The following is a 55,252-nucleotide window of genomic DNA, read 5'->3' on the forward strand; positions in this document are numbered from 1 at the left end:
GGCGCTCGCGGCCTTCCTGCGCGACCACGGGGATCCCGCCCAGCGCGTCACGCTCCTGTCGCTCGCGCCGCCGTCGCGGGACGAGGTCGCCGTCGCGCTGGAGGTCGCCGGGATCCGCGCGCCGGTCGAGCTGGCCGGCGGCTTCGGGGCCGGGACGTGGCGGACGCTCGAGACCGTCGCGCGCGAGCGCCGGCTGGACCTGGTGGTCCTCTCGCGCTTCCCCGGCGCGCTGCTCCGCGGCGCGCCCTGGCCGGCGCCCGTGCTGGTGCTGCCGCCGGCCGCGCCGGTCCGCTCGGTGCTCCGGCGGCCGCTGGACGTGCCGGACCTGCTGGACGGCGGCGGCCCCGTCCGGCTGCGCGTCGGCTACGCCTACGGCCTCGGGCGCAACCCGCCGGTCGAGGACCAGGAGCTGGCGCTCGTGTCGGACGGCCGCGTGGTCGCGCGCGTGCGCACGTGCGGCGGCGAGGCGGAGCTGCCCGCGGGCCTGGCCGCCGGCTCGATCGGCGTGTTCCGCGCGCGCGACGCCGAGGGCCTCGACCCGGTCGCCGCGGTGGAGCGGCAGGTCGCGGTGCTCCGCCCGGGCGCGCTGCCGCTCGTGCCGTTCGACGCCGAGCTGGGCCCGGAGGACCTCGCGCTCCTCGCCGGCCTGCAGGGCGCCGAGCCGCTCGCGGTGCGCCTGCGCCCGACCCGGAGCTGCCACCTCGTGCGCGAGCGGCTGTGCGCCGCCGGGCTCGCGCCGCGCGTGGTGGACGCGAGCGCGGTCCTGGACGAGGGCGAGGCGGCGGACGTGGGCGAGGCGCACGACGCCGTGCGCCTGGCGCGGGTGGGCGGCCGCCTGCGCGCGGCCGGGTTCCCGGTCGCCGCGATCGTGCACCGTGGACCCCATCCGCCCGCCGCGATCGGGTTCGAGGCGCTGGAGGCGCACCAGCTCGCCGGGCGCGCGTGGCGCGCGCCGCCGCCCGCGCCGCGCCCCGGCTCGCTCGACGCGCGGCTCGACGCGGCGACGGCCGCGCCCGCGATCGAGGGGAACCGCGTCGAGCTCGAGCTCGAGAACGCCACCGCCCGCCGCTGGCTGCTCGAGGCGATCCGCGGCGCGCGCCGGACGCTCCACCTCCAGGTCTACCTGGCCACCGACGACGACGCCGGCCGGCGGGTCGAGGCGGCGCTCGCCGGCGCCGGGCGCCGCGGCGTGGCGGTGCGCGTGCTGGTGGATTCGCTGCACGGCCTCCACGGCTCCTTCGGCCTCGAGAACCCGCTGCTCGCTCGGCTCGCCGCCCGCCCCGGCGTCGAGGTGCGGGTCTCGCGCCCGGTGGCGGCGGTCCCGAGCGTCGAGGACCTGAAGCGGCGCGACCACCGCAAGCTGGTGGTGGCCGACGGGGCCGTGGCGCTGGTGGGCGGCCGGAACCTCGCGCACGAGTACTACACCGGCTTCGACGAGGTCCGGGTCGGGCCGCGGACGCCGTGGCGCGAGGTGCCCTGGCTGGACGGCGGGGCGCGGGTGCGCGGGCCCGCCGTCGCCGCGGTGGAGCGCGCCTTCCTGGAGGCGTGGACCGGGGCGGGCGGCGCGCCGTTCGAGGTGGCGGAGCCCGGCATGGCCGGCGCGGAGCGGGTGCGGGTGGTGGTGCACCGGGGGCTGCGGGACGCGAGCACGCTCGAGGCCTACCTGGCGCTCGTCGAGAGCGCGCGCTCCCGGCTGCTGGCGGTGAACGGGTTCCCGCTGCTCCTCGAGCTGGAGCACGCGCTCGCGCGCGCGCTGCGCCGCGGCGTCCGGGTGCAGGTGCTGTTCGGCGAGGTCACGCCCACGCACGGCGGCGAGCCGTTCGAGGGCCCCTGGGCCACCGCGCGCACCGCGGCCACCTGGCTGGTCCACTCGCGCATCGACACGCTCGTGGCGGCGGGGGCCGAGGCGTGGCTGCTCGCCGTCCGCGACGTGCCGGGCTGGTCGCCGGAGCTCGGGCTGGTGCGCCCCCACGTGCACGCGAAGGCGATGATCGCCGACGGCCGCGCCTGCGCGGTGGGGAGCGCGAACCTGGACGTCACCGCGAGCTACTGGGAGGACGAGCTGCTGCTCGTGGTCGAGGACGAGGCCGTCGCCGGCGCGTTCGAGGCGCGGGTCCAGGCGCTCCTCGCCGGCTCGACGCGCGTGGACCGCGGCGACCCGGCCTGGCAGCGGCGCGTGCGCGCGCGGGACTGGGCGCGGCACTGGCCGGGGATCCTGTCGATCTGAGGCAGGGGCTGCGGGCCCGAGCGCCGCCGTGGCTACCGGAGCACCGGTTTGAGGTCCACCACCGGCGTCCCGTCGATGGCCTCGATGGGGCCGATGCGCAGGCGGTGTGGCTCCACCGCGCGGACCGTCACCGGGTGCAGGCCGAGCGGATTGGGCCGATCCGGCGAGCGCGTGGCGAACACGCCGGTGAGCGGGTTGCGCGGATCGCCGCGCGGGTGGACCCGGAGCACCGAGCGATCGCCGCGGTGCAGCCAGGTGACGACCACGAGCGCGTCGCCGGCGGCGATGCCGTCGAGGCCGTCCGCGGCCCACGGGTGCACCTCCAGCCAGGCGTCCGGCGCGCCCTCGGAGCCCTGCCTGGGCGCGTCGCCGCGGGCGGTGATCGCCGAGCGGATGACGCCGATGGGCCGCAGCAGCGGCGCGTCGGCACCGGTGTCCGGCGTGGTGACCGTCATGCGCAACCTCCGGGGGCGCGGCCCGTCGCGGGTCGCGTGCGCTCCATGGATAGCCGCCGGGCTCGCCACGGGCAGCGGTGCGTGCCCGGCGGCGCCATGACGCCGGGCGCGCCCCCCGCAGAGGGCAACGAGGTGGGGCACTCCACCGCCTGCCTCCGCGGAGGCGCGCCACCTCGACGCCGGGTCTGGTATGGGCGTGGGGCCTGGCGCCAGCCGGTGCACGGAGGGAGACGGCAAAATGCGAAACCGCTCATGGGTCGTGGCGCTCGCCGCGCTCGCTTGCTCCGGCTCGGGCGGCTCGTCGGGACCGCCTCCGGAGGTGCCCCAGGCATCAGCGCCCACCTTCTCGCCGCCGGGTGGGACCTACGCCTCGGCCCAGCAGGTGACCGTGTCCACCGCCACCCCGGGCGCCACGGTGCGCTGCACCCTGGACGGCAGCGAGCCCACGGAAGTGTCGCCCGCGTGCACCTCGGTGGACGTGGTGGAGACGACCACCGTCCGCGCCATCGCCCTCGCGCCCGGGTACGCGAGCAGCGCGGTCGCGAGCTCGACGTACACGATCGACGCGGCTGCGCCGTCCCCAGCCGAGCCGCCGACGTTCTCGCCACCTGGCGGGGTGTACGCCTCGGCGCAGCAGGTGACGGTCGCGAGCACCACCCCGGGCGCCACGGTGCGCTGCACGCTCGACGGGACCCAGCCCACGCCGGCCACGCCCGCGTGCGCCGACCCGGTGACGATCTCGGTCTCCGCGACGCTCCGGGCCATCGCGACCGCGGACGGGTTCGCGGCGAGCGCGGTGCGCTCCGCCGCGTACACCATCCAGGCGCAGCCGCCGCCCGTGGATCCCACCGTGGCGCAGCAGCTCGAGGCGCTCGCCTCGAAGCGCCAGCTCTTCGCGCATCAGAGCGTCGGGAACAGCATCCTCTACGGCCAGAGCGGCCACGCCGGGCTCGACGCGCTCCTCCAGGCCAACGCCGCCGCCGGCGTGGCGGTGGTCTACGAGCCGGCGAGCGCCGACGGATCGGCGTTCCCCGCCGGCGGATGGGCCGACACCGCCATCGGGACGAACGGAGATCCGGTGGGCAAGGTGAACGACTTCGATCACCAGGTCCGGGTGCGGTTCGGGGGCGCGCTGGACTTCGTCGCGTTCAAGTTCTGCTTCACCGACATCTGGAACGCGACCGACGTCGCCGACACCTGGGCGCGGTACCAGGTGGTCATGGACGCGCTGGAGGCCGACTTCCCGGGCCGGGTCATCCACTTCACGGTGCCGCTCATGCCGGACGTCACCGACATCGAGGGGAACACCGCCCGCGAGCAGCTCAGCGAGCTCATCCGTGCGAGGTACCGGCCCACCGGGCGCGTGTTCGACCTCGCCGACCTGGAGGCGCACGACGCGCAGGACAACCTGGTCACGCTGGGCGGCGTCCGCGCGCTGGCGCTCGACTGGAGCGGGGACGGTCACTTCGACGCGCACCTGAACGACGCGGGCGCGGACCGGGTGGCGCGAGCATACGTCGCGTTCATGTACGCGGTGGCGATCGGCGCCGCGCGCTGAGCGCCGGGACCCGGTGTGGCGGGAGAACGATGCGACGGATCGGCTGGATGCTGACGGTGGCGGTGCTGGCGTGCTCCGGCTCCGGGACGAGCGGCCCGGGGTCCGGCGGTGGGGACGGCGGGGACGGCGGTGGCGGCGGCGACGCGGCCACGCTAACGGAGCAGCTCCGGGTGCTCGCCACGAAGCGCCAGCTCTTCGCGCACCAGAGCGTGGGCGCGAACATCCTGTACGGCGGCGCCTGGGACGGGAGCGGCGGGCTGCAGCGCATCCTGCGCGACCACCCGGAGGGCGGCGTCGTGCTGGTGAGCAACCCGGCGGGTCTCGCGAGCATCCCCGCGGGCGGGTGGGCGGAGGTGGAGCTCGGCACGAACGGCGATCCCATCGGGAAGATCGACGAGTTCGATCGGCTCGTCCGGACCATCTTCACGGGCGGGCTCGACCACGCGGCCATGAAGCTCTGCTTCGCCGACTTCGCGGAGTCCACCGACGTGGCGCCGATCTGGGCGCGCTACCAGTCCGTCATGGACGCGCTGGAGCGGGACTTCCCGGGCCGCATCGTCCACTGGACCGTCCCGCTCACGTCCTGGGTGCAGGGCGGGGCGAACCTGCGGCGGGAGGCGTTCAGCCAGCTCGTCCGCGCCCGCTACGGCCCGACCGGCCGGGTGTTCGATCTGGCCGCGATGGAGCAGCGCGACGCGCAGGGGAACCTCGTCGTGATCGACGGGATCCCGGCGATGGCGCCGGACTGGAGCCTCGACGGCGGCCACGTGAACGACGTGTTCGCGAACCGCGTCGCGACCGCGTACATCGGGTTCATGGCGGCGATCGCGACGCGGTAGGCGGCCCCGCCGGCGCTCAAGGGCACTGCAGCATCGCACGCACGTCCGCGGCGGCGGCGCCGAGCGGGCCCGCCTGCTCGGGCGTGAGCTTCTTCCCGGTCTGCGCGGCGACCGCGTCGGCGAAGGACGCGAGCGCGTCGCAGGCGTCGGGGACGTCCTGTGCATCCAGCGCCGCGAGGACCGCGGCGAGCTTGGCGGCCAGGCTGATCGCCGTGCCGCGCGGCAGCACCATCCCGGCGAGCGTCGAGACCAGCTGCTCGATCTCGGCCGTCGGCGCGGTCTTCCAGAGGACCGCGTGCGTGGGCCCGTAGGCGAAGTCGTCGCGCGGGACCAGCGGGACCAGCTCGGACCAGCCTGCGACCCTGTCGAGCGAGTCGACTGCGTTCGCCCGGCCCTTCAGGCCGTCCAGCCCCCAGTAGCCGAGATCGACCATCCCTCCGTCCGCGGTCCAGGTGAACGCGTGCTGCGGATGATCGTCCCACAGCGAGCTCCAGCCCACCACCTGCCCGCCCGGATTCACGGCGCGCGCCACGGTGTGGGTCCCGCCGAGCGTCCCGAGGTCCACGCAGCCACCTGCCGCCGTCCACAGGATCGAGCGCACGCGGGCCACGCCGAGCGAGCTCGCGACGACGTGCCCGCCGTCGCCGAGCGCGAGGACGTCGTACAGCGTGCGTCCGCAGGAGAGCACGACCGTGCCGGCGGTCTCGGTCCAGGAGAAGATCCCGGGCGAGTCGTCCGGGAGCGTCGTCATCCCGGCCACCTGGCCGGCCGCGTTCACCGCGATGGCCGCACCGGCGCCGAGGTCCACCCTGCCGCCCGCCGCCGTCCACGAGAACGCGCGCCTCGAGCCGTCGGCCTGCTCGGTCCACCCCACCACCTGGCCCGCGCCGTTCACGCCGAGCGCGTCGCTGCGGGTCCCGGCGCCGAGGTCCACCATCCCGCCGGCCGGGGTCCAGGAGAACGCGTGCCAGGAGCCGTCCCCGCGCTCCGACTGCCCGACCACCTGGCCGGCGCCGTTCATGGCCCGCGCCTCGCTCTGCGCGCCTCCGAGCGTGCCGAGGTCCTCCATGCCGTCCGCCGCCGTCCACCGGAAGGCGTGATAGGCGTCGCCCGGTAGGTACGCGCCGCCCGCGACGTCGCCGCTCGCGTTCACCGCCACCGCCTCGCTGAAGGCACCTCCGAGCGTGCCGAGGTCGGCCATGCCGCCCGCCGCGGTCCAGCGGAACGCGTGGTGCGCGCCGTCGGCCCGGAGCGAATTCCCCGCGACGTACCCGGCGTCGCTCAGCGCGACCGCCTCGCTGGACGCGCCGCCCAGCGTGCCCAGGTCGATCATCACCGGAACTCCCTGCGCCGCAACGCTCGAGCCGATGCACGAACAGCAGCACGCCACCACCATCCGAATGCCAGGCGTCATGGGCCCCCCCGGACCGGCGCCGCCGCGATGCCGCGCTCGCCGGGGACGCCCGGCGGCCGGCGCGTGCGCGCCCGCCGAGAGGCAAGCACTCCGAGTGCGGACGTTCAACCGAACAGGAGGGGACGGTCGAAGGCGTTCCCTCCTCCCGGCGTCGAGGGCGCGCGGGACGCGACGGTCCGGCCGCGCGCGGCGACGCACGCCGGGGGGGAACCCGCCCGTGGACGCCCCGGGGGCGCGGCAGCGCCGCACGCGCGCGGCTGTCACGGACGCCGGCGCGAGCCCTCTCAACGGGGGGGAGCGCCGAGGACACGCTTGAAGCCGATCGCCGTCGCCATCACCTGCCTGCTCGCCGCCTCGGCCGTCGCCGCGGAGCCGGACCCGGCCCGCGCGGACGCCGTCGTGGCCGTGCGGACCCCGCGGCCCATCGCGCTGGACGGGCGGCTCGACGAGGAGGAGTGGGCCGCCGCGCCCGCGTACAGCCGGTTCGTCGAGAGCTTCCCGAACCCCGGGCTGCCCGCGAGCTTCCGCACCGAGGTCCGGGTCCTCTACGACGACGCCATGGTGTACGTAGGCGTGATCTGCTTCGACCCGCAGCCCGGCGCCGTCGTGCGCCAGCTCGCGCGCCGCGACACCGACACCACCGCGGACCGCGTCGAGGTGGCCATCGACTCGGGCGGGGGCGGGCGCACCGCCTACGTGTTCACCGTGAACGCCGCCGGTGTGCTCCGCGACCAGCTCGTCTACGCGGACGTGAACACGACGGACAGCTGGGACGCGGTCTGGGACGCGGCCGTGGCGGACGACGCGCGCGGCTGGTCGGTCGAGCTCGCCATCCCGCTCCGGCAGCTCCGCTTCTCGTCGGCGCCCGAGCAGCAGTGGGGCTTCGTGGTGCGCCGGCACGTGCCGCGGACGCACCAGGTGTTCGGGACGGTGCTCGTGCCCCGCGAGGCGAACCCGCTCAACCCGGGCAACCTGGTGGTCTCGCGGTTCGGCCGGCTGGAGGGGCTCTCGGAGCTCGCCCCGCCGCGGGGCCTCGAGCTCCTGCCGTACGTCGCCGCGCGCGCCACGGTGCGCCCGCAGTACTCGGACCCCTCCCGGCCCGATCCCCGGCTGGTGGACCCGCTCGTGGACGTCGGGCTCGACCTGAAGTCGCCCCTCGGCTCGGGCCTCACGCTCACCGGCGCCATCAACCCCGACTTCGGCCAGGTCGAGAGCGACCAGGTCATCCAGAACCTCCAGAACTCGGAGCCGTTCTTCCCCGAGAAGCGGCTGTTCTTCATGGAGGGGCTCGACGTGTTCGAGCCGGTGGGCAGCGAGTACGGCGCGCAGCAGCAGCTCTTCTACTCCCGTCGCATCGGCCTCGACGCCCCCATCCTCGGCGCCGCCAAGGTCACCGGCAGCGTGCGCCGCGGGCTCGAGCTCGGCGTGCTCGACTCGGTGGTCATGGGCGCCGGGAACGCGGCGCTCGTGCCGCTCGGCTACGGGAACCCGGATCCGGCCGCGCTCGCGCCGGTGGAGCAGGACCCGGACCGCAGCTGGCGGTTCCGCCTGCGGCAGCCCTTCCGGCTCGGCCCGGAGAACGCGCTGCCGTCGGCGCACCCGGTCAGCACCAACTACTTCGCCGCCGTCGCCCGGCAGCGGCTCGGGGGGCGCGCCACCGCGGGCGCCATGTTCACCGCGGCGACGCCGCTCGAGCCGCGCTGCCGGCGGCGCGAGTTCGCCACCGAGGATGACTACCGGGCGGCCGGGTGCGCGTCGCGCGGCTCCAACGCGCTCGGGCTGGACCTCACCGTGCCGGGCGACTGGGGCGGCTTCGCGCAGGTGGAGGCCTCGCAGGCGGTGGGCGGGCCCGAGGGCGGGCGCACGCTCCGCGACGGCACGGTGCTGCGGGCGGGCGATCTCGGGTTCGGCGGCCACATGCGCTGGGGCAAGCTCGGCGGCGAGCCGTGGCGCTTCGAGGTGCAGTACCTCTACGAGGACGCCAAGCTCGATCTGAACGACGTCGGGTACCAGCCGCTCTCCGACTTCCAGTGGGTCGACCTGGTCGGCCGCTACGTCCGGCCCAACGGCTTCGGCCCGTTCCACTCGTTCAGCGCCGACAGCACGCTCGACGTCAACTGGGACGCCGACGGGAAGATGGCGCGGAGCCTCAACTGGTGGACCTCGGCGAAGCTCCAGCTCCCCGGGTACGAGGAGCTGAGGGTGCGGCTCAACGTCGAGCACCCGCAGTGGGACACGCGCGAGATCGCGCGCTCGGGCATCGCGTTCGAGCGCACCGGCCACTGGTACGTGACCGCGAGCCTGGCCTCGGACCCGCACCGCGAGCTGCAGGGCAAGGTCGAGGTCGTCTACTTCCGCACCATGGACGAGGGCCCGTTCGGCCCATCGAGCGGCTGGTCCGGCTCGCTCACCGGGAGCTGGCGTCCGCACCCGCGCCTCGAGACGAAGCTCGAGGCGGGGTACGAGCACAAGCCGCAGGGGCCGCGCTGGCTGGAGACGCTCGCCGACGGCACCGCGGTGTTCGGGGTCCAGGATCCGCGGTTCGTGTCGGTGACCCTGCGGCAGCAGCTCGTGTTCACCCCGCGGCTGAGCGCGCAGCTCTACGCGCAGGCGTTCAGCTCGGCCATCCGCTGGGGCGACACGTTCTACGGCGCGTCGGTGACCGGCCGCCGGCGCGTGTCCTGGGCCGATCTCGCGCCGGTCCCGTACGCGGGCGATCCGGCCTCGCACGACGCGACCGTGAACCTGAACGCGGTGGTCCGGTGGGAGTATCGCCTGGGCTCCACGCTGTACGTCGTCTACACGCGCTCACAGAGCGAGCTGCCCGCGCGCGACGGGGACGTGCCGAGCGGCCTCGGCTCACCCGACCTGTTCCGCGGCCGGGCGGTGGACACGTTCCTGGTGAAGTGGAGCTGGTGGCGGGGCGGGTGAGCGTCCGGCGCGGAGGAACGGCGGCATCCGGCCGCAACCCTTCGATGGCGTGGACGCGGCCGGGACACGGACACACCGTCGAGGCGTGTCGCCCGCCGCGGGCGGACCCGCAAGCGAGCGGCTAGGCCGGCGTCCCTCCCCCCCGGGTCCGCCGGCCTCTTCGCGTCCTCCGCCCGCGCTCAGCGGGTCGCCTCGCCGAGCAGGACGCCGCGCAGCCAGCGCGCCGTCTCCAGGAACGACGGGCCGTCGTGGATGAGGTTCCGGCCGCGCTCGACGGTCGAGGTGACGATGCGGTCGCCGAGGCGCCCCGCCCAGCCGCGCGCGGCGGCGAGCGCGCGCGCGTCCACCGGGTGCTCGGGCTCCTGGAACACCACCAGCCACTCCGGTGCGCGGCGCTCCACCTCGCCGAGGTCGAGGGGGGCGTACGCGAACGGATCTTCGCCGAAGAGGTTCTCGGCGCCGGCGAGCTCGAGGACGTCGTGCACGAACGCGCGGCCGCCGAACCTGCGCGGGTGGGCGCCGAACCACAGCTCGGCGTAGACGCGGGGCCGCGGGGCCGGTGCGCTCGCGACCAGCGCCGCGGCCCCGGCCTCGATCGACGCGCACAGGGCGCGCGCCTCCGCGAGCCGCCCGGTCAGCGCGCCGAGCGCGACGGCGTTCTCGAGGATCCCGAACCGGCTCTGCGGCACCGGGAGCAGGTAGGCCGGGAGCCCCTCCGCGGCCAGCCGCCGCGCCAGCGGGAGCTGGACTCCGTCGGTCACCACCACGAGGTCGGGGGCGGCGGCGCGGATCGCGGCAGGGTCGGCGCGCACGTAGTCGCCGACCACCGGCGCGGCGAGGCCCGGGACGTAGCGCGCGCAGTACGGCGAGACGCCGACCACCGCGGCGCCGGCGCCGACGGCGAACAGCGTCTCGGTGGCCGACGAGACCAGGCTCACCACGCGCCTGGCCGGGCCGTCGAGCGTGAGCGTGTTCCCGAGGACGGGGCTCGTCACCTTCACGGCGGGGCCCCTCACGCCGGCCCCGCCGCGTGCTCGTGCCCGAGGTGGCGCCGGAAGAAGCCGTGGAACCGGTGCGGGAAGGACGCGCCGGTCAGCACCATGAACGGGCAGAGATCGTGGACGGGCTCGACGCCGCTGGCGCGGCACAGGGCCAGCGCGCCCGGCGTGGCCGAGCCGGCGCCCGCGCCGCGGTGCAGCCAGATCCGCCGGATGCCGGCGCGGAGCGCGTCGCCGACCACGGCCTCGGTCGCGGAGCGCGGGGTGACGATGATGGCGGCCTCGGCCGGCGGCTCGACGTCGGCGAGGGAGGCGAAGGCGAGGCGGCCGTCCACCTCGGCGAGCGCCGGATTCACGGGGACGGCGTCGTAGCCGCGGGCCACGAGCTCGCGGAACAGGTAGCGGCTGAAGTCCTTCTCGTCGCGCGACACGCCGGCGACGGCGATGCGGCGCACGGCGAGGATCTCGCGGGCACGATCGACGGGGAGCGTCATGGCGGTCCTCCTGGCGCCTGTCTACACCCGCGGCGCGTGCGGCGGGGCACCGGATTCTCGGGGACGCCCGATCGATCGGCGCCGCCGCACGCCGAGGGAGGATGCGCCGCCCTGGTCGCCCGGGACCGGATGGGAGGTTTCGCCGAAGGTGACGGAGCTCTCGGCTAGAGTTGCCGGGGTGCGAGGGCGCGGTCGCGCCCGGCCGGAGGAGCGATGGGGCGTGGGCGCTGCGACCAGTGCGGGGAGGAGCACGAGGAGCTGGAGCCCGGCTTTCACCGGCCGGACGCGGTGTTCGCGGTCCCGGAGGAGGAGCGGGCCGACCGGGTCCGCGAGTCGGACGACCTCGTCTCCATCGACGGCGAGGCGTTCTTCATCCGCTGCGTGGCGCCGATCCCGGTGCGCGGGCGCGAGGAGCCGTACCGCTGGGGCTTCTGGGTGAAGGTCGCGCGGGAGGACTTCGAGGCGTACCGGCGGACCTTCGACGGCGGCGCGCCCGCCGACCACCCCGGGTTCCGGGGCACGCTCGCGAACCAGTCGCACGTCCTCCCGCCCACCCTGGGCCTCGAGGTGCACGTCCACCTCGGCCGCGGCCGGCAGCGGCCCAGCCTCATGCTGCTGGACGGCTCGCACGTCCTCACGCGGGCGCAGGAGATCGGCGTCGTGCCCGCCGTGATCCGCGCCTGGTCGGAGCGTTGCGCCCACGGCGCGCGCGCGGCGCCACCGGACGAGTCGGAGCCCGAGCCCGCGCCCACGCTGGAGGAGGAGGGCTGGAGGCTGCTCCATCCCGGCGAGGTGGGACGCGTGGCCGAGGCGCTCGCGGCGCCGCCCGCGCCGGGCGACCTCGTGAAGGCGTCGTTCGCGTTCCTCGCCGCGGGGCCGCACGGCGAGCTCACCGAGCGAACCGAGCACATGTGGGTCCAGCTCGACGCGGTGCGCGAGGACGGCTGGTGGGGCGGGACGCTCGACAACCAGCCGTTCGTGCCCGGCCCGCTCGCGGCCGGCACGCGGGTCTGGCTGCGCGCCGAGCACGTGCTCGCGTTCATCGCGGGCGCGCCGGCCGCACCGGGCGCCGGCGAGCCCGGCGCCCAGCCGGCGGCGAAGGGGCGCGTCAGCAGCCTCCGCCGCTGGCTCCGCCGCGTGCGCGGCGACGCGTGAGGGCGGGCATCGGCCCGGGGGGCGGCTGCCTGCCGACCTGAGCGGGCGTCTCCCGCGCGGCTCCACGTCCGTCGTGGCCAGGTCAGTCGAGCAGCGTGAACGTCACGACACGGCTGACCCCGTCCGGCATCACGACGTGCAAATCAAAGGTCCCGGAGCCCAGGCGCTGCGTCGCGAGCTGCAGCACGTACTGCATCGCGTCCGGGTCATAGCGAAATGCGCCGGTCGCGAGCTTCATGGTCATCGAGCCCCCATCCGCGTGCGCGCTGATGAACGCGCTCGCAGCGAGATCGGCGATCCGGGCGCTGGCCCCGGTGAGCTGGAACTTGACCGGAATCGTGCTCCCGAGGCGGAGCATCGCGATGGCGTCTCTTCGGAGCGGAGGAAGAACGCCGCTCCACGAGAACGAGACGTTCACACGGAACGACCCCGTGCCGACGTTTCCCGCAGCGTCCGTGGCCAGGCAAGTCGTCTCCGTCGTGCCCGGAGGAAACAGCGATCCCGACGCCGGCTCGCAGATCGGCGTGAGGGCCCCGCTCCCCTCGTCCTCGGCGGAGACGACGTAGGTCACGATGGCTCCCTGGGAGCTGGTGGCGCTCACCTGGAGGTCGTCCGGCACGAGCACCAGCGGCGCCTCGAGGTCGTCGAAGCGCGCCGAGACCGTCGTGGCGCGGTCCACCAGCACCTCGCAGCCAGCGACGCCGTCGCAGGCGCCGGACCAGCCGACGAAGGTCGATCCCGGGTCCGGAACGGCCGTGAGGGTCACCAGCGTCGGTGCGTCGAACGGCGCGGCGCACGTGGCGCCGCAATCGATGCCGCCGGGCGACGAGACGATGGTCCCGGCCCCGCTTCCGGTTCGCTCGGTCGTCAGGTACGCCCACGTCATCAGGAGCCGCCCCGCGACGGGCAGCAGCTCCCCCAGGCCACCCCATCCCGTGCGCCCGGCATGCGCGACGAGCGAGGTCCCGTGGCCATCGCTTGCCAGGTCCGCGGCAGCGGCCTGTGCGGTGACGACCTGGTCCTCCGCGTCGAGGACGACGCCGTCGGCGCTGATCCTGCGCTCGACGATGGAGTCGGAGGTCGACCACAGCGCGACGAAGTGTAGGCCGTCGTGCGCGATCGCGAGGCCGGGCTGCTGGAGGACGGCGTCCGTCACCGGGAACGACGAGGGATCGAAGCCGGTCGCGCCCGGGTCGAGGGTGGAGGCGGCGATGCGGTACTCGCACCGCGGAAGGCTGAGGTCCCGGGAATCACGCCACAGCACGACGCAGGCCCCGTCGGCGCACGCGATGCTGGGCGCCGGGCCGGACGTGCAACCGACAAGGTAGCTCGTGCCGGCGTCGGCGATCGCGAGCCCCGGCGAGTCCAGCGCTACCCCGGCGCCGTCGACCCGGGCGGCGAAGACGTCGCCAGAGCTCCACACCAGGATGAAGCGGGCGCCGTCGAACGCCACGGCCGGCTCGAACGCTTCGCTCGTCGCGAGGTGGTCGGTGTCGACCGGCTGGAGGAAGTCGGCGCCTCCCAGAAGGGCGGCGCGCAACCGTTCGCCCCCGTGCTCCTGCTCGTCCCACGCCACGAGCACGTTCGTCCCGTCGAACGCGGTGGAAACCCGTGGCGGCGAGAGCCGATCACAGGCGGCTCCGCAGAACGGGCACGTCTCGGAGTCGGAGATCAGCAGCTCGGCGGGATCGACGAGGCTTCCGTCGGCCCCGACGCGTCGCGCGAGGACGTGGAGCTTGCTCCCGCTGCTCGGCATGCACTCGGGGGTGGCATTGAAGCGGTACTCGGCCCAGGTGACGAGGAAGTTCGTGCCGTCGTGGATCACGTCCAGCGTGTAGGCGCCGGGCGGCGCCACCGGGATGCCGTCGGCGTCGATCACGGTGCCGTCCAGCGCCACGCGCGACGCGACGATGCCCCGCCCGTCGATCCATGCGACCAGGTACCGAGCTCCATCGAACGCCACCTTGGCGCCGCTCCCCGGCCAGGCCACGTCGATCCCGATTTCCGGAGAGACGACCGGATCCAGGACCGCCGGGAATCGCGACGCATCCAACGTCGCCGCCGGCACGGTGAGGACGATGTGTCCTCCCTCGAACCTGGCGGGCACCGGCGTCGCGCGACCGGTCGCATCGATCCAGCTCGCGTGACCATATCGGAAGGGCAGGTCGTCTCCGCGACCCTGGAAGTGGAGCCCCGTGCGTGTCTCGGCGCGGAACGCGGCACCGCCCACGCGCACGCGCACCGAGAGATCGCCTCCCCCCGCGGGCCGACCGGCGAACTCCCAGGACTGCTCGAGGCCTGCCTCCCCGTTCTCGATCCGTTCGACGACGCCGCCGCGGGCGAAGGACAGGCCACCTGCGCCGTCGGCTCGCGCGCCCGATGGACGGCCACCGATCGGCGTGCCACCGCGGGCGATCTGCACGGTCTCGAGCTCGAGCGCCGCGTCGGAGCCCTTGACCCGCGGGCGGACGGTGAAGGTCCCATCGCCGCGCGCGTCCACCGTGTACAGCCGATGTCCGCTCGTGAACCCCGTTCCCTCCGGCGAGCGCTCGAAGACGCTCGCGCGCGCGAGCTGCGCCACGCGCAGCGCGGAGGACGGGGACGAGACGACGGCGCTCTCCACGCACGCGTCGCCGCTGGTCCCACAGGCGGCGAGCGCGACGGCGAGCGTCACGAAGGTCGACGTGAAGCGGCTCATGCGACTCCCCCTGGGGTCGCACGCTGGGACTCACGCATGAACGCCCGGTGCGACGCGCGGGGCCCAGAGCAGCACCCCGGCCATCGCGACCGCAATCGACAATCAGGGGTGCGTGGAAGTGACTAGGAGTGCTCATGTACGGGGCTCACGGGACCTGCTCACCCCCGGTTCACCCGGAGCCGCCTCGGCAGCACCACCCGCCGCGCGCCGCAGGCGGCCGCGTGGCGTTCCAGGCAGGCGAGGAGGTCCGCGCGATCGAGGCCGGCGCCCGGCTCCACCCACACCGCGCGGACGCGGAGCGCGCCGTCCCGCACCGCGCCGTCCAGCCGGCCCACCAGCGCGTCGCCCTGCAGCAGCGGGCACACGTACCAGCCGAAGCGCCGCAGGTGCGCGGGGCGGTAGACCTCCCAGGTGTAGTCGAAGCCGAACGCGGCGCGGACGAGGCCGCGGTCCCAGAGCAGCGGATCGAGCGGGCCGAGCAGGCGGACGCGGCCGTCGGGCGGCGGGTGCCGGCGGCTCGCGAAGCCGCGCGGCGCGAGGAACGTCCGCCGCGAGCCGGCGACCTGGACGGCCTCCACCGCGCCCTCGGACACGAGCGCCTCCGGGATGCGCGCGCGGCGCGCCGGCTCCAGCATCGACCAGGTGGAGCCGCCGGCGGTGGAGAGGAGGCCGGCGGCCTCCACCCGCTCGACCACCGCCCAGCGGTGGAACGCCTCCGCGCGCCGCGCCCGCGACCGGCCGCGCGGGTGGACGCGCGCCCCGGCGGTGCCCGGCAGGGCGCGCTCCGGGACGTCGTAGACCTTGCCGCGCGCGGAGCGCCCGCACACCACCACCTCGCAGCGCGTCTGCAGGACCTCGAGCGCCATCTTCTCGGCCCGCGGCGTGCCCTTCCAGCCGCTCCAGTCGAGCCGCTCCACCGGGCCGTGGTCGGTGAGGTCGTCCGCGGCCACGGGGCCGCGCGCCCGCACCTCCTCGAGCACCTGCTCCACCACCCCCGGCGGGAGCCGCCGCAGCCGCTCGGCGTGCGACCACCACGGCGCCTCGATCGCGAGCTCGTCGCGGTACCAGGGGAAGGCGCCCGCGGGGAGGAGGCAGCGCTCCTTCGCGAAATGCTCGAACGCGTGACCGGGCAGGAGGTGGCGGTACACGTCGCCCTTCGCGATGCCGTCCACGCGCGCCAGCGCCACCAGGTCCGCGTTGGTGCCGAGCGGATCGAGCGGGTCGAGCTGGATGCAGCGCAGGCGCTCGAGCAGCGCGCGGACGCCGTCCGGGCCGGCCGGGAGCTCCGGCGCGCGGAGCAGGTGGTGGCCGACGAGGAAGGCGCGGGCTTCCGAGGGGGTGAGGGTCGTCATCCGGGTCGCCGCATCCTGGACCTCGGGTATGACGCCCGGCGGGCGGACGCGCGAGCCGATCGCCCGGCGGGCCGCCGCTCAGAGCGCGTGAATCCATCCCCGGACCGAGCCAGGCGGTCGAGACGCGAGCAGCGCGAGGCGCGACGACCGAGCATGCCCCGAGGCATGTGAGGGAGGAGCAACGACGCGATGCGACGCGGATCGGCCGCCGCGGCGACGGGAGGGGATGGGTTCACGTGCTCTCAGGCCCGCCGGGGGACGAGGCGGACGCTGGGCGCCTTCACCATCGCGGTGACCTCGCGGCCGGCGACGAGCCCGAGGCGCTCGGCGCTGGCGCGGGTGACGAGCGCGACCAGCCGGACGCCGACGTCCACGGTGATCCGGACGAGCGGGCCCTCGTCGCGGCGCGCCGCCACCACGCCCGCGAGCCGGTTCTGCGCGGAGGTGGCGTGCTCGCCGTCGTGCGGCTCGAGCACCACGTCCTCGGCCCGGACGCAGGCGTACGCCTCGTCCTCCACGCCGCCCGGGTCGAGGGCGACGAGCTCGGCGGCCCCGGCGCGCACCACGGCGAGGCCGTCGTGGCGGCGGAGCAGGCGCGACGGGAACACGTTCTCCGTCCCGACCACCCGGGCCACCTCGGCGTCCACCGGGGCCGAGAAGACCTCGTGGACGGGGCCGACCTGGCGCACGGTGCCGTCGAGGAGCACGGCCAGCCGGTCGCCGAGCGCGAGCGCCTCGGTGCGATCGTGGGTCACGACCACGGCCGGCACGCCCGAGGCCTCCAGCAGGTGGCGGAGCTCGCCGCGGAGCGCCTCGCGGGTCGGCGCGTCGAGCGCGGAGAGCGGCTCGTCGAGCAGCAGGAGCCGCGGCCGCGGCGCGAGCGCGCGGGCGAGCGCCACCCGCTGGCGCTGGCCGCCCGAGAGCTGCCCGGGCCGGCGCGGCAGCAGCTCGCGGATCCCGATCCGCTCCGCGACCTCGGCCACGCGCGCCGCCCGCGCCGCCCGCGGCAGGCGGTGGAGGCCGTACCCGACGTTCGCCGCCACCGAGAGGTGCGGGAACAGCGCGTGGTCCTGGAACAGCAGGCCGATCCCGCGCGCCTGGGGCGGGACGAACACCCGCCGGTCCGCGTCGAACCAGGCCTCGCCCCCGAACGAGATGGCGCCGGCGTCGGGCCGGTCGAGCCCGGCGAGCGCGCGCAGCACCGTCGTCTTGCCCGACCCCGAGGGCCCGAACAGCACGGTGACGGCCTCGCGCCCGAGCGGCCAGCTCGCGCGCGCCCGGATGGTGGGGCCGCGCGGGAACCGCCGGGCGACGTCGAAGGTCAGCGCTCGTTCCATCGGAAGGCCGGCCGGCGCTGGAGCGCGTAGACGAGCGTGAGCACGCCGAAGGAGATCGCGAGCAGCAGGCCCGCGGTCCGGTGCGCCGCGGCGTACTCGAGCGCCTCGACGTGGTCGAAGATGGCGACCGCCAGCGTGCGGGTCTTGCCGGGGATGTTGCCGCCCACCATGAGGACGACGCCGAACTCGCCCAGCGTGTGCGCGAAGCTCAGCACCGCGCCCGCGAGCACGCCCGGCCAGGCGAGCGGCAGCGTGACGCGCAGGAACGTCCCGAGGCGCGAGACGCCGAGCGTGTGCGAGGCCTCGACGAGCCGGCGGTCCACGCCGGCCAGCGCCGCGGCGAAGGGCTGGACGGCGAAGGGGAGGCTGTAGAGCACCGACGCGACGAGCAGCCCGGCGAAGGAGAACGGGAACGGGTGGCCGGCGAGGGCCTCGAAGGCGCGGCCGGCCGGGCTCCGCGGGCCGAGCCCGGTGAGCAGGTAGAAGCCGAGCACCGTGGGCGGGAGCACGAGCGGGAGCGCCACCACCGCCTCGACCAGGACCTTCCCGCGGAAGCGGCTCACCGTGAGCCACCACGCGAGCGGCAGCCCGACGGCGAGCAGGACCAGCGTGGTGAGCCCGGCGAGCTTCAGCGAGAGCGCGAGCGCGGCGGCGTCCATGGCTACGGGAGCCCGTACCCGTACTTCGCGAGGACGGCGCGGCCCTTCGGGCCGGTCAGGAACGCGAGGAAGGCGCGGGCGAGCGCGGGGTCCCGGGCCGTCCGGAGGACGACGCCGGACTGCGCGATGCCGGGGACGAGCGCCTCGGGGACGGGCACCGCCCTGCCGGCCGCGAGCTCCTTCCCGAGCGCGAGCGAGGAGGGCAGGAACGCCACGTCGGCGGCGCCGGTGCTGGCGAACTGCGCCGCCTGCCCGACGCTGGTGCCGAGGACGAGCCGCGGCCTCACGGCGTCCCAGACGCCGGCCGCCCGCAGGGCCTGCTCCGCGGCGCGGCCGAACGGGGCGAGCGCGGGGTTGGCGATCGCGATCCGCCGCACCCCGGGATCGGCCAGCGCCGCCAGCCCGCGCTGCTCGAGCGGCACCGTCGAGCCGGGCGGGAGCCACACCACCAGCCTCCCGAGCGCGTAGACCTTCTCGTCCGCGGCGTCGGCCAGCCCCGCGGCGATCACCTTGGCCGGGTAGTCGCGGTCGGCGGAGAGGAACACGTCGAAGGGGGCGCCGTTCCGGAGCTGCGCGAAGAACGCGCCGGACGCGCCGAAGGTGAGCGCCACCCGGACCCCCGGGCGCTCGGCCTCGAAGGCCTGTCGCAGCTCCTCGGCGGCGGTCTTGAGGTTCGCCGCGGCGGCGACGGTGAGCGTGGCCCCGGGCGCCTGCGCCCGCGCGGGCGCGGCCGCGAGGAGCGCCGGGAGCGCGACGGCGAGCAGGCTGCGGCGGATCACGGTGGTACTCCTGATGGGACGAACGGGTAACAACAGGCAACCCTATACTCCGGTAAAGCCGCATACGGCAACCAGCGTCGGCCAGTCCGGTTCGCCAGGCGCCGCCGCGGCTGCTAGAGTCGGGGGCGCGCATGCCCGATCAGCTGCTCACGACCGCCGAGGTCGCCGAGGTCCTCCGGGTCCACCCGAAGCACGTGTACCGGCTGCTGAGGCGCGGGCTCCCCGCCCGCCGCGTCGGCGCGGAGTGGCGCTTCTCGCGCGAGGACGTGCTGGCCTGGTCGGGCGGCAGGGCGGCCGAGGCGCGCAGCGAGACGCCCGCGCCCGCCGCAGGGGGCGCGCTCGACGCGGCCCCCGCGCTCGTCGCCGCGAACGGCGACGTGGCCGTGCTCTCGCTGCTCGCGCTCGCCGCGGCGCAGGGGCCGCCGCTCCTCGGCTTCGTGCAGGCCGACATGGCCGAGGCCGCCGACCTGCTGCGGCGCCGCGCGGTGCTGGCGGCGGGCGCGCACGCGGGCGGGTTCCCGAGCCACGTGGGCGACGACCGGGTGGCGCGGATCCACCTCGTCACGCGCGAGATCGGGCTCGTCCACCCGCCGGGCCGGCCGGTGACGCTGGAGGAGCTGCCCCGCCGCCGGCTCGCGTCCCGCCCCGGGAGCGCCGGCGTCCGCAGGCACCTCGACGAGGCGCTGCGCGCCCGGAAGCTCGACCCGGCGCGCGCCCACCGGAAGGCGCTCCTGCTGCGCTCGCACCTCGAGGTCGCGCTGGCCGTGGCGGCGGGGCGCGCCGACGTGGGGCTCTGCTCGCGCGCGTGGGGGGAGCGCGCCGGGCTCGCGTTCCTGCCCATCGCCACCGAGCCGTACGGGCTGATCGTGAAGGCGCGCGACCTCGGCGACGCGCGCGTGGTGCGGCTCTGCGAGGTGGCGCAGGGCAGGGCGTTCCGCGCCGAGGCCGGCGCCATCCCCGGCTACGACGTCGAGGGCGCGGGCGACATCCGCTACGACGCCTGAGCCATCGCGCCGGCGGGGCGTGCGCGAGCGCCGGAAAGGGAACGGCCGCGACCGGCGGAGCCGATCGCGGCCGTGAGGCGATCCGCGGCGAGGGCTAGTTGCCGGACGGGACCTTCCCCTCGACGCCCTTCACGTAGAAGTTGATGGCGCCCTTCCACGCGTCGTCGGCGACGGCGTCCTTCGCGAGGACCTCCTTGCCGGCGTTGTCCACGAGCGGGCCCTTGAACACGGCGACCGCGCCGGTCTTCAGCCCCTCGCGCGCGGTCTCGAGCGCCTGCTGGACGTCGGCCGGGAGGAAGGAGGCGGGCTTGACGTAGTCGATCATGCCCTCCTTCACGCCCCACTTCGTCACCTCGGTCTTCCAGGTGTTGTCCATCGCCTCGCGGAACGACTTCTCGTAGTAGACGGCCCAGTTCAGCGCGACCGAGCCGAGGTGCGCCTTGGGCGCGAACGCGCTCATGTCGCTGTCCCAGCCGAAGCCGAGCTTGCCGTTGCGCTCGGCGGCCTGGAGGACGGCGGTCGAGTCGGTGTTCTGCAGCAGCACGTCGGCGCCCTGGTTCAGCAGCGACTGGGCGGCCTCGGTCTCCTTGGGCGGGTCGAACCAGGAGTTCACCCACACCACCCGCGTCTTCACCTTCGGGTTCACGCTCTGCGCGCCCAGGGTGTACGCGTTGATGTTGCGGAGCACCTCGGGGATCGGGAACGAGCCGACGAAGCCGAGGGTGTTGGTCTTCGTCATCTTGCCGGCCACCACGCCGGCGAGGTAGGCGCCCTCGTAGAACTTCGCCTCGTAGACGCGCAGGTTGTCGGAGGTCTTGTAGCCGGTGGCGTGCTCGAAGCGCACCTCCGGGTTGTCCTTCGCCACCTTCACGATCGACTCCATGAAGCCGAACGAGGTGGCGAACACGAGCTTGTTGCCCTGCGCGACGAGGTCGCGGAGCACGCGCTCGGCGTCGGGGCCCTCGGGGACCTTCTCGACGAAGGTGGTGGTGACCTTGTCCGCGCCGAGCTTCTCGACCGCGGCGCGGCGGCCGAGGTCGTGCGAGTAGCTCCAGCCGGCGTCGCCGACGGGGCCGACGTAGATGAAGGCGGCCTTGAGCGGCTCGGGCTTGGCCGGCGCGGGCGCGGCGGCGGGCGCGGGCGGCGCCTCCTTCTTGGAGCAGGCGGCGAGCGTCGCGCCGAGCAGCAGCGCGCCGAGCGCGATCCGGCGGGTGAACGAGCGATTCATGGTGTCGATCTCCCCCTTGTCAGGGTCTGGATGACTGCGGGTGCTTCGGGTGCGGCTTCAAGCGCCGGGGAAGAACGGCTTCCCCAGCGAGGCGGGCATGTTGAGCCGGATCCACAGCGGGTTCCGGGAGATGAGCGCGAGGACGGCGATGGTCGAGACGTAGGGCAGCATCGCCATGAACTGGCTCGGCACGTGGACGCCCCGCGCCTGCAGGTGCAGCTGGAGCATGGTCACGCCGCCGAACAGGTACGCGCCGAGGAGGATGCGGGCCGGCCGCCAGGTGGCGAACACGGTGAGCGCCAGCGCGATCCACCCGCGCCCGGCCACCATGCCCTCCACCCACAGCGGCGTGTAGACGACCGACAGGTACGCGCCGGCGATGCCGCACAGCGCGCCGCCGGTCACCACCGCGGCGAAGCGGATGCGCCGGACGCCGTAGCCCAGCGCGTGCGCGGACTGCGGCGACTCGCCGATGGCGCGCAGGAGGAGGCCGGCGCGCGTGCGGTAGAGGAAGTACGCCGCGGCCGCGACGAGCGCGATGGCGAGGTAGACCACCGGGTGGTGCCGGAACAGCGCCGGCCCGACGAACGGCAGGTCGGCGAGGAACGGCACGCGGTGCGGCGGCTGCTCGCCGAGCTGCTTGCCCACGTAGCCGATGCCCACGAACGCCGAGAACCCCGAGCCGAACAGGCTCACCGCCAGGCCGGTCGCGTACTGGTTGGTGTTGAGCCACACCACCAGCCAGCCGAAGACCGCCGCCACCGCGGCGCCGCCGGCCGCGCCCGCCAGGAAGCCGAGCCACTCGCTCCCGCCGTCGTGGGCGGCCGCGAAGCCGGCCACCGCGGAGACGAGCAGCATGCCCTCGGCGCCGAGGTTGACCACCCCGGCGCGCTCGTTGAGCAGCAGCCCCAGGCCGGCGATGGCGAGCGGCGTCCCGGCCGCGAGCGTCGCGGCGATGAGCAGGGCGAGCTCGTTCACGGCGCGGTCCTCCGGCTCCAGCCGACCAGCCGGAGCCGGTGGTGGATGAGCGTGTCGCAGGCGAGCAGCGAGAGCAGCAGGATGCCCTGGAAGACGCCGCTCACCGACGCCGGCAGCCCGACGCGCGACTGCGCGAGCTGCCCGCCGATGACGAGCGCCGAGAGCACCACGCTCCCGAGCAGCGCGCCGATGGGGTGGAGCCGGCCCACGAACGCGACGATCACCGCGGTGAAGCCGTACCCGCTCGCCACGTGCGGCGTGAGCTGGCCCATGGGGCCGACCGCCTCGAACGCGCCGGCGATCCCGGCGAGCCCGCCGGAGAGGAGCAGCGTCGTCCAGATGGCGGAGCTCGCCGAGAAGCCCGCGTAGCGCGCCGCGGCCGGCGCGGGGCCGCCGATCTGGAGGCGGACGCCGCGGTAGGTCCGGAACATGAACAGCCACATGAGGATCGCCGCGACCAGCGCGAAGACGAAGCCCCAGTGCAGCCGCAGGCCGGGCACGATGCGCGGGATCTCGGTGGACGCGGAGAAGTTGACCGTCTGCGGGAAGTTGAAGCCGCGCGGGTCCTTCCACGGCCCGAACACGAGCCACGAGAGCAGCAGGTCGGCGACGTACACCAGCATCAGGCTGACGAGGATCTCGTTCGCGTGGAACCGGTCCCGGAGCAGCGCCACGATGCCGGCCCAGGCGGCGCCGCCCGCGGCGCCCGCCAGCACCACCAGCGGGAAGAACGCCCAGGGCGAGAGCGCGAGCTGCGCGTTCGTCACCCACAGCGCCAGCCCGCCCCCGGTGATGGCGCCCATCAGGAACTGCCCCTCGGCGCCGATGTTCCACACGTTGGCGCGGAAGCACAGCCCGAGGCCGAGCGCGCACAGGATGAGCGGCGTGCACTTGAGCCCGAGCTCGGTGAGCGCGCGCGCGCCGTTGAACGGCTCGAACAGGAACATCGAGAGGACGCGCCCCGGCTCCTTGCCGAGCGCGAGGAACAGCAGGCCGCCCAGCGTGACCGTCACGGTCAGCGCGATGACCGGCGACAGCACGCTCATCGCGAGCGAGGGGGTGGGGCGGACGTCGAGGCGGATCACGCGGGCCCTCCGGCGACGGCCTCGGGGCGGCCCGGGCCGCCCGCCCACAGCCCGCTCATCCACTCCCCGATGCGCTCGACGGTGGCGTCGGCGGCGGGCAGGGGCGGCGAGAGGCGGCCCTTCGCGATGACGTGGAGCCGGTCGGCGAGCGCGAACAGCTCCTCCAGCTCCTCGGAGACCACCAGCACCGCCGCGCCGGCGTCGCGCAGCCGGAGCAGCTCGGCGTGGATCTGCGCGGCCGCGCCGACGTCCACGCCCCAGGTCGGCTGCGCGACCACGAGGACCTTCGGCACCGCGTCGAGCTCGCGCCCCACGATGTATTTCTGCAGGTTGCCGCCCGACAGGCTCCGCGCCACCGCGCCCGGGCCGGCGGCCTTGACCCAGTAGCGCCGCAGCACGCCCGACGCCTGGTCGCGGAGCGCGGCGCGGTCGATCCAGCCGAACGCGCGCAGCGCCTCCTGGCGGGTGAGGAGCATGTTGGTGGCGAGCGAGAGCGACGGCACCGCGCCGCGCCCGAGCCGCTCCTCCGGGACGAAGTGCAGCCCGCGGCGCCGGCGCCCGGCCGCGCCGGTGCGCCCGATGGGCTCGCCGAACAGCCGGATGGCGCCCGCGTCCGCGCGCGGGTCCTCGCCCGAGAGCGCGGCGAGCAGCTCCTGCTGGCCGTTGCCGGACACGCCGGCGATCCCGACGATCTCGCCCGCGTGGACCTCGAGCGACACGTCCTCGAGCGGGACGCCGAAGCGGTCGTGGCAGGGGAGGGCGAGCCGCTCGACCGAGAGCGCCACCGGGCCGAGCTTCGCGGCGCGGCGCTCGAGCCGCGGCGGCTCGGCACCGATCATCATGCGCGAGAGGCTGGCCGTCGTCTCCTGCGCCGGGTCGCAGGTCGCGACCACGCGGCCGCCGCGCAGCACCGTGCACGCGTGGCACAGCTCCAGGATCTCGTCGAGCTTGTGGCTGATGTAGAGGATGGAGCAGCCGCTCGCGGCGACCTGGCGCAGCGTCTCGAAGAGCTTGTCCACCGCCTGCGGCGTGAGCACCGCGGTCGGCTCGTCGAGGATGAGCAGCCGCGGGTCGGCGAGGAGCGCGCGGACGATCTCGACGCGCTGCCGCTCGCCCACCGACAGCACGTGCACCGGGCGGAGCGGGTCCACGTCGAGGCCGTACTCCGCGGCCTTGGCGCGGATCCGCTCGGTGACGTCGCGCAGCGCCACCTTGCGCGAGAGCCCGAGCCACACGTTCTCGGCGACGGTGAGCGAGTCGAACAGCGAGAAGTGCTGGAACACCATCGCGATGCCCAGCGCCCGCGCGTCGTGCGGGGTGCGGACCTCGGCCGGCTGCCCGTCCCAGAGGATCTCGCCGGCGTCGGGGGCCACCGCGCCGTAGACCACCTTCATCAGCGTGGACTTGCCGGCGCCGTTCTCGCCCAGGACAGCGTGGATCTCCCCCGGCGCGACGGTGAGCGCCACGTCGTCGTTCGCGACGACGTCCCCGTAGCGCTTGGTGACGTGCCTCAGCTCGAGGCGCGGAACGCTCACGTGGGCCCCTGGTCCTTCGCGCCGCGCTGCCGGATCGGCGAGACGAACCGGTAGTCGATGTCCCACGGGAAGTAGATCCACTTCTCCTGGCGGAACTCCTTCACGAACGTGTCCACCACCGGGCGGCCGAGCGGCTTCGCGTACAGCGTGGCGAAGTGCGCCTTCGGGAGCTTCTCCCGCACCGCCGCCGCGGTCCGGCCCGTGTCCACCAGGTCGTCGATGAGCAGCCAGCCCTCGCCGTCCCCCGGGACCGTCTTCAGCCAGCGCAGCTCGCCCTGCTTCGCCTCCGCGCCGCCCGTCTCGGCGGCGCCGTAGCTGACCACGCAGACCGTGTCGATGAGGCGGATGTCCAGCTCGCGCGCCACCAGCGCCGCCGGCACGAGGCCGCCGCGCGTGATGGCGATGATGCCCTTCCAGTCGCCGAGCTCGTGCAGCACGCGCGACAGGTAGCGCGCGTCCCGGTGCAGCTCGGGCCAGGAGATGACGATCTCGTCCTGGTACGGACCGGGCCCGGATCCGGCGTGGACCTCGCCCTCCCCGCTGCCGGGAGGGCCCTTCGTCGCGTCTGCCGCCATGGCACCTTGTACTGGAAGGGGCTGACGCAGGGGAGGGGGAAATCACCTCCCCGGATCTACTAGGGATTTCGGGGCGCTACGGTGCCGGTTCGTACTCCTCGATCGGCCGCACCTCGCACTCCCCCTCGAACCCAGGCCAGTGCTTCCGGTGGAGCTCCATGAACTCCGTCGCCACGCGCAGCGCATCGGCGCGCGTCGCCGTCTTCAGGACGGCCCAGCCGCCGATGACCTCCTTCGCCTCGGCGAACGGTCCGTCGGTCACGGCGAGCTTGCCGTTCGCGAGCCGGACCCGGAACCCGTCCTTGCTGGGCAGGAGGCCGCCCGTGTCCACGAGCACGCCGTCCTTGAACGAGCGCTCGATGAACTGGCCCATGGCCTCCATCATCGCCTGCGGCGGCGGTCCGGCGCGGTACGACTCGGAGCTTCGCATGAACGTCAGGTACTTCATGGCAGTGCACCTCCGGTGGGGGTCTGACCTGGCGACGAACGAGCCCGGGCCGGATCGACATGACGCTCCGAGAGGGCACGATCCAGGTCCCGAGCCGTTTGCGGCCCGTGCGGGGCAGCGTCCGCGAGCGGGCAGGGTGTACGGTCCCGGCGCTCGTCCGGACCGGTTCGCCAGGCCGGGTCGAGCCGAGGAGTGCACGCCGTGGAGCACGACCCGCCCAGCCCGTCGGACGCCGAGGCCTTCGAGCAGGGCCGCGAGCCGCTGCTCGTCACGCGCCTCGAGGCGCACGCGCGGCGCGCCGCCGCCGGGACGCGGCGGGCGAGCGGCGGCTTCGCGCACCCGTACGCCGTCGTGGTCCTCCTCACCGCCGGACGCTCGCGGGTGGACCACGCCGGCGCGCTCGAGCTGCGGCCCGGCGACGTCCACGTCATCCCGCCCGGCGACGCGCACTCGTCGGCGCGGTTCGAGGGCGCCCAGGGCTGGGGGATCGCCTTCTGGCCCGAGCAGTCCGGCCACTCGCTGCGGCTCTTCTCGCAGGTTCGCGGCGGATGCCACCCGGTGCTCCGGCTCCCGCCCGCCGGGCGCCGGCGGCTCGAGCGGTGGCTGCGGGCGCTCGAGGACGAGGCCGCACGCCGCGAGGAGGGCCGCGACGAGGCGCTCGCCGCGCTGCTCCGCCTCGTCCTGCTCGAGCTGGTCCGCGCCAGCGCGGCCACGCTGCACCCCGGGACCGAGGCGTCGAGCCTGGCGCGCCGGGCGCTCGCGTTCGTGGAGGGGAGCGCGCTCCGCCCGCTGTCCTTGTCCGACGTGGCGCGGGCGGTGGGGCGGACGCCGGCGCACGTCGCCACGGTGGTGCGGAGCGAGACCGGGCGGACCGTCGGGGAGTGGATCCTCGCGCAGCGCATGGCCGAGGCCCGCCGCCGCCTGCGCGCCACCGACGGATCGGTCGAGGGGATCGCCGGGCACGTGGGCTACGCCGACGTGACGCACTTCATCCGCCAGTTCCGCCGCGTGCACGGCCGGACGCCGGCGCAGTGGCGTCGCGCGCAGGGCCACCCCCAGGCCGGCGCGCGCCGCCCCTGAAGCCGCGCCGATCTCGCCTGAGGCGCCGCACGCCGCGGCGAGCGATCAGCGCGGGCCGTCGCCGCGCGCCGCGGCCAGGTACGCCGCGTAGGCCTCGCGGTACCAGGCGCGGAGCGCCTCCGGCGGGATCCCGCGGCGGGAGAGGCTGGCGTGGAACCGCGTCAGCTCGGCGAGGTCCTCCGGCGAGCCCGGAGCCGGCGCGCGATCGGCGAGGCCGCGCTTCGCGGACAGGCGAGCGCTCACCGCGATGTCGATCTCGTCGCGGGTCGGCGGCGTGCCGTCCTCGTGGTCCGGGAGCCACCAGCACGGCCGCGCCTGCACCAGCGAGAGGTAGAGCCCCTGCGCCGCCTGCGCGAGGTCGGCCGGGCTCCCGCCGTCCGCGCCGTCCGCCTCCCACCACGCGCGGCTCGCCGGGCTCTGCTGCCGCGCCGCGAGCAGCGCGTCGTAGTCGGCCTGCGAGAACCACGGGTACAGCCGGAGCAGCTCGGGGTGATCCGAGAGCGCGAAGCTCGGCGTGGTGGTCCCCGTCGCGACCTCGTCCGTCATTCGCGGCGCCCCGGCCCGGAGCTTAGGCCGCGGGAGGGGGCGAGGCCACCTCCCGGCACGCGGTGCGTCGCTGCGGCGCAGGCGCCGTCGCGAGGGCGGTCGCACCTCGAGGGCGGAGCGCGCGCGGGCGCGGGGCGCGCCCGGCGGCCGCACCCCGGCGTCCGCGCCGCCGCGCGCGCACGGCCCGGTACGATCGCGCGGGAGGGTGTGCCATGGCCCGCTCGCTCGTGGTCCGCTGGACCCGGCGGTGCCTGCTCGCCGCCGGGACGGCCGCGCTCGCCGCGCTGTCCGGAGGTCCGGCCGCGGCCCAGCCCGGGATGCGGATCGTCTACGACAAGGTCGAGACGATCTCGAACTCGGCCTCCGGCACGCCGGAGGTGAAGGTCACGCGGAGCACGCTCACCGTGCGGCTCGCGCCCACCGCGCTCGCGGTCCGCGACGGCGACGTCGAGCAGGTCTTCGACTTCCTCGCCGCGCGGGAGCTGGCGGTCGATCACCAGGCCAGGGAGGCGGGCGAGTTCTCGCTGTACGCGGTGCCCGCGTTCCGGGAGCGCGAGCTCGAGAACCGCAAGGCGCTGGCCAGGATGATGGCGGTCATCGGGCGCGACCAGGACCTGGCCGACGCCGAGGTGGAGCTCGGGATGCGGATGGATCCGCCGGCGAAGGCGAAGCTGAAGGAGCGGCGCCGCGACGGGGCGCGCGTGTTCACGATCAACGGCCGCGAGGTCGCGTCGTTCGTGGCGGCGGCGCGGGCGGTGCCGCCCGAGCTGGTCGCCTCCCTCTCGCGGCTGTACCTGTACGGCGCGGCCGTGCACCCGCTGGTCCGGGCGGAGCTGCTGAAGGAGCCTCGCCCGCCGGCGCGCCTCGAGTTCTCGTGGCAGCTGGTGCAGGAGCGGACCACCGTCGCCTGGACGCTGCGCGAGATCGTGGACGAGCCGTTCGACGCGCGCGCGGCGTGGGCGCCGTATCCGTCGAAGCCGCTCCGGGACGAGGAGGTCGTCGCGCTCGCGGGCCGCGTCCGTGCCCGGGAGGCAGGCACCCCGCCGGCGGCCGCGAGCTACCTCGAGCGCGCCGAGCGCCTCCTCGGGGAGGGGCGCGGCTTCGAGGCGTTCCTGGTCGCGTTCGAGTCCCGGCTCGCCGGCGCCGACGCGCCCGACGCCCTGCTGCGGAGGTGCGGCGACGCGGCGCGCGGCGACGCCCGCATGCAGGCGCTGGCGCGGTCGATGGACATGGAGGCGAAGGATCCCAAGGGCGCGCTGGCCCTGCTCCTGCCGCTGGAGACGGACGGCCTGGAGGGCGGCGAGGTCCTGCACGTGCTCCGCGCGAACCAGCACCTCAGGCTCGGGCAGGGCGACGCCGCGCTGAAGGCGTTCACGCGCGCGCTCGGCGCCAACCCGTTCCTGCTCGGCGCCTGGATGGACGCCGGCCAGCTGTTCCTCGAGGGCTACGACACGCCCTCGGCCTGGACGTGCTGGGACGCCGCGCGCGCCCTCGCGCCGGGGCACCCGATGCTGAAGCGCGTGGACGAGCTGGAGGCGTCGCTGCGCCGGCGGCGGCCCGAGTACTTCTAGCCTCGCCGCCCGCGCTCAGCGCCGCGCGCCCGGAGGCTGCGGCTCGTCGAAGTGGCGCGTCTCCTGGCCCACCTCGACCTCGCCGTAGCGCAGCCGCCCCGTCCGCTCGTAGACGTGCAGCACCGCGCCCGGCGCGGTCTGCCGGATCTCCACCAGGCGGAACGCGAGCGGGAGGGCGCCGCCGCCGAACAGGCGCTTGCCGGTTCCGAGCACGACGGGGAACTGCCAGATGCGCAGCCCGTCCACGAGATCGTGGCGGAGCAGCGTCTGCAGGAGGTCGAAGCTGCCGTGCACCTGGAGCTCCCCGCCGTCCTGCGCCTTGAGCCTCGCGACCTCCCCGGCGACGTCGCCGCCCAGCAGGTGCGAGTCGTTCCAGCGCAGCTCGGTGAGCGTCCGCGACGCGACGTACTTCGGCCGGCCGTTGAGCGCCGCCGCAGCCTCGTCCGCCGGGTCGGTGACGTTCGGCCACGAGGCCGCAAAGAGCTCGTACGTCTTGCGCCCCAGCACGAAGGCGCCGGCGCGGTTCGTCCACTCGGACATGAGCCGTTCGAACGTCTCGTCGAAGTACGGCACCAGCCAGCCGCCGTGCGGGAACCCCCCGTCGCGGTCCTCGTCCGGTCCTCCCGGTGCCTGGACGACGCCGTCCAGCGTGGTGAACGCGCCCGCGATCAGCTTTCGCATGGTCCCGCTCCTCTCAGGGTCGAAGGGCCATAGCCGGGCGGCGCGCAGTGCACCGGGCGTCCAGCCCCGATACCCTGATCGGGTCGTCCGCCGGCGGAGTGGACGACCAACACGGTGCGTGATGTGCTGGCCGGCATGCCCAGGCTGCTCGTCCCCGCGCTGGCACTCGCCCTCGCGTGCTCCCACTCGGCTTCCTCCCCCGCGCCGCGCTGCGACCTCGAGGCGGCCGCGGCAATTCCGGCGGGGGCAGAGGTCCGCTGGAGCGTGGCCGGCGAGCAGAAGCCGAGGACCACGCCTGACCAGTGCTTCCTGCGGAGCTTCCGGCCGCCGCCCGGCTTTCGCGTACTGAAGGGCGAGTGGCTGGCCCAGTTCGCGGTTCTCGCGGACGGCCGCCTTGCGGGCTTCCAGCTGCTGCCGGAGGACCCGCCGGAGCTCGCCTGCGCCGTGTGGCAGACGTTGACCGGCTGCGGCTGGACGCCGGGCCGCGACGCAGCGGGCCGGCCGACCGCGTTCTGGGTCAAGCTTCCGATGCGGATCCGGTGAGGAAGCTGGCAGGCCCGTTCAGCCCTCCGCCATGCCGGTGAACGGCGCGCCGTCCAGCAGCCAGGTGAGCCCGTCCGGCGCGCGCCCGAAGACGGTCAGGTGGCCGCCGTGGACGCAGCGGAGGTGGTGGAACGCGCAGAGCGCCACCTGGTTCTCCGCCTCGTCCCCGCCGCCGTGCGAGCGGAACAGCACGTGGTGCGAATGGGCGGCGCGGTGGCTGCAGCCGGGGACCTGGCACCAGCCCAGGTCGCGCTCCCGCACGCGCTCCGAGCGGCTCGGCGGGCGCCTCAGCACGTGCTCCCACTGCGTGAGGAAGTGCGCGGCCAGGACGGCGAGGCAGCTTCCGGCCGGAACGAGGCGGCCGACCCTCTTCCGGACCGTCTCGAGCGCCGCCGCGAGGAGCACGGCCACCCGGCGGGGCAGCGGCACCGAGACCTTCCGCTGCGCACGCAGCTGCCGCTCCCGCTCGCCCTCGACCGCGCGGCGGAGCGCGACGCAGGTCATGGCCTTCGCCCGCGGGATCCAGGCCGCGATCTCGCCCTCCGGCAGCCGCGCCAGGATCCGGCGCCGCTCGTAGGAGACCCCCTGCCGGCGCGCCTCGCGGAGTCCCGCCGACCTCGCCAGCCGCTCCTCGTGCTCCGCCCGCTGCTCCACCGCGCGCGGCGGCAGCCGCAGCCGCTCCTCGACGTAGTGGCGGAAGCTCGCGAACCCGAGGCGCAGGTGCATGCCGCTCCGGCGGACCGCGTACGCGCACGCGCCCATGACCTCCTCCAGCGTGGCCCGCGCCGCGGCGAGCTCGCGGAGCGTCCGGTCGATCTCCTGCGCGGTCGCGCCGTCGTCGAAGCGCACCTCCGGCGCCGGCCAGTCCGCGACCGGCGCGAGCAGCGGCCAGCGCTCCGGCTCGGCTTCGAGCGCGGCGCGCCGCGCGCGATCGCCCTGAACCGGCCGCAGGAACTCCGGCCCCAGCGGGCGCGCGCCGTCGCGATCGCCGTCGGTCGAGAACTCCGCCAGGTACTCCTGCGCCAGCGCCTCGAGCCGCTCGGCCCGGGTCGAGCCCGGCAGGCTCCGCCCCGCCGCCTCCAGCGCGGCGTCCACGACGAGCCGCTCGTGCTCGGGCAGCTGCGTGCGCAGCGTCACCCACGCCTCCTCGTCGGCGTCGTCGCCCGTACGCCCCGCCCGCCGGACCGCCTCCTCCAGCTCCCGCACCGTCTGCCGGGCCGCGCGCTCCACCCAGAACGCCTCCGCGTCCCCCGTCGCCGCCGCGAGCACGGTCTCCGCCGCGCGGAGCCCGACCCGCCCCGCCCGCAGCGCCTCGTGCAGGCGCGCGCGCGTGCCGAGCCCGTCCCCGAGCCGCGCCAGGCCCTCCGCCGCGCGCTTCCCGATCCCGAGGACCTCGCGCGCGTAGTCGTCGAGGTGGTAGCCCAGCGCCGCGAGCCGGTCGCCCCGGCGGAGCGCCGCCAGCCCTTCCGCGATGGCGACGTCGATGGCGCCGTGCCCCCGCGACGCCCAGGCCAGGATCCGCTCGCAGTCGTCCGCCTCCGGCTCGCCGCCCCGGAACCAGCGATCCAGGTCGGCGCGGCTGTACGGGAGCAGCTCGCGGAGCGGCAGGAACGCGTGCTCCGCCCCGGCGGTGCCCGGCAGATCCGCGGCCCCGAGGCCGGCGATGGGAGCGGCATCCATGCGCGAACTGTGGCACGCGCCTCTGACACTAAACGTGAACCCGGATGGGCGTATCGCGCGCCGCTCGCACCGCTCAGGCGACCAGCTCACCGCCGCGGCCGCAGCGGCACCCAGGTGACCTCCGGCGGCAGCAGCGCCTCGACCACGCGCGCGTCCGGACGGAACGAGCGCGCGGGCAGCAGCGCGGGCGTGGAGATGCGGTCCATGCGGAACATGCGGGGCAGGCCGGTGTCCACGTCGCGGCCGAGCAGGTACCAGACCGGCGGCATGATCGAGAGCCCGTGCGGCTCGACCTGGCGCGCCGTCGGGCGGCCGTTCCGGTCTCGATAGCGGAACGCGAGTGCGACGCCGCGGCGGACGGCCTCCTCGAACAGGTGCAGCAGCTCGGGCGCGACCGGTGCGAGCCCCTCGCGCACCCGCTCGCTCGCCCTCGGCCCGACGAAGATGCGCCCGCAGAGGTCCCGGAGCTCGCGGGCGCGCTCCGCGGGGAGCGACGCGAGCAGGCGGGTGAGGGCGTCCTCCGCGCGCCGGCCCCACGGCACCTCGGCGACCGCCCGCGCCAGCCGCGCGCCGAGCCAGAGCGCGACGATCTCCGGCACGCCGAGGTGGACCGCGACCACACCGCGCGCGCCCTCCAGCCGGACCCCGCCGCCGGGCCCGGACTGCCCGGTGATGGGCATGCCCCGCTCGCGCAGCAGCGCCAGGTCGCGCCGCACCGTGCGCGCGCTCACCCGGAGCCTGGCGGCGAGCGCGTCGACCGTGGTCTCGGCCGACGCGCGGAGCAGATCGGCGAGATCGAGGAGGCGGGCGGCACGGACGGGCATGGCGGAGCTCGGCTCGGGCGATTCACCCGCAGGATGCGGACAGGTTCCGACAGGGATGAGCGGTACCCGATGGACCATGTCCACGTCCACCCCCATGCACGTCGTCCTCGGTGCCACCGGCCGCGTCGGCTCCGCGGTCGCCGGCGCGCTCCTCGATCGCGGCGAGCGGGTCACGGTCGTCACCCGGGATCCGCGCCGGGCCGAGTCCTTCGCCCGCCGCGGCGCCGCCGTCGCCGTCGCCGACGTCCGCGACGCGGACGCGCTCCGGGCCGTGCTCCGGCGCGGGCAGCGCGCGTTCCTCCTCATGCCGCCCGCCGACCCGGCCACCGACACCGTCGCCGAGGAGCGGCGCACCATGGCGGCCATCGCGCGGGCCGTCGAGGGCGCCGGGCTGGAGAAGGTCGCGGTGCAATCCACCTACGGCGCGCAGCCCGGCGACGGCCTGGGCGACCTCGGCGTGCTCCACGCGCTCGAGCAGGCGGTCGCGGCGACGGGCGTCCCCACCCGCGTGGTGCGCGGCGCCTACTTCATGAGCAACTGGGACTTCGCGCTGGAGACGGCGCGGCAGACGGGCGAGATCCCCTCGCTCCTCCCGGCCGAGCTCGCGCTGCCCATGGTCGCGCCCGTCGACCTCGGGCGCATCGCGGCGCGGTGGCTCGTCGACGACGAGGATCACGCCGGCGTGCACCACGTCGAGGGTCCGGCCCCGTACTCCGCCGCCGACGTCGCCCGCGCAGCCGCCGCCGCGCTCGGCCGCGACATCCGGGTGGTCGAGACCCCGCGCGCGCAGTGGGTCGCGACGTTCCTGGGGCTGGGCTTCTCGCCCTCCGCCGCGGAGTCCTACGCGCGGATGACCGCGACCGTGGTGGACGGCGCGTTCGAGCGGCCCGAGGCGCCGGAGCGGGGCCCCACCACGCTCGCCGCGTACGTCGCCGCGCGGCTGCGGCAGCAGGAGGCGTGACGGGCGCCGCCCCTCACATCGAGATCGAGCCCTTCCTGAACTCGCTCCGGCGCAGGTGGACGTTGATGCAGACCGGACGCCCGGCGCGCGCGGCCTCCTGCGCGCGATCGAGGACCTCGTCGATCCGGCCGTCCTCGGTCAGCAGCAGGCCCACGCCGCCGTAGCCCTCGGCCACGCGGTGGTAGTCGCAGCGCGCGAGCACGGTCCCGACGTCGTCGCCCAGCATGTCCACCTGCTCCCGGGCGATCTGCTGCCAGGAGCCGTCGTTCCCGATCACGGCGATGGGCGCGAGGCCGTGGCGCGCGAAGGTGTCGAACTCGGCCAGGCTGTAGGCGCACGAGCCGTCGCCGTAGAGCAGCCACACCTCGCGCCCGGGCCGGGCGAGCGCGGCCGCCGTCGCGAAGCCGCCGCCGACGCCGAGCGTCCCGAAGACGCCCGGGTCGAGCCAGGCGAGCGGCGCGCGCGGGCGGAGCGTGTACGCAGCGGTCGCGACGAAGTCGCCGCCGTCCACCACCAGCGCCGCGTCGTCGGCCATCTTCTCCTCGAGCCGCAGCAGGAAGCGCAGCGGGTTCACGAGCTCGCCGGCCGCCTCTGCGCCGGCGGCGATCTCGCGATCGCGCGCCGCCTCCCGCTCGCGGAGCGCGCCGAACCAGGCCTCCCGTGCCTGCGGCTTGCCCGCCTTCGCGGCCAGCGCGACGAGGAATTCGCCGGGGTGCATCTCGACCGCCACGTCGGGGCTGCGGTTCTTCCGCAGCTCCGCCGCGGAGAGGTTCGCGGCCCCGATGAAGGCGCCGCGGCCGAAGCCGCGGCCGTAGCCGAGCCGGAAGTCGAACGGGAACCCGGCCACGACGACGACGTCCGCCTCCTTGAGCGCGCGCCCGCGCGCGTGGCGGAACTGGAGGGCGTCGCGCCGGCCCAGGAGCCCGCGCGCCATCCCGCCGAGGTAGACCGGGACGCCCAGGGCGCGCACCGCGGCCGCGAGGCGTGCGGGGTCCTCGCAGCCCGCGAGCGCCTGGCTGCCGAGGATCAGCACCGGACGCTCGGCGCGCGCGAGCCGCTCCGCGATCCGTCCGACCCCTCCGGAAGTGCCTCGCCGCAGGTCGAGCCGCTCCGCGAGCCGCGCCGGGAGGTCCTCGAGCGACGGCAGCGCGGGCGCCCGGAACTGCCGCGCGAGGTGCGCCTCCAGGTAGAGCCGCATCGCGGTGCCGGCGACGCCGCCCACGCGGTCCGCCCCCGACTCGCGGCGGTAGAGGTCGCGGACGAGGGGCTCGTCGTAGAGCAGGTCCACCGGGACCTCGACGAACACCGGCCCGGGCACGCCGCCCTGCGCCAGCGCGAGCGCGCGCTCGAGCGTGGGGCGGAGTCCACCGACGGTGGTGACGCGGGTGGCACACTTGGCGATGGGGCGCATGAGCGCGAGCTGGTCGATGTCCTGCAACGCGCCGCGGCCGCGGAGCAGCGTGGCGGTGGCGCCGCCGAGGAGCACCACCGGCGACTGCGCCAGGCGCGCGTTCTCGAGCGCGGTCACGGCGTTGGTGACGCCCGGGCCCGCGGTCACGGCGGCGACGCCGGGCCGCCCGGTGAGGCGCGCCATCGCGTCGGCCGCGAACACCGCGTTCGCCTCGTCGCGCATGTCCACCACGCGCAGGCCCAGCCGCTTGGACTCGACGAGGATGGGCGAGATGTGGCCGCCGCACAGCGTGAAGAGGTGGCCCACGCCGGCGCGCTGCAGCGCCGCCGCGATCACCGCGCCTCCGTTCCTGGCCTCCGCCATGGATCCTCCGGGCCGCGGGCGCCGCGGCGCCCCGTCTCGCGGCGGACGCTACCATCCGTCCGGGCCGAGCGGTGGGCCCGCGACGGGGCCCGGGGAGGGGAGGCGCGCATGCGCTGGGCGCCGCGCGCGGTGAGGCGAGGCTGGACGCTTCCGCACTCATCGTGATTTGCTCTGCCGCATGCCCAGGCTGCTGCGGTTCCCCGCGCTGCCGCTCGTGCTCGCGTGCGCGCATGCGAGCCCTCCGAGTCCGCCGGCCCCGGCCCCGCCGCCCTGCGATCTCGCGGCGGCGTCGGGCGTGCCCGACGGCGTCGAGGTCCGCTGGCCTGCCGCCGGAGAGAGGAGCCCGAGGGTGGCGACGTCCGGCTGCATTCACCGGGAGATCCGCCTGCCGTTGCGCCTGCGGGATCGGGTTCCCGCGCAGGCCGCGTTCCAGTTCGTCATCCTCGCGGACGGACGGATGGTGGGGTTCCGGGCCCCGACGGAGGGCATGGAGCCAGAATTCGCCTGCGCGGTGTGGCGCGCGCTGAGCGGGTGCCCGTGGACCCCGGGGCGCGACGCGCAGGGCCGCCCCGGGGCGTACTGGGTCGAGCTTCCGATCAGGTTCTCGGCCCCGCCCACGCGGTGAGCGCAGCGTCGTCGGCCGCGACCAGCCGAGCATCGCGGCGCTCAGGCCTCGGGATGGCGCGCCGGCGCGGGACGGCACGCATGCGCCGGTTTGCGGGCGGAGGCTCTCGCGGGTAGGATGCCTCGCCGTGAGGTGGCTGCTCGTCGCGATCCTGGTGCACGGGTTCGTCCCCGGCCTCGCCGAGGTCGGCGAGGCCGTCGTGCACCTCGCGCGGACGGGGCACGTGGCCCACACGCCCGCGGATCACGGCGACCTCGGCGACCAGGGGGCCGAGCACGGCTGCGGCGCGACCCAGCACCACTGCGCGTGCTGCGCGACGCAGCTCGTCGTCCCGGCGCGCGAGCTGGTCGTCGTGGCCGTCGAGACCGGTCGCTCGCCGTCGGCCGAGCCCGCCGAGCAGGCGCCTGCCACGCGCGAGCCCGCGCGTCCGTTCCGCCCGCCGATCGCCTGACGTCGTGACGCGTCCTCGCGCGAGCGGGCCGGCCTGCGCCGGCGCGGCTCGCGCGTCCCCGGCCGCCGCGCGAGCGCGCGGTCCGGCCGAACGTCCCACGTCAGGAGCACCGCTTGTCTGCACATCTTCGATGGGCGTGCGCGCTCGTGCTCGCGTACGCGGCGCCCGTGCCCGCTGCAGCGGCCGCGCCTCCCCCGGCCATCCTTCGCTGGGCGGACGTCGCCGCCGCGATCGACCGCGACCCGCGCGTCGCGGCGTCGCGGTCGCGCGTCCGCGCCGCGGAGGGCGCGCTCACGGCGGCACGCACCCCGCCGAACCCCGAGGTCGAGGCGACCGCCGGCCGCGCCGAGGCGCGCGACGGGGCGGCGCGCCGGAACGAGTGGGGCCTCGCGCTCACCCTCCCGCTCGACTGGCTGGCGAGGCGTGGCCCCGAGGTGGACGCCGCCCGCGCCACGGTGGACGAGGCGGCGGAGGAGGCCCGTGCGCTCCGCGCCGAGGTGACCGCGGAGCTGTGGCGGCTCTACGTCGGGGCCGCGTACGCGCAGGCCGAGGTGAAGACGCTCGAGGCCACCGAGCAGCAGGCCGACGCGCTGGCGCGCCTGGTCCGCCGGCGCGTGGAGGCGGGGGAGGGGCGGCCGGTCGAGGTCCCGCGGGTGGAGCTCGAGCTCGAGCGCGTCCGGAACCAGGTCGACGCGGCGCGCGCGATCCGGGACGGCGCGCTCGCGCAGCTCGGCGCGTGGCTGACCGTCCCGGTGCAGCACGTGGAGCTCCCGCCGCCGCCCCCGACGCTCGACCCTGGCAGCCCGCCGCTCGACGCGTCCAGGCACCCGCGGGTCCGCGCCGCGCTGGCGCGCGCCGAGGCGGCCAGGGCGGAGGCCTCCGCGGCGCGGCGGTCCCGCGTCCCCGCGTTCTCGGTGGGCGGCTTCTACACGAGCGAGCTCGATCGCGAGGCGGTGGGCGGGCGCTTCGGGGTCGAGCTGCCGCTCTGGGACTGGAAGTCCGGGCGCGTCCGCCGCGCCGAGGCGGCGGCCGCCGCGGAGGCGAGCCGCGCCGACGCCGAGGGTCGTGCCCTCGCCGCCGCGCAGGCCGACGCCGTCGCCGCCTGCGGCAAGGCCCGCGCGGTCGCGGACCGCCAGAAGATCCGGATCCTCCCCCGCGCCGAGGAGTCGGCGCGCACGCTCGAGCGGACGTTCCAGCTCGGCGAGACGGGGATCCTCGACGTCATCGACGCGCGGCGCGTGCTCCTCGAGGCGCGCCGCGAGTACCTCTCCAGCGCCCGCGAGCGAGACGTGGACTGCGGCGCGCTCATCCTGCTTTCCGGCCGGGAGCTGCCGTGAACCGTCACCTTTCGAAGCGGGTCGTCCTCGCCGTGGCGATCCTCGCCGTGGCGATCCTCGCCGTGGCATGCCGTGGGGGTGGAGACGCCGGCGCCGAGCGGGCCGCGGGGCAGTCCGCGGCCGCCGGCCACGAGCCGGGCGCGGGGGCGACGGCGCCGCCGCACGCCGGCCACGAAGACGCGGACGGGGACGGCCACGGCGGCGACGAGCGGTCGGACCTCGACCGGCCCGTGGACGAGCTCCTCGCGCTGAGCTGCGAGCACGGCAGGAAGACGTTCGAGTGCGACGAGTGCCGGTACGAGGTCGGCGTCGTGCGCGTGCCCGCGAAGCTCGTGGACGGCGGCCTCGTCCGGAAGGCGTCCGCGGCGAGGCGCCGGGTCGAGGCGCCGGTCGCGCTCACCGGCGAGGTCCGGTTCGACGAGCGGCGGGTCGCGCACGTGTCGCCGCGGATCGAGGGCACCATCCGCACCGTCCACGCCTCGCTGGGCGAGCAGGTCCGGCGCGGCCAGGCGCTGGTGGAGCTCGAGAGCGTCCAGGTCGGCGAGGCCGAGAGCGACTACCTGGCGGCGCAGGCGTCGCTCCGCCTGGCGCGCGCCAGCGCCGAGCGGCAGGAGCAGCTCCGCAAGGAGCAGATCTCCTCCGAGAAGGAGCACCTCGCGGCGCGTCAGGAGCTCGAGACGGCGCAGATCCGCGCGCGGTCGGCGGAGCAGAAGCTCGCGCGCCTGGGCGTCGCCACCGCCGACCTGGAGCGGCTCGGCGGCGCCGGGCGGCGGGCCGGCGGCGGGGGCCTCGTCGTCCGAGCGCCGGCGGACGGCATCGTGCTCGAGATGCACGCCGTGCCCGGCGAGCTGGTGAAGCCGGACGAGAGCATCGTGACGGTCGGGGACGTGTCGTCGGTGTGGGTCTGGGCGGATCTCCACGAGGACCAGCTCGGCCGCGTGCTCGACGCGCAGCGCGGCGGGAGGCTCCGCGCCGAGATCGGCGTGAAGGCGTTCCCCGGCGCGATCTTCCCGGGGACGGTGGAGTTCGTCGGCCCGTCCATGGACGAGCGGACGCGCACGGTGAAGGTGCGCGTCACGGCGGCGAACCCGGACGCGCGGCTCCGCGCGGGCATGTTCGCGAGCGTCCGCGTCTTCCTCCCGGGCGAGGAGGAGGCGCTCGCGGTCCCGGCCGCGGCGCTGCTCTCGGACGAGGGCCGCTCGTTCGTGTTCGTGCACCACCACGGCGACTACTGGATCCGCCGGCCGGTGGAGCCGGGGCGCAGGTGGATGGACTGGGTCGAGGTGAAGGACGGCCTGCACGGCGGCGAGACCTTGGCCGCCGACGGCGCGTTCCTCCTGAAGTCGGACGTCCTGCGCTCGAAGATGGGCGCGGGCTGCGCGGACTAGGGGCCCGAGCGATGCGCATCCTCGAGTGGCTCCTCAAGAACCGCCTCCTCGTCCTGGGCGTCACCGCGGCGCTCTCGGTGGCGGGGTGGGTCGCCTGGAAGCGCCTGCCCATCGACGCGTTCCCCGACGTGACGAACACGCAGGTCATGATCCTGACGAAGGCGCCCGGGCTCGCCGCCGTGGACGTCGAGCAGCGGGTCAGCTTCCCCATCGAGCAGGCGATGCGCGGGCTCCCCCGCGTCACGCAGGTGCGGTCGCTCTCCAAGGCCGAGCTGTCGCAGGTGGTGGTGGTCTTCGAGGACGGCGCCGAGACCTACTGGACGCGGCAGCTCGTGTTCGAGCGGCTCGCCGGCGCCCGCGAGGCGCTGCCGCCCGGCGTCGAGCCGGAGCTCGGGCCCATCTCCACCGGGCTGGGCGAGATCTTCCAGTACACGCTGGAGGGGGACGGGCTCTCGCCGATGGAGCTGCGGACGATCCAGGACTGGATCCTGGCGCCGCAGCTCCGGCCCATCCCCGGCGTCAACGAGGTGAACAGCTTCGGCGGCGAGGTGAAGCAGTACCAGGTCGTCGTCCACCCGGACCGGCTGGTGAAGTACCGGCTCGGCGTCCGCGACGTCTCGGAGGCCATCGAGCGCTCGAACGGGAACGCCGGCGGCGGCGTGGTCGTCGCCGGCTGGGAGCAGACCTACCTGCGCGGCGTCGGCCTGGTGCGCGATCTCCCCGACATCGAGCGCATCGTGCTCGGCGCGTTCGACGGGTCGCCCGTCTACCTGCGCGACGTGGCGGACGTGGTCATCGGCGCCGAGCCGCGTCAGGGCGCCGTGACCCGCGACGGCAAGGGCGAGGCGGTCGCGGGCATGGTGATCATGCTGAAGGGCGCGAACGCCAGGGACGTCGTGGCCGGGGTGAAGGACGCCATCGAGGCGGCCCGCGGCACGCTCCCGGAGGGCGCCCGGATCCGCGTGTTCTACGACCGGACCTCGCTCATCGAGGCGTGCATCGAGACGGTCGTGGACGCGCTCCTGCAGGGCGGGATTTTCGTGATCCTGGTCCTCTTCCTGTTCGTGGCGGAGCTGCGGACGGCGCTGGTCGTCCTGTTCTCCCTGCCGTTCACCTTCCTGGTCGCCTTCATCGTGATGGGCTGGGCCGGCCTCACCTCCAACCTCATGTCGATGGGCGGCCTGGCGTTCTCGGTCGGCATGGTCGTGGACGCGTCGATCGTGGTGGTCGAGAACGTGAGGCGCCACCTCGCCGAGGACCGGGAGCGCGGCCGGCAGGAGGTGGTCGCGATGGCGGTCCGGGAGGTGGCCCGGCCGGTCGCGTTCTCGGTGCTCGTCATCGCCGTCATCCTCGTCCCCCTGTACGCGCTGCAGGGCGTGGAGGGGAAGATGTTCGCCCCCCTCGCGACCACGCTGCTCATCGCCCTGCTCGTGTCGCTCGCCGTCGCGCTGACGGTGATCCCGGTGCTCTCCGCGACCATCCTGAAGCAGGAGCCGGAGCGCGAGCTCAGGCTGGTCCGCCGCTTCCACGAGGGCTACCTGCGCCTGCTCCGCCGCGCCGTCGCCCGGCCGAGGCGCACGCTCGCCGTGAGCGGCGCCGTGCTCGTCCTCTCGGCCGCGCTCGTCCCGCTCGTCGGGACGGAGTTCATGCCGCCGCTCGACGAGGGGTCGATCGCGATCAACGTGGTCCGCCTGCCGAACGCGTCGCTCGCCGGGTCGGTGAACGTGGCGAGCTACCTGGAGCAGCGGCTCGGGGAGTTCCCCGAGGTCGAGACGGTCGTCTCGAAGACCGGCCGCGCGGAGATCTCGGAGGACCCGATGGGCCCCGAGCAGACGGACGTGTTCGTGATGCTGAAGCCGCGGAAGGCGTGGGGCACCGGCCGAGACAAGGCGGAGCTCGTCGAGGCGCTCCGGAGGGAGCTGTCCGACGTCCCCGGGTTGCGCTTCTCGTTCTCGCAGCCGATCGCGCTGCGGGTGAACGAGCTCATCGCCGGGGTGAAGAGCGACCTCGCGGTCAAGGTGTTCGGCCCGGACCTGGAGGTCCTGAAGGGCTTCGCCGACCGCATCGGCGCCGCGGTGGGCGGGGTGCCCGGCGCGGGCGACGTGAAGGTCGAGCAGGTCTCGGGCATGCCGCAGTACGACCTGGACATCGACCGCGAGGCGGCGGCCCGGTACGGCATCCGCGTCGGCGACGTGAACGACACCATCGAGACGGCGATCGGCGGCCGCGTCGCGTCCACGCTCATCGAGGGGCAGCGGCGGTTCGCCATCACGGTGCGGTTCCCGGAGGACAGCCGCAACGACATCGACCGGATCGGCCGCCTCCTCGTGCCCGGCCCGGACGGCGCGCGCGTGCCGCTCGCGCAGCTCGCGAAGGTGAGGCTCGTGGAGGCGCCGGCGCAGGTCAGCCGCGAGAACGGCATGCGCCGGGTGGTGGTCGAGGCCAACGTCCGCGGGCGCGATCTCGGAGGCTTCGTGGACGACGTGCGCGCGCGCATCCAGGGGATCGAGCAGGAGCTGCCGCCCGGCTACTACCTGCGCCTCGGCGGCCAGTTCGAGAACCAGGAGCGGGCCATGCGGCGGCTCGCGATCGTCGTGCCCGTCGCGCTCGGGCTGGTGTTCCTGCTCCTCTACCTCGCGCTCGGGTCCATCGCCCACGCCGCGCTGGTGCTGCTCAACCTGCCGTTCGCGCTCGTCGGCGGCGTCGTCGCGGTGGTCCTGTTCCGGATGCCGCTCTCGGTCTCGGCGGCCGTCGCGTTCATCGTCCTGCTCGGGATCGCCGTGCAGAACGGCGTCGTGCTGGTGGCGTTCTTCAAGCAGCTCCGCGAGCGCGGCCTCTCGGTCGCCGAGACCGTCGAGCAGGGGTGCAACCTGCGGTTCCGGCCGCTGCTCATGACCGCGCTGACGAGCTTCATCGGGCACCTGCCCATGCTGTACGCCACCGGGTCCGGGGCGGACATCCAGAAGCCGCTCGCGGTGGTGGTGATGGGCGGGCTGGTGACGTCCACGCTGCTCACGCTGCTCGTGCTCCCCACGCTCTACGCGGTGCTCGCGGGGCGGCGGGCGGCGCGCGCGGGGTGAGCGCCCGGCAGCGGCGGCCGCGGGCCGCGGGCGGAGGTCAGGCCTCGACGGGCTGCGGCGCGCCGAGGGCCCGCAGGTGGCGGTGGTGCGCGGCCACGGCGGCCCAGAGCGACGGCTGCGCGCGGTAGGGCAGCCCGTGCGCGCGGCACGTCTCCTCCACGATCCCGGCGAGCGCCGGGTAGTGCACGTGGCAGACGCCGGGGAACAGGTGGTGCTCGACCTGGAAGTTCAGGCCGCCCAGGTACCACGCGAGCACGCGGCTCGTGCGGGCGAAGTCCACCGTCGTCCGGACCTGGTGCTCCGCCCAGCCGGTGGACATGAGACCGTCCGCGCCGGGCGCGCCCGGGAACTGCGCCTCCGGCACCGCGTGCGCGAGCTGGAACACGGCGGCCATGACGACGCCGAGCACGAGCGAGCCGAAGACGAAGAACGCCACGGGCCACGCGCTGCGGTGGACGGCGACCGGGACCACGACCGCCCAGGCGAGGAACGTGGCCTTGCCGGCGACCACCGCGGCGAGGTCGCGGCCGCGGGGCCTCGGGAACCGGGTGCCGGCGATGGACCCGCGGACGAGGTCCACGACGTCGTCCACCAGCCACCACTTGAGCGAGAGCGCGCCGTACAGCGGCCAGGCGTACCAGCCCTGGAAGCGGTGGAGCGCGCGGCGGCGCTGCGCGGGCGAGAGCCGGAGGAACGGCTCGGCGTCCACGTCCGCGTCCAGGCCGGCGACGTTGGCGAAGGAGTGGTGCTGCACGTTGTGCTTGAAGCGCCAGACGTAGGAGCTCGCGCCGATGAAGTCGAGCGCGAGCCCGACGACGCGGTTCACCCTCGGCGACCGCGAGTAGGCCCCGTGGTTCGCGTCGTGCATCACCGAGAAGCCGATGCCCGCGGTCGCGAGCGCGATCGAGACGGTGAGCCCCACCGCGAGCCACGGCGACGCGTCTCCGAAGGCGAGGAGGAGCGTGTAGGACGCGGCGAACCAGGCGAAGATCGCGACCGTCTTCAGGTGCATGGCGAGCCCGCCCTGCGCGGCCACGCCGGTGCGCGCGAAGTACGCGGCGGCGCCGCGCCTCAGGTCCGCGTGGAAGCCGTCGTCGCGGGGAAAGCGGGACCGGCGGGCGGGTGCGTTCATCGCGAGAGCCTGCGGGCGGGATGTCACCCGCGCGTCATGGCGGACGGGGGCGACCCAGCTGCGCCGGGGCGGACGCCCCGGCCCGGCCCGTCCTGCCGGAGCCGCCCCAGGAGCGCCGTGAGCTCCGGGCTCGCGCGCTCCGCCTGCCACACCAGCGCCACGCGGTGCGTGAGCGAGGGCTCGCGCAGCGGGACGAAGCGCGTGTTCGACGGCCGCTTCCGGGAGAAGGACCGCGCCGCGAGCAGGATGCCCTTGCCGCGCGCGACCAGGATCGGGCAGCTCTCGTCCGGCCGCTTGGTGAGGATCCGGTAGCGGATGCCCGCCGCGCGGAGCGCCCGCTGCTGGCTCTCGTACAGGTGGGCGTGCTCGTGCCGCGGGTGGACCACGAAGGTCTCGCCCTGGAGATCGCGCAGGCGCAGCGCCCGGCGCCGTGCCAGCCGGTGCGTGGCCGGCAGCAGCACGCCGATCGCGTCCTCGGAGACCACCCAGCGCTCGAGCCCCGGCGCGTCGCCCTCGGCCGTCTCGACGCAGACCGCGTCGAGCCGCCCGAGGTGCAGGTCGCGGAGCAGGCGATCCGGAGCGCCCGAGGTCAGCTCGACGCCCGGTCCGGCCGCGGCGCCCTCGAGGCGCGCGATCCGCTCCGGGACCCAGGTCGCGAAGCCCGCGGTGGAGAGCCCGAGCCGGAGCGGCCGTCCGGAGCGCTCCCCGCGCTCGCGGACGCGGGCCTCGAGCGCCTCCACGCGCTCGACGACCGCCGGACCCTCGCGGAAGAGGAGCGCGCCCGCCGGCGTGAGCGAGACGGCCCGGGTGCTGCGCTCCAGCAGGCGGACGCGGAGGTCGCGCTCGAGCCCGGCGATGAGCCGGCTCAGCGGCGGCTGGCTCATGTGCAGCCGCTCCGCCGCGCGGCGGAAGCTCAGCTCGGAGGCCACCACCAGGAACGCGCGCAGCTCGCGGAGGTCCATCCGGCGGTGATACCGATCCGGTATCAATCCGGCAACCCGAATCGCAATGCACGGAGGGCCGCCGCCGCCGCATGACTCCGGCCCACCGCGCGGGCCCCGCCGGCCCGCGCTGGAACGGAGGAGGAGACCTCATGCCGCTGCCCGTCGAAGCCCTGTGGACCTGCGCCGTCCTCGCCATGGTCGTGAGCGGGACGTCCTTCACCATCACCGGAACGGAGATCTTCGAGCCGCTGCGGAGGTTCCTCTCCGCGCGGAGCGAGTGGCTCGGCCACCTCACCGCCTGCTTCTACTGCACGAGCCACTGGGTCACGTTCCTGCTCGTGGCGCTGTGCCGCCCCGTCCTCGTCTCGACCGGGTTCCTGCCCGTGGACCTCGCGATCAGCGCGTTCTTCGTGGTCCAGCTCGCCGCCTACCTCACCGGCCTGCTGTTCAAGTCGTACTCGGTCATCATCCCGGTGAAGGCCGCCATGCAGCAGGCGATGGGGGCCGCGAAGGCGGCGCACGCGGCGCCGCAGGCGGCGAAGGTGAGGCTCGATGTCGCTCGCTCCGAGGAGGGGGGGCGGTAGCGCCAGCCCGGGACTGGGCGCGACGATCGGCCTACCATGGCGTCGGAGTCGGCAGGTCGCTCGGTTCGCGATTCGTCCAACCGGAGGACGCGCTCTCATGTCAGCCCCCACGTACCGTGGAAGGTCCCGCGGGTTCACCCTCGCTCCACTGCTCCTCGTGACGCTGCTCGGCGCCTGCGCGCAGACGACGGCGCGGCGGGCGACGAGCGTCGTCAACTACCTGTATCCGGCCGGACAGCCCGAGGCGGCCCAGCCGTCCGTCCCGAAGCTCACGCTTCCGCTCAGGGTCGGGATCGCCTTCGTCCCGCCCGCGGCGAGCGAGGTGACGCAGGCGGCGTACGTCGGCGACCGCGACGCCGCCGCCCCCGAGACCGAGCGGGTCCGCCTCATGGAGACGATCGCCGCGCACTTTCGCGAGCGGCCGTACGTCAAGTCGGTCGAGATCATCCCGACGGCGTACCTGACGCCCGGGGGCGGGTTCGCGAACCTGGACCAGATCCGGAACATGTTCGGCGTGGACGAGATCGTCCTCATCGCCTTCGACCAGGTGCAGTTCAAGGACCAGGGGATGGCGACGCTCACCTACTGGACGCTCGTCGGCGCGTACGTCGTGCAGGGGGAGAAGCACGACACGCGCACGCTGATGGACGCGGTCGTGCTCGACATCCCGAGTCGCAAGCTCCTCTTCCGCGCGCCCGGGACGAGCGTGGTGAAGGGCCGGTCCACGCCGGTGAACGAATCGGAGGAGCTGCGCCAGGACCGGCAGCAGGGCTTCAAGCTCGCGACGGCGGAGCTGATCACGGCGCTCGACGCACAGCTCACCGCCTTCCAGGAGCGCCTGAAGGCGCAGCCCGACGAGGTCAAGGTCGTGCGCACCGCGGAGTACGAGAAGCGCGCCGCGGCCAGCGGCGGCGGCGCCGTCGATGCGGCGACGCTCGCCATCCTCGCGGCGCTCGCCGGCGGCGCCCTGGTCGGCTCGCTGCGGCGGAGGCGCTCGGGGGCGCGGTGATGCGGCGCTTCCCCTGGGTCACCGCCGCGGTGCTCGCCCTCGCCCTCGGGGCGTACCTCGTGCCGTCGCTGGGCGAGCTGCTGATCCTCGACCGCGCGCGCGTCGCGAGCGGCGAGTGGTGGCGCGTGCTCACGGGCAGCGTCGTGCACTTCTCGGCGTCGCACCTCGCCGCCGACGCCCTCGCGTTCGGGATCGCCGGCGCGATGCTGGAGCGCCGCGGCCGCACCAGCTTCGCGACCCTGGCGCTCGCGTCGGCGCTCGCCGTCGGCCTCGCCGTGCTCTGGCTCCAGCCCTCGCTCGAGCGCTACGCCGGGCTGTCGGGGATGGCCTACGCCGCGATCGTCGCGCTCGCGCTCGCAGGGCTGCGCGAGCCCGGCACGATGGCGACGCTCTCGGGCATCGCGCTCGTGGCGTGCGTCGCGAAGCTGGCGTGGGAGCTCTCGACGGGGCGGATGCTCCTCGTCGGCGCGCCGCCGGGCGTCGTCACGGTCCCGCTCGCCCATGTCGCGGGCGCGATCACGGCGGTCGCCGTTCCGGAGCTGATGCGCCGGGGGAACTGGCGGGGGCACTGGTGCCGGAGTCAGCCGGCGGCGGCCCGAGCACGCACGTCACGCACGCGTGGGCGAGTCCACTTCGCTCGGGGGCGGCGCGGCCTCCTCGACCGGCCCCGAGCTCGGCTCATGGCGCCGGCGCGCCGGAGGCGGTGAGTCGCTGCCGCTCCAGCCACCCGACGATGGCGCGCCCGATGTCGTCCGGAAGGTCCTCGGGGGCGTGGTGGCCGGCGGGGCCGAGCTGGACCACGTCGAGCGCGGCGACGGTCCGGCGCGCCCAATCGACGACGGCGGGCGAGACGAGCACGCTCGGCGCATCGAAGGTGAGAAGGAGCTTCGGGGTGCGGAGAGAGGTGGCGAGCCAATCGTCGTAGCGGGCCACGACGGCGGCGACGTCCGCGGGCTCGCCGTCGATGGGGATCTCACGCGTCCACTGCAGCAGCGGGCGGCGCGACCCCGGGTCGGGATAGGGCGCGGCGTACGCGGCGCGATCGGCCTCGGAGAGGCCGCGCTTCACCCCGTTCTCCAGGGAGCGCGCCAGGAACGCGTTCTGCTCGAGCGCGAGCCTCTCGCCCGCGCCGGGCGTGCGCAGCGCACGAAAGAGCTTGGCGCCCTGCGGAGGCCAGTCGCTCCAGCGCATCGGGCGCAGGAAGGTCTCGAGGATCACGAGACCGCGCACGCGGTCGGGATGGCGCGCCGCCCAGTCCATCGCGAGCACCCCGCCCCAGTCGTGGCCGACGAGCACGACGTCGTGCAGGTCCACGGCGTCGAACCAGGCGTCGAGATAGCGGGCGTGGTCGGCGAAACGATAGGCGAGGTCCGGCTTTCCCGAGCGGCCCATGCCGATGAGGTCGGGCGCGAGGCAGCGGACTCGCCCCGCGACGTGCGGGATGACGCCGCGCCAGACGTGCGAGGACAGCGGGTTGCCGTGGAGGAACACCACTGCGGGGCCACGGCCGGCCTCGCGGTAACTCATGTGGGAGTCCAGGACCTCGACATCGTGCATGGCAGCCTCCTCGGAGACGGTGGGGACGGGACGGGCCGTGCCCCTGGACGGCGCCGGCGCAGTGCCGGCGCAGGCCGAGAGCACGACCAGCGCGAGGAACGGGACGATTCGTGGGCGTCGCATGCGCCTTTCCATGCGACCGACAGGGGCTCATGGCCAGTGATGATTCGTGAGGTGTAACATCACGTTCCATGAGCTTATCCGCGCTCGATCTCAACCTCCTGCTGGTGCTCGACACCGTGCTCGCGGAGCGGAGCGTCGCGGCGGCCGCCCGGCGGCTGCACGTCACGCCCTCCGCCGTGAGCAACGCGCTCGCGCGCCTGCGCGCCGCGCTCGGCGATCCGCTCCTCGTCCGCCGGGGCCGTGGCATCGTGCCCACCCCCCGCGCGGCCGAGCTCGCTCCCGTGCTGGCCGGCGCGCTGCGCGACCTCGGCGCGGCGTTGCACGGCGGCTCCTTCGACCCGGCGACGACCACGCGCACGTTCACCCTCGCCGTCGCCGACGCCGGCCAGCTCACCCGCGTGCCGCGCGTCGCGGCGCTGCTCGCTGCCGAGATGCCGCGCGCGCGCCTCCGGGTGGTCGGCATCGACTCGCTGGTCTCGCTCGGCGGGCTCTCCGGCACGGAGATCGACGTCGTCATCGGCCCGGGCGAGGAGGCGGCGGGCATCCACGTCGAGCCGCTCTTCGAGGAGCGGACGGTGCTCGTCTCACGCGCCGGGCATCCCGCCACCGGACGGACCCTGTCTCTCGATGCGCTCGGTCGGCTGTGCCACGTCGCCGTCGAGATGGCGCCCGGCAAGGGGTTCCGCGATCTGGCCGCCGTCGCCTATGCTCGCGCCGGCGTCGCTCGCGAGGTCGCCATGAGCGTCCCGTCCTTCACGGCCGCCGCGGCAGTCGTGGCCGCGACGGACCTCGTCGCCAGCATCCCGGCCTCGGTGCTCGGCGTGCTCGGTCCGCACCTCGGCCTGCGCGCCGTCGCGGCGCCGGTGCCGCTGCACGCCGTCGCCATGAAGCTCTGCTGGCACGAGCGAACCCACGCCGATCCGGCCATGGCCGCGTTCCGCGATCTGGTTCGTCGCGCCGTGACGTCGGCGGGCACGACCACATCCGCGGGCGGGCGCTCCGCGGGCGGGCGCTCCGCGGGGACGGCGACGCGGGGACGTGCTCGAAATCAGCGGTCGCCGTTCCGGAGCTGATGCGCCGGGGGCACTGGGGGCACTGGGGGCACTGGTGCCGGAGTCAGCCGGCAACCGTCGGCACATCGGACGCGCCGCGGACGACGGTCCGTCCGACGGACGCCTCGTCGCGAGAGGTCCCCACGACCGTCAGGTCGGGTCGCCGGCGTCGTCTACCCGCCGGTCACCCGAAGCCTCCACCACACCACCGGCGCGAACAGCAGAACCAGCGCGACCACGCCGATGGCGATGCGGAGGACGGAGAAACGCGCGGGCGAGATGCGCTTGCCGAGCTCCGGGAGCCGCTCACCCATGCGCTCGAGCAGCAGGACCGCCGGAGGTGCCAGGATCGCGAACGCGACCCACCCACGCCAGGTTCGCGGGAGGTCAGGGAAGAGGTAGATCAGCGCGGCGACGAGTCCGATCGCCCAGGCGCCTAGGAGGGCGAGGACGCGCGACCGCCATGTGGGGCGCCGGATCAGCACCACAGGTGGAGCATATCACGGAACGTGCGGCCCCCGCCGGCGCCGCACCCCTTCACCCCATCCCTCGGTGGGCACGGTGGGCACTGGTGCCGGAGTCAGCCGCCGACCGTTGGCACCTCGGCCGCGCCGCGGACGAAGGTCCGTTCTACGGACGCCTCGTAGCTAGAGGCCCCGTGGAACGTCACGTCAGATCGCTGGTATCCCATTTGCGTAGCGCCCGGGCATGGCCCGCATCCCGCGCTTCGCGCTGGTGGAGCGCGACTCGAGCAATCACTGCACCTGGCGGGCGCACGACTTCGAGCACGTTCTCGAGGTGACCGGCGCGAGGGATAAGTTCCTCGAGCTGCTCGGTCGGTACAAGGACAGGTACGGGGTCGAGATCAACTCGTACTGCCTGATGGGCACGCACCCGCACGTCACGTGCACGACGAGGCGCGACCAGGAGCAGTTCAGCCGTTTCTGGCAGGTGCTGAACGGGCAGTTCGCGCGCTGGTACAACAAGCGACGCGATCGGCGTGGCCAGGTGGTGATGGAGCGCATGCGTTCGCCTCGCATGCAGGCGGAGGGCGCCCATCAGCTGACGGTGATGCGGTACGGCGACCTCAACCCGGTCCGCGCAGGTCTGGTGAAAAGTCCGAAGGACTGGAAGTGGTCGAGCTACCGTCACTATGCGTTCGGTGAGCCGGATCCGCTCATCGACGACGCGCCGGAGTACCTGGCGCTAGGCAACAACGGGCCCCAGCGCCGGAAGGCGTACCAGGCGCTGTTCGCGCTGCCGCTCTCGGAGTCGCTGCGCAGGAGGCGGATCGACCTGGTCGAGTATCCGTTTGTCGGCGACGCCCACTGGGTGATGCATCGCCTCGACGAGGCCGGGCTGTCGCCGCCGGACTGACGGGCATTCGTCTGCACATAGGCGCGCCGAAATCCACCGGCTCCGGGCGACCTGGGGCGGAGCGTGAGCATTCCATGGTTCGCGTCCCACGGTCGGAAGAAGGCGGCCGTGCTTCCTCTCGTGACCGAGTGACGTGATGATCGGAGGTTGGTGCTCCGGTCAGGCGCACTTCGTCACGCCATCGGTGGGGCCTTAGCAAACGCACGTCCTACGCCCACGGGCTTCAACCTACTGATTCGTGGCGCGCTTAGCTCCGGCACCGAGTCCTTCTTACGGGCTTCAACCTACTGATTCGTGGCGCGCTTAGCTCCGGCACCGAGTCCGCGGGCTTCAAGCTACTGATTCGTGGCGCGCTTTGCTCCGGCACCGACTCCGCGCCCTCGCCACCGATGGCGGCCGCCTACGCCGGCATGCCCTAGCGCCTAGCGGCTCTAGGCGGCCGATCTCACAAGGACACAGAGTAGGCGCTCGGCGTCAGCCGCAGCGTGCCCTGCTCGATGAGCGCAGCCGGATCCCGCCAGAAGTACACCGCCGGTTGTGGCTCGGTGAGATTCGCGACCCGTGCGATCACGTACCTCCCGCCCTCGCGCCGAGCACGGTCGAGCTCGTTCGCGGTGAGCTCGAAACGGGTCGACGCGGCGCCCTGGGTCGTCTTCACTTCGACACAGAGCCAATCTTCGCCGCTTTCATCGAGGCCGAAGAGGTCGAAGCCCATCGCGTCTCCGTAAGGCGTTCGCGCCGGCCACAGGAGATCGCGCACCAAGCTCGATGACAGCCACGTATCTGGATCGCTCGCGATAAGCACGGTTTCGAGCTCTGCCGCGTGCGCGGACTCGGCCGCCCAACACTCTGCAAGAAGCCGCCAAAGCAGGTCGGCCGTTCGCGACGGCTCGGCCCGTGCGGCGCTGGCCCAGCGCTTCTCCATGATCGCGAACACCACAGCCTCCCCGAGCCGACCGAGATCCGAGTAGGTTGCGCCGGCGGAGGTGCCCTCTCCGGTGCCACTCGTGCCCTGCCGCGAGAACACCACGCGGCGTTGACGAGGCGCGACGGGCGGTGGCACGGCCCGCTTCGGGGTCGGAACATCGCTACGGACGCGAGCGCTGGAGGCGATCTCATCCACCTGCGCCTCTAGCGTCGCGATGTCGATCCCGACTACCCCGCGGCCCGAGTCGCGGCTTCCCGCGATCACGATGCGGGCTGCGGGTTGGACTCCCCTGCTCGCCTCCCACTCGCGGACGACGGCTAGGAGCCGGAGGGCGTCCTGGGCGGGCATTTCGAGCGCGTCCTGCTGGCGCACGATGCTCCGGCCTAGCCGTCTGAGTTCTTCATCTAGCTCGTCAAGCTGAACCAGCGAGAGCGAAAGGCGATCAGCCTGCTTGGCCCTCATCGCCTCATCGGATCCCGACTGGCGCAGCATCCTTCGCAGGTCCTTGGCCGGCTGGTTGTGCCGCTGCCCGATCTCCTCCAGGCGCCTGAAGTTCTGCTCGATCTCCTCACAACTGCGCTTGAAGGCGTTGACGGTGTTGGCGACCCACTTCTCACGCAGCGGGAGAGAGCGGATGGATTCGCGGATGCTCCGTTGTGTTTCGCGCAACGCACGTCGGAGCTCCTTCCTCCTTGCCTCGCTCGGCTTGCTCGGCCTGCTGAACGCCGAGCGGATCCGCGCCGCTTCTTCCTGCGCAGCCTGAATCCCACGCACCCGCTTGCGCGCCTCCCTTAGCTCGCCGGTGCGGAGCCCCGAGCGAAAGACGCGATCCTCCGGCGCCGTCTCGGTGGCGGCTCCGGTCAACCGGGACAGCACAAAGGATGTGCAGAGCAGCGGGTCCAACCCGGCGTGAAATGGATCGAGGCGCGCGGGTTGATCGGCCGGGGCGCTGCCCGGCATGGCCTTCGGTTCGGTGTGAGTCACGCTGAGCGAATCGTACCGCGCCGTCCTGCGGCGCCACCCTCAGACCCACTGGCGCGCCACCCCACGTCCACAGGTCGTCCACGCGGCCAAGGCGCGTAGATTGCGAGCGTTTTCCGCCCTTTTCCACCGGACTCCGACAGTGCTCGGGTCACACGGCGCTGGTACAGTCGGCGGTCGAAAGGTGAAGGCCACCCGGTGGCAGCCGGATGGCCTTCGGCGGAAACAGGAACCGCGGTGGCGCCTGTCAGACGTTCCGTCAGCCCCGACTATAGCGGTCGGGGTGACGTTCTGGCGACCTCTCCCACCGTCCACATGAGGCCAGCCGGCTCCGCGCAGCACGCGCGGAGCGCTGGCGGAGCCCTACCCGAGCAGGGGGAAGGTGATCGTGACGTTGATAGACCTGTGGATGGTGCGCCTGCACGCGGCGCGGTTCGCCCGGCGGCACGGCGTCGCCAGCGGCGACCCGCGCCTCCGGGAGATCGAGCGCGACGCGCTCTTGCTCATGCAGGAGGGCGCCGGCGCGCGCGAGGCGGTTGAGCTCGCGGCGGTGCCGGTGCTCCGGCTGTACGGGCTACCGCGCGCTCGGGCCGGCTAGGGCAGCCACCGTGGTGGGCGGTGCCGCCGGATGTGCGCGCCGACGAGCGCGACGACGTGATGTTTGCCGTACCCGCAGTCACGTGCGAGGTCGATGGCGAACCCGGTGACTGCACGCACTCGCCGCGCAGTCAGACGAATGCCTCGCGAACGCAGGAGCACGGCGGCTCCTGGGATCAGCGATGTGCGGCCGGCGATGTTGGAAGGAAGGCGAGACTCAACGGCAGCAACGGGAATACCCCAGCGGCTCATGCGCTTCACGCGCCCTTTCCCTGAGATGTGTCACTACTGCTTCCCCGGAAACGTCCCGTGGATCCGGCTGGGTGAGGAGAAGCTAGCGCATCCGCCTGACATCGGCGTGCGGGTCTACCCACGCCTGCGGGAGCGAAGGTGCATGCACGAGCCCCAGAGGCTCATCGGCGTCGGTGCGGTACGCGACCAGACGCGGCCGGTCGCCGCGGGGCGGCCGCCGGGGGACCTCTCTCACACGGCAGCCGGAGGCGTAGCGCGTGCCGCTCGGCGCCTCGTGCTCCAGGTCGGGTCCGAGCTCGCGGCGGTGCCGGTGCTCCGCGTCACGGGCTGCCGCGCGCTGCTGGCTAGCGGACGCCTAGCGCCGCCGCCCGTTCTCTAGGCGTGAATCCGGCCTTCGTCAGGGGACGCACGGCGGGCTCGCGCGGCGGTCCCTCATGGGGCCACCGTTCTGCATCCAGGGCGCATCCAGAAGCGCGTTTTGGGCAAAAAGAAAGCCCCCGGATTTTCTGAATGTCTCAGTAAATCCGGGGGCGTATGCTGTCGGGGCGACTGGATTTGAACCAGCGACCACTTGCACCCCAAGCAAGTGCGCTACCAGGCTGCGCTACGCCCCGGGAACTGCGGGGACGGACTAGGTAGCACCGCGAAACCCTTGGGTCAACCGGGATCCGGCGGGACGGACGGGCCCTGCCTCCCCCGGTGGCGGGCGGGGTGTCCGGGTCACTTCACCAGGGCGGACACCTGCTTGAACTCGGGCGTTCCGGCCTGGTGGAGGAGGTCGAAGAGCGCGGTCTCCGCCGTGGTGACGATCGCGCCCGCCTCGCGGCACAGCTCGAGGCCGACGCGGCGGTGCTCCTCGGTGCGGCTCGACACGGCGTCGGCGCAGACGTGCACCTCGTAGCCCATCTGCACGAGGTCGCGGGCGGTCTGGAACACGCAGACGTGCGTCTCCATCCCGGTGATCACGACCTGGCGTCGCCCGGTGGCCTCCAGCGCGGCGGCGAAGACGGGGTCGGCGCCGCAGGAGAAGTGCACCTTCGCGAGCGCGGGGGAGGGGAGCAGGCGGGCGAGCTCGGGCACGGTCGCGCCGAGGCCCCTGGGATACTGCTCGGTCGCGAGCACGGGGACGCCGAGCACCTTCGCGCCCTCCACGAGCGCGGTCGCGTACTTCACCACCCGGGCCAGCGCCTCGGGCGGCATGGCGGGGGTGAGGCGCTCCTGCACGTCCACGAGCAGCACGGCGGCGGTGCGGCGGTCGAGCTTCACGGTTCGTGACATGGCGGCGGGCTCCTCGGGCGGCGGGACGGGCGGGGGCTCGGCGGGTGCGAGACGACGACGCCCCGCGCACCATGCGGCACGCGGGGCGCGGGACCGGCGTCGCCGGCGGCGGCTACTTGCGGAACCGCGACAGCTCGGCGGTCAGCTCGCCGAGGGACGGGAACGTCTTGTCGGGGTGGATCGTCGCCAGCTTCGCGTAGTTCTGCTCCTCGGTCTCGGTCCGGTTCGGATCCGGGACGCAGCAGTCCACGGGGCACACCGCGGCGCAGGCCTCCTCGCCGTGGAACCCCACGCACTCGGTGCAGAGGTCGGGGTTGATGACGTAGATGTCGTCGCCCTGGCTGATGGCGCTGTTCGGGCACTCCGGCTCGCACGCGCCGCAGTTGATGCATTCCTCGGTGATGAAGGTGGCCATGGGACTCTCCTCGGCTTCCGCCGCTGGCGTGTTCGAAGACGCTCGATGCTACCGCCCGCGAGCGGATTCCGCCTAGGGCCAATCGCCTCGGCGTGCGTCCCTGGCGGGCGGGAACGAAAAGAGCAGCGCCCACGGGGCGCTGCTCCTCGTCAACACGCCTGTGCCGCGGGACCTTCCGCGGCGGCCGCGGCTACTTCACGCAGCAGTCGACCGGGCAGACGCCCGCGCACGCCGGCGAGTCGTGCTGGCCCTGGCACTCGGTGCACTTGGCCGCGTCGATGACGTAGATGTCGTCACCCTGGCTGATGGCGGTGTTCGGGCACTCGGGCTCGCACGCGCCGCAGTTGATGCACTCCTCGGTAATCTTCAGGGCCATGGTCTTTCTCTTCCTCTCACGAGCGCCCGGCGGGCGGGTGGACGGGGACGCTTATCCGATCCCGGGCGGGGTCGAGTCAAGCCCAGGCAGCCGAATTTCTTAGGGAAAAATCGGACCGTTCCGGTCGACTTGGTCCCCGGGATCAGGACCGGTCCGGTCCGTGATCCCCGGCGGCGGCGCGCACGTGGCGGCGATCCTCCTCGACCTCCGCGGAGATGCGCGCCATCACCGACAGTGCAGCGCCGAGCAGCCCGGCGGCGCCGGTGGCGAGCAGGCCGAGCAGCCGGTCGCGCCGGGCGGCGGCCATGTCGAGCGCGAGGGTCCTCCGCCGGTCGAGGGCGATCCGCTGCCGCTCGG

The 55,252-nt window shown here is 74.6% G+C and carries 50 protein-coding genes, 1 tRNA gene and 1 pseudogene (1 of these 52 cut by a window edge); 22 read left to right on the top strand and 30 right to left on the bottom strand.

Annotation, left to right across the window (positions count from 1 at the left end; genetic code table 11):
• A partial coding sequence (locus tag PSR1_RS01875) for a phosphatidylserine/phosphatidylglycerophosphate/cardiolipin synthase family protein (protein WP_059435952.1) occupies positions 1-2,227 on the top strand: 2,227 nt, incomplete at its 5' end.
• Positions 2,228-2,259: 32 nt separating this feature from the next.
• Here the strand turns inward: PSR1_RS01875 and tsaA are convergent.
• On the bottom strand, positions 2,260-2,682 hold the full coding sequence (gene tsaA / locus PSR1_RS01880; RefSeq protein WP_059435953.1) for a tRNA (N6-threonylcarbamoyladenosine(37)-N6)-methyltransferase TrmO: 423 nt from the start codon (positions 2,680-2,682) through the stop codon (positions 2,260-2,262).
• Between the two features lie 238 nt (positions 2,683-2,920).
• Between tsaA and PSR1_RS24345 the strand changes: the two are divergent.
• The 3 genes and pseudogenes from PSR1_RS24345 to PSR1_RS01890 form a co-directional block, all read left to right on the top strand.
• A pseudogene (locus tag PSR1_RS24345) lies at positions 2,921-3,436 on the top strand (chitobiase/beta-hexosaminidase C-terminal domain-containing protein); the annotation flags it as partial.
• An 84-nt stretch (positions 3,437-3,520) separates the two neighbouring features.
• A complete protein-coding gene (locus PSR1_RS24350) occupies positions 3,521-4,240 on the top strand; it encodes a hypothetical protein (RefSeq protein ID WP_237757791.1) in 720 nt (239 codons plus the stop codon).
• 29 nt (positions 4,241-4,269) lie between these two features.
• Positions 4,270-5,079 (top strand): hypothetical protein, encoded by an 810-nt coding sequence (locus PSR1_RS01890; RefSeq protein ID WP_059435954.1) that lies wholly within the window; start codon positions 4,270-4,272, stop codon positions 5,077-5,079.
• Positions 5,080-5,095: 16 nt separating this feature from the next.
• Here the strand turns inward: PSR1_RS01890 and PSR1_RS01895 are convergent, their stop codons facing one another.
• Positions 5,096-6,493 (bottom strand): hypothetical protein, encoded by a 1,398-nt coding sequence (locus tag PSR1_RS01895; protein ID WP_082100106.1) that lies wholly within the window; start codon positions 6,491-6,493, stop codon positions 5,096-5,098.
• Positions 6,494-6,805: 312 nt separating this feature from the next.
• Between PSR1_RS01895 and PSR1_RS01900 the strand changes: the two genes are divergently transcribed.
• On the top strand, positions 6,806-9,424 hold the full coding sequence (locus PSR1_RS01900) for a carbohydrate binding family 9 domain-containing protein (protein WP_059435956.1): 2,619 nt from the start codon (positions 6,806-6,808) through the stop codon (positions 9,422-9,424).
• A gap of 179 nt (positions 9,425-9,603) precedes the next feature.
• On the opposite strand, the gene PSR1_RS01905 is transcribed toward PSR1_RS01900, so the two are convergent.
• On the bottom strand, positions 9,604-10,425 hold the full coding sequence (locus tag PSR1_RS01905) for an ABC transporter substrate-binding protein (RefSeq protein ID WP_059435957.1): 822 nt from the start codon (positions 10,423-10,425) through the stop codon (positions 9,604-9,606).
• Positions 10,426-10,436: 11 nt separating this feature from the next.
• A complete protein-coding gene (locus PSR1_RS01910) occupies positions 10,437-10,916 on the bottom strand; it encodes a CoA-binding protein (protein WP_059435958.1) in 480 nt (159 codons plus the stop codon).
• 213 nt (positions 10,917-11,129) lie between these two features.
• Here PSR1_RS01910 and PSR1_RS01915 point away from each other — a divergent pair, with 213 nt between their 5' ends.
• Positions 11,130-12,071 carry a DUF2199 domain-containing protein gene (locus tag PSR1_RS01915; protein WP_059435959.1) on the top strand — a complete coding sequence of 314 codons (942 nt, stop codon included), beginning with the start codon at positions 11,130-11,132 and terminating at the stop codon, positions 12,069-12,071.
• Between the two features lie 82 nt (positions 12,072-12,153).
• Here the strand turns inward: PSR1_RS01915 and PSR1_RS01920 are convergent, their stop codons facing one another.
• The 5 genes from PSR1_RS01920 to modA form a co-directional block, all read right to left on the bottom strand.
• Positions 12,154-14,769 carry a PxKF domain-containing protein gene (locus PSR1_RS01920; protein ID WP_059435960.1) on the bottom strand — a complete coding sequence of 872 codons (2,616 nt, stop codon included), beginning with the start codon at positions 14,767-14,769 and terminating at the stop codon, positions 12,154-12,156.
• Between the two features lie 158 nt (positions 14,770-14,927).
• Positions 14,928-16,121: a winged helix-turn-helix domain-containing protein gene (locus tag PSR1_RS01925; protein ID WP_059435961.1), complete on the bottom strand. Its 1,194-nt coding sequence runs from the start codon at positions 16,119-16,121 to the stop codon at positions 14,928-14,930.
• A 242-nt stretch (positions 16,122-16,363) separates the two neighbouring features.
• Positions 16,364-17,458: an ABC transporter ATP-binding protein gene (locus PSR1_RS01930; protein ID WP_059435962.1), complete on the bottom strand. Its 1,095-nt coding sequence runs from the start codon at positions 17,456-17,458 to the stop codon at positions 16,364-16,366.
• Positions 17,443-18,117: a molybdate ABC transporter permease subunit gene (modB, locus tag PSR1_RS01935; RefSeq protein WP_059435963.1), complete on the bottom strand. Its 675-nt coding sequence runs from the start codon at positions 18,115-18,117 to the stop codon at positions 17,443-17,445. The genes PSR1_RS01930 and modB overlap by 16 nt, the downstream gene beginning before the upstream one ends.
• 2 nt (positions 18,118-18,119) lie before the next feature.
• Positions 18,120-18,896, bottom strand: a complete 777-nt coding sequence (gene modA, locus PSR1_RS01940; RefSeq protein ID WP_059435964.1) for a molybdate ABC transporter substrate-binding protein — start codon at positions 18,894-18,896, stop codon at positions 18,120-18,122.
• A gap of 131 nt (positions 18,897-19,027) precedes the next feature.
• Here modA and PSR1_RS01945 point away from each other — a divergent pair, with 131 nt between their 5' ends.
• Positions 19,028-19,900, top strand: coding sequence for a helix-turn-helix transcriptional regulator (locus tag PSR1_RS01945; protein WP_059435965.1), 873 nt, complete (start codon positions 19,028-19,030; stop codon positions 19,898-19,900).
• Between the two features lie 94 nt (positions 19,901-19,994).
• On the opposite strand, the gene PSR1_RS01950 is transcribed toward PSR1_RS01945, so the two are convergent.
• From PSR1_RS01950 to PSR1_RS01975, 6 genes are all read right to left on the bottom strand, one after another.
• Positions 19,995-21,128, bottom strand: coding sequence for a BMP family ABC transporter substrate-binding protein (locus PSR1_RS01950; protein ID WP_059435966.1), 1,134 nt, complete (start codon positions 21,126-21,128; stop codon positions 19,995-19,997).
• 57 nt (positions 21,129-21,185) lie between these two features.
• Positions 21,186-22,106: an ABC transporter permease gene (locus tag PSR1_RS01955; protein WP_059435967.1), complete on the bottom strand. Its 921-nt coding sequence runs from the start codon at positions 22,104-22,106 to the stop codon at positions 21,186-21,188.
• The gene (locus PSR1_RS01960) at positions 22,103-23,191 is read right to left on the bottom strand and encodes an ABC transporter permease (RefSeq protein ID WP_059436008.1); all 1,089 of its coding nucleotides are present in this window, start codon (positions 23,189-23,191) and stop codon (positions 22,103-22,105) included. Before PSR1_RS01960 ends, PSR1_RS01955 begins: the two co-directional genes overlap by 4 nt.
• Positions 23,188-24,726, bottom strand: coding sequence for an ABC transporter ATP-binding protein (locus PSR1_RS01965; protein WP_059435968.1), 1,539 nt, complete (start codon positions 24,724-24,726; stop codon positions 23,188-23,190). The genes PSR1_RS01960 and PSR1_RS01965 overlap by 4 nt, the downstream gene beginning before the upstream one ends.
• Positions 24,723-25,301, bottom strand: a complete 579-nt coding sequence (gene gpt, locus PSR1_RS01970) for a xanthine phosphoribosyltransferase (protein WP_082100107.1) — start codon at positions 25,299-25,301, stop codon at positions 24,723-24,725. Before gpt ends, PSR1_RS01965 begins: the two co-directional genes overlap by 4 nt.
• Before the next feature lie 76 nt (positions 25,302-25,377).
• The gene (locus PSR1_RS01975; RefSeq protein ID WP_059435969.1) at positions 25,378-25,749 is read right to left on the bottom strand and encodes a YciI family protein; all 372 of its coding nucleotides are present in this window, start codon (positions 25,747-25,749) and stop codon (positions 25,378-25,380) included.
• Positions 25,750-25,950: 201 nt separating this feature from the next.
• Between PSR1_RS01975 and PSR1_RS01980 the strand changes: the two genes are divergently transcribed.
• Positions 25,951-26,829 carry an AraC family transcriptional regulator gene (locus tag PSR1_RS01980; RefSeq protein ID WP_059435970.1) on the top strand — a complete coding sequence of 293 codons (879 nt, stop codon included), beginning with the start codon at positions 25,951-25,953 and terminating at the stop codon, positions 26,827-26,829.
• A gap of 45 nt (positions 26,830-26,874) precedes the next feature.
• Here the strand turns inward: PSR1_RS01980 and PSR1_RS01985 are convergent, their stop codons facing one another.
• The gene (locus PSR1_RS01985; RefSeq protein ID WP_059435971.1) at positions 26,875-27,375 is read right to left on the bottom strand and encodes a hypothetical protein; all 501 of its coding nucleotides are present in this window, start codon (positions 27,373-27,375) and stop codon (positions 26,875-26,877) included.
• A gap of 212 nt (positions 27,376-27,587) precedes the next feature.
• Between PSR1_RS01985 and PSR1_RS01990 the strand changes: the two genes are divergently transcribed.
• A complete protein-coding gene (locus PSR1_RS01990) occupies positions 27,588-28,946 on the top strand; it encodes a hypothetical protein (protein WP_059435972.1) in 1,359 nt (452 codons plus the stop codon).
• A gap of 15 nt (positions 28,947-28,961) precedes the next feature.
• On the opposite strand, the gene PSR1_RS01995 is transcribed toward PSR1_RS01990, so the two are convergent.
• Positions 28,962-29,627, bottom strand: a complete 666-nt coding sequence (locus tag PSR1_RS01995; RefSeq protein ID WP_059435973.1) for a dihydrofolate reductase family protein — start codon at positions 29,625-29,627, stop codon at positions 28,962-28,964.
• Positions 29,628-29,762: 135 nt separating this feature from the next.
• Between PSR1_RS01995 and PSR1_RS02000 the strand changes: the two genes are divergently transcribed.
• Positions 29,763-30,170, top strand: a complete 408-nt coding sequence (locus PSR1_RS02000) for a hypothetical protein (protein ID WP_059435974.1) — start codon at positions 29,763-29,765, stop codon at positions 30,168-30,170.
• Positions 30,171-30,188: 18 nt separating this feature from the next.
• Here PSR1_RS02000 and PSR1_RS02005 read toward each other — a convergent pair whose 3' ends face one another.
• Both PSR1_RS02005 and PSR1_RS02010 read right to left on the bottom strand, forming a co-directional pair.
• Positions 30,189-31,850, bottom strand: coding sequence for an HNH endonuclease signature motif containing protein (locus PSR1_RS02005; RefSeq protein WP_059435975.1), 1,662 nt, complete (start codon positions 31,848-31,850; stop codon positions 30,189-30,191).
• Positions 31,851-31,936: 86 nt separating this feature from the next.
• Complete coding sequence (locus PSR1_RS02010; protein WP_059435976.1) at positions 31,937-32,674, bottom strand: YafY family protein; 738 nt, start codon at positions 32,672-32,674, stop codon at positions 31,937-31,939.
• 76 nt (positions 32,675-32,750) lie between these two features.
• Here PSR1_RS02010 and PSR1_RS02015 point away from each other — a divergent pair, with 76 nt between their 5' ends.
• Positions 32,751-33,635 carry an NmrA family NAD(P)-binding protein gene (locus PSR1_RS02015; protein ID WP_237757787.1) on the top strand — a complete coding sequence of 295 codons (885 nt, stop codon included), beginning with the start codon at positions 32,751-32,753 and terminating at the stop codon, positions 33,633-33,635.
• 13 nt (positions 33,636-33,648) lie between these two features.
• On the opposite strand, the gene PSR1_RS02020 is transcribed toward PSR1_RS02015, so the two are convergent.
• Positions 33,649-35,409, bottom strand: a complete 1,761-nt coding sequence (locus PSR1_RS02020; protein WP_059435978.1) for a thiamine pyrophosphate-binding protein — start codon at positions 35,407-35,409, stop codon at positions 33,649-33,651.
• A 178-nt stretch (positions 35,410-35,587) separates the two neighbouring features.
• On the opposite strand from PSR1_RS02020, the gene PSR1_RS02025 reads away from it, so the two are divergent.
• From PSR1_RS02025 to PSR1_RS02045, 5 genes are all read left to right on the top strand, one after another.
• On the top strand, positions 35,588-36,034 hold the full coding sequence (locus PSR1_RS02025; protein ID WP_059435979.1) for a hypothetical protein: 447 nt from the start codon (positions 35,588-35,590) through the stop codon (positions 36,032-36,034).
• A gap of 127 nt (positions 36,035-36,161) precedes the next feature.
• A complete protein-coding gene (locus PSR1_RS02030; RefSeq protein WP_059435980.1) occupies positions 36,162-36,485 on the top strand; it encodes a hypothetical protein in 324 nt (107 codons plus the stop codon).
• Positions 36,486-36,598: 113 nt separating this feature from the next.
• On the top strand, positions 36,599-37,822 hold the full coding sequence (locus PSR1_RS02035) for a TolC family protein (RefSeq protein ID WP_059435981.1): 1,224 nt from the start codon (positions 36,599-36,601) through the stop codon (positions 37,820-37,822).
• The gene (locus PSR1_RS02040) at positions 37,819-39,210 is read left to right on the top strand and encodes an efflux RND transporter periplasmic adaptor subunit (protein WP_059435982.1); all 1,392 of its coding nucleotides are present in this window, start codon (positions 37,819-37,821) and stop codon (positions 39,208-39,210) included. The genes PSR1_RS02035 and PSR1_RS02040 overlap by 4 nt, the downstream gene beginning before the upstream one ends.
• 11 nt (positions 39,211-39,221) lie before the next feature.
• A complete protein-coding gene (locus PSR1_RS02045; protein ID WP_059435983.1) occupies positions 39,222-42,290 on the top strand; it encodes an efflux RND transporter permease subunit in 3,069 nt (1,022 codons plus the stop codon).
• Positions 42,291-42,327: 37 nt separating this feature from the next.
• On the opposite strand, the gene PSR1_RS02050 is transcribed toward PSR1_RS02045, so the two are convergent.
• The gene (locus PSR1_RS02050) at positions 42,328-43,422 is read right to left on the bottom strand and encodes an acyl-CoA desaturase (protein ID WP_059435984.1); all 1,095 of its coding nucleotides are present in this window, start codon (positions 43,420-43,422) and stop codon (positions 42,328-42,330) included.
• Between the two features lie 23 nt (positions 43,423-43,445).
• Entirely contained in the window at positions 43,446-44,384 is a 939-nt protein-coding gene (locus PSR1_RS02055) for a LysR family transcriptional regulator (RefSeq protein WP_059435985.1), read from the bottom strand.
• A gap of 131 nt (positions 44,385-44,515) precedes the next feature.
• Here PSR1_RS02055 and PSR1_RS02060 point away from each other — a divergent pair, with 131 nt between their 5' ends.
• The 3 genes from PSR1_RS02060 (at position 44,516) to rrtA (ending at position 46,666) form a co-directional block, all read left to right on the top strand.
• Positions 44,516-44,950 carry a hypothetical protein gene (locus tag PSR1_RS02060; protein ID WP_059435986.1) on the top strand — a complete coding sequence of 145 codons (435 nt, stop codon included), beginning with the start codon at positions 44,516-44,518 and terminating at the stop codon, positions 44,948-44,950.
• Between the two features lie 97 nt (positions 44,951-45,047).
• Complete coding sequence (gene rhlP, locus PSR1_RS02065; RefSeq protein ID WP_059435987.1) at positions 45,048-45,959, top strand: rhombotarget lipoprotein; 912 nt, start codon at positions 45,048-45,050, stop codon at positions 45,957-45,959.
• On the top strand, positions 45,959-46,666 hold the full coding sequence (gene rrtA, locus PSR1_RS02070) for a rhombosortase (protein ID WP_082100109.1): 708 nt from the start codon (positions 45,959-45,961) through the stop codon (positions 46,664-46,666). Before rhlP ends, rrtA begins: the two co-directional genes overlap by 1 nt.
• Here rrtA and PSR1_RS02075 read toward each other — a convergent pair.
• Entirely contained in the window at positions 46,638-47,600 is a 963-nt protein-coding gene (locus PSR1_RS02075) for a haloalkane dehalogenase (protein WP_237757788.1), read from the bottom strand. The two genes, rrtA and PSR1_RS02075, sit on opposite strands and share 29 nt — an antisense overlap.
• A 107-nt stretch (positions 47,601-47,707) precedes the next feature.
• Between PSR1_RS02075 and PSR1_RS02080 the strand changes: the two genes are divergently transcribed.
• Entirely contained in the window at positions 47,708-48,712 is a 1,005-nt protein-coding gene (locus tag PSR1_RS02080) for a LysR family transcriptional regulator (protein ID WP_082100111.1), read from the top strand.
• A gap of 152 nt (positions 48,713-48,864) precedes the next feature.
• Here PSR1_RS02080 and PSR1_RS02085 read toward each other — a convergent pair whose 3' ends face one another.
• Positions 48,865-49,176 (bottom strand): hypothetical protein, encoded by a 312-nt coding sequence (locus PSR1_RS02085; RefSeq protein ID WP_160308996.1) that lies wholly within the window; start codon positions 49,174-49,176, stop codon positions 48,865-48,867.
• Between the two features lie 223 nt (positions 49,177-49,399).
• On the opposite strand from PSR1_RS02085, the gene PSR1_RS02090 reads away from it, so the two are divergent.
• Positions 49,400-50,068, top strand: a complete 669-nt coding sequence (locus tag PSR1_RS02090; protein WP_059435990.1) for a transposase — start codon at positions 49,400-49,402, stop codon at positions 50,066-50,068.
• Between the two features lie 445 nt (positions 50,069-50,513).
• Here PSR1_RS02090 and PSR1_RS02095 read toward each other — a convergent pair whose 3' ends face one another.
• Positions 50,514-51,980: a protein NO VEIN domain-containing protein gene (locus PSR1_RS02095; protein ID WP_152643279.1), complete on the bottom strand. Its 1,467-nt coding sequence runs from the start codon at positions 51,978-51,980 to the stop codon at positions 50,514-50,516.
• Positions 51,981-52,365: 385 nt separating this feature from the next.
• Between PSR1_RS02095 and PSR1_RS02100 the strand changes: the two genes are divergently transcribed.
• On the top strand, positions 52,366-52,575 hold the full coding sequence (locus PSR1_RS02100; RefSeq protein WP_152643280.1) for a hypothetical protein: 210 nt from the start codon (positions 52,366-52,368) through the stop codon (positions 52,573-52,575).
• A 791-nt stretch (positions 52,576-53,366) separates the two neighbouring features.
• Here PSR1_RS02100 and PSR1_RS02110 read toward each other — a convergent pair.
• From PSR1_RS02110 to PSR1_RS02130, 5 genes are all read right to left on the bottom strand, one after another.
• Positions 53,367-53,440 (bottom strand) — tRNA-Pro (locus PSR1_RS02110).
• A 106-nt stretch (positions 53,441-53,546) separates the two neighbouring features.
• Positions 53,547-54,104: a hydrolase gene (locus PSR1_RS02115; protein WP_059435994.1), complete on the bottom strand. Its 558-nt coding sequence runs from the start codon at positions 54,102-54,104 to the stop codon at positions 53,547-53,549.
• Positions 54,105-54,216: 112 nt separating this feature from the next.
• Positions 54,217-54,519 carry a YfhL family 4Fe-4S dicluster ferredoxin gene (locus PSR1_RS02120; RefSeq protein ID WP_011420099.1) on the bottom strand — a complete coding sequence of 101 codons (303 nt, stop codon included), beginning with the start codon at positions 54,517-54,519 and terminating at the stop codon, positions 54,217-54,219.
• A gap of 190 nt (positions 54,520-54,709) precedes the next feature.
• Positions 54,710-54,895, bottom strand: coding sequence for a YfhL family 4Fe-4S dicluster ferredoxin (locus PSR1_RS02125; protein WP_012525156.1), 186 nt, complete (start codon positions 54,893-54,895; stop codon positions 54,710-54,712).
• Positions 54,896-55,037: 142 nt separating this feature from the next.
• Positions 55,038-55,252, bottom strand: the 3' portion of a protein-coding gene (locus PSR1_RS02130) for a hypothetical protein (protein ID WP_059435995.1). It continues 172 nt past the right edge of the window; only the last 215 of its 387 coding nucleotides appear in the window; its start codon lies beyond the right edge, outside the window — the gene reads right to left on this strand; it ends in the stop codon at positions 55,038-55,040.

Source organism: Anaeromyxobacter sp. PSR-1 (assembly GCF_000964525.1).
GTDB lineage: Bacteria > Myxococcota > Myxococcia > Myxococcales > Anaeromyxobacteraceae > Anaeromyxobacter.

What these genes read in the sequence shown, in the direction of transcription:
- tsaA (WP_059435953.1), bottom strand. Translation starts at nt 2,682, where the DNA reads ATGACGGTCACCACGCCGGACACCGGTGCCGACGCGCCGCTGCTGCGG.
- PSR1_RS01890 (WP_059435954.1), top strand. Translation starts at nt 4,270, where the DNA reads ATGCGACGGATCGGCTGGATGCTGACGGTGGCGGTGCTGGCGTGCTCC.
- PSR1_RS01895 (WP_082100106.1), bottom strand. Translation starts at nt 6,493, where the DNA reads ATGACGCCTGGCATTCGGATGGTGGTGGCGTGCTGCTGTTCGTGCATC.
- PSR1_RS01910 (WP_059435958.1), bottom strand. Translation starts at nt 10,916, where the DNA reads ATGACGCTCCCCGTCGATCGTGCCCGCGAGATCCTCGCCGTGCGCCGC.
- PSR1_RS01915 (WP_059435959.1), top strand. Translation starts at nt 11,130, where the DNA reads ATGGGGCGTGGGCGCTGCGACCAGTGCGGGGAGGAGCACGAGGAGCTG.
- PSR1_RS01920 (WP_059435960.1), bottom strand. Translation starts at nt 14,769, where the DNA reads ATGAGCCGCTTCACGTCGACCTTCGTGACGCTCGCCGTCGCGCTCGCC.
- PSR1_RS01925 (WP_059435961.1), bottom strand. Translation starts at nt 16,121, where the DNA reads ATGACGACCCTCACCCCCTCGGAAGCCCGCGCCTTCCTCGTCGGCCAC.
- PSR1_RS01930 (WP_059435962.1), bottom strand. Translation starts at nt 17,458, where the DNA reads ATGGAACGAGCGCTGACCTTCGACGTCGCCCGGCGGTTCCCGCGCGGC.
- modB (WP_059435963.1), bottom strand. Translation starts at nt 18,117, where the DNA reads ATGGACGCCGCCGCGCTCGCGCTCTCGCTGAAGCTCGCCGGGCTCACC.
- PSR1_RS01945 (WP_059435965.1), top strand. Translation starts at nt 19,028, where the DNA reads ATGCCCGATCAGCTGCTCACGACCGCCGAGGTCGCCGAGGTCCTCCGG.
- PSR1_RS01950 (WP_059435966.1), bottom strand. Translation starts at nt 21,128, where the DNA reads ATGAATCGCTCGTTCACCCGCCGGATCGCGCTCGGCGCGCTGCTGCTC.
- gpt (WP_082100107.1), bottom strand. Translation starts at nt 25,301, where the DNA reads ATGGCGGCAGACGCGACGAAGGGCCCTCCCGGCAGCGGGGAGGGCGAG.
- PSR1_RS01975 (WP_059435969.1), bottom strand. Translation starts at nt 25,749, where the DNA reads ATGAAGTACCTGACGTTCATGCGAAGCTCCGAGTCGTACCGCGCCGGA.
- PSR1_RS01985 (WP_059435971.1), bottom strand. Translation starts at nt 27,375, where the DNA reads ATGACGGACGAGGTCGCGACGGGGACCACCACGCCGAGCTTCGCGCTC.
- PSR1_RS01990 (WP_059435972.1), top strand. Translation starts at nt 27,588, where the DNA reads ATGGCCCGCTCGCTCGTGGTCCGCTGGACCCGGCGGTGCCTGCTCGCC.
- PSR1_RS01995 (WP_059435973.1), bottom strand. Translation starts at nt 29,627, where the DNA reads ATGCGAAAGCTGATCGCGGGCGCGTTCACCACGCTGGACGGCGTCGTC.
- PSR1_RS02000 (WP_059435974.1), top strand. Translation starts at nt 29,763, where the DNA reads ATGCCCAGGCTGCTCGTCCCCGCGCTGGCACTCGCCCTCGCGTGCTCC.
- PSR1_RS02005 (WP_059435975.1), bottom strand. Translation starts at nt 31,850, where the DNA reads ATGGATGCCGCTCCCATCGCCGGCCTCGGGGCCGCGGATCTGCCGGGC.
- PSR1_RS02010 (WP_059435976.1), bottom strand. Translation starts at nt 32,674, where the DNA reads ATGCCCGTCCGTGCCGCCCGCCTCCTCGATCTCGCCGATCTGCTCCGC.
- PSR1_RS02015 (WP_237757787.1), top strand. Translation starts at nt 32,751, where the DNA reads ATGTCCACGTCCACCCCCATGCACGTCGTCCTCGGTGCCACCGGCCGC.
- PSR1_RS02020 (WP_059435978.1), bottom strand. Translation starts at nt 35,409, where the DNA reads ATGGCGGAGGCCAGGAACGGAGGCGCGGTGATCGCGGCGGCGCTGCAG.
- PSR1_RS02025 (WP_059435979.1), top strand. Translation starts at nt 35,588, where the DNA reads ATGCCCAGGCTGCTGCGGTTCCCCGCGCTGCCGCTCGTGCTCGCGTGC.
- PSR1_RS02045 (WP_059435983.1), top strand. Translation starts at nt 39,222, where the DNA reads ATGCGCATCCTCGAGTGGCTCCTCAAGAACCGCCTCCTCGTCCTGGGC.
- PSR1_RS02050 (WP_059435984.1), bottom strand. Translation starts at nt 43,422, where the DNA reads ATGAACGCACCCGCCCGCCGGTCCCGCTTTCCCCGCGACGACGGCTTC.
- PSR1_RS02055 (WP_059435985.1), bottom strand. Translation starts at nt 44,384, where the DNA reads ATGGACCTCCGCGAGCTGCGCGCGTTCCTGGTGGTGGCCTCCGAGCTG.
- PSR1_RS02060 (WP_059435986.1), top strand. Translation starts at nt 44,516, where the DNA reads ATGCCGCTGCCCGTCGAAGCCCTGTGGACCTGCGCCGTCCTCGCCATG.
- rhlP (WP_059435987.1), top strand. Translation starts at nt 45,048, where the DNA reads ATGTCAGCCCCCACGTACCGTGGAAGGTCCCGCGGGTTCACCCTCGCT.
- rrtA (WP_082100109.1), top strand. Translation starts at nt 45,959, where the DNA reads ATGCGGCGCTTCCCCTGGGTCACCGCCGCGGTGCTCGCCCTCGCCCTC.
- PSR1_RS02080 (WP_082100111.1), top strand. Translation starts at nt 47,708, where the DNA reads ATGAGCTTATCCGCGCTCGATCTCAACCTCCTGCTGGTGCTCGACACC.
- PSR1_RS02090 (WP_059435990.1), top strand. Translation starts at nt 49,400, where the DNA reads ATGGCCCGCATCCCGCGCTTCGCGCTGGTGGAGCGCGACTCGAGCAAT.
- PSR1_RS02115 (WP_059435994.1), bottom strand. Translation starts at nt 54,104, where the DNA reads ATGTCACGAACCGTGAAGCTCGACCGCCGCACCGCCGCCGTGCTGCTC.
- PSR1_RS02120 (WP_011420099.1), bottom strand. Translation starts at nt 54,519, where the DNA reads ATGGCCACCTTCATCACCGAGGAATGCATCAACTGCGGCGCGTGCGAG.
- PSR1_RS02125 (WP_012525156.1), bottom strand. Translation starts at nt 54,895, where the DNA reads ATGGCCCTGAAGATTACCGAGGAGTGCATCAACTGCGGCGCGTGCGAG.